Source organism: Sphingomonas sp. (assembly GCF_017304615.1).
Classification (GTDB): domain Bacteria; phylum Pseudomonadota; class Alphaproteobacteria; order Sphingomonadales; family Sphingomonadaceae; genus Sphingomonas.
The window spans coordinates 1-57,671 of sequence record NZ_JAFKLZ010000004.1; the positions used below are offsets into that span (position 1 = coordinate 1).

The window sequence follows — 57,671 nt, forward strand, 5'->3', positions numbered from 1 at the left end:
ATCAGAATATTCTATGGGCGGTCGGATGGGGGAGCGGGCCGGTGCCGTTCTTCATGACTGGCAGTTCGGACACCAGAAGGTTGATCGCCCCCCTTCGGTATAGCGCTTGACGGTGCCGCTGCACCCGCACGGCGCGCCCTCCCGGCCGTAAACGAGGAACTCCTTCGAGAAATAGCCGAGATTGCCGTCGGGGTGCGCGAAGTCGCGCAGCGACGATCCTCCAGCCGCGATCGCCGATTCGAGGACGGCGCGAATTTCGGTCACCAGTCGATCGAGCTTGGGCAGACTGATCTTCCCTGCTTCGCGTTTCGGCGAGATCCGCGCGGCGTAAAGCGCTTCGCAGACGTAGATGTTGCCCAATCCGGCGACGACGCGCTGGTCGAGCAGCATCTGCTTGATCGACGCGATGCGGCCCTTGAGCGCACGTTTCAAATAGGTTCCGGTCAGGTCGGGTCCCAGCGGCTCCGGCCCCAACGCCTTGAACGCCGGGAAGTCGGCAAGGCTCGCGGTCGGCACCAGATCGACCGACCCGAATCGCCGTGGATCGTTAAGCGCGACGCTACGCCCCTCCCCGGTCTCGATAACCAGATGGTCGTGCTTCTCCGGCTCGCTCGGATCGACTCGCCACCGCCCCGACATGCCGAGGTGGAAGATCATCGTGTCGCCACGATCGGTATCGATCAGCCCGTATTTCGCCCGACGGCCGAGGCCCGTGACGGTCGCCCCGGTCATCCGCTGCGCCAGATCGTCGGGGAACGGACGGCGCAGATCGCCGCGCCGCGTGACGACGCTTGTCAGGCGCTGTCCGTTCAGAACGGGCTCCAGTCCGCGGACGGTGGTTTCGACTTCGGGCAGTTCCGGCACACGCCGCAGCTAGGTTGCGTTTGCCCCGGCCACAAGCGCTCGCTAGAGCCGCGCCCATGACCGATACCGTTTCCTTCGGCTACGAAGATGTCTCGCCCGAAGAAAAGACCGCGCGCGTCGGCGGCGTCTTCGCCAGCGTGGCGTCGAGCTACGACGTGATGAACGACGCCATGTCGGGCGGCCTGCACCGCGTGTGGAAGGACGTGTTCGTCCGCCGCGTAAAGCCGCGCGAGGGCGAAACGATCCTCGACATGGCGGGCGGCACCGGCGACATCGCGTTCCGGCTGGCGAAGTCAGGCGCGGCCGTAACCGTCGCCGACATCAACCCGGCGATGCTGGAAGTCGGGATCGAACGCGCCGCCAAGCGCGGGATCGACGGACTGGTGTGGTCGGAAGCGAATGCCGAGACGCTGCAATGGCCCGACCGCTTCTTCGACGCCTACACGATCGCGTTCGGCATCCGGAACGTGACCGACATCCCCACGGCATTGCGCGAGGCGCATCGCGTACTGAAGCGCGGCGGGCGGTTCTTCGTCCTCGAATTTTCGACGACGCTCTGGCCCGGGTTCGCCGATGTCTATGACGCCTACTCGCATCATATCGTGCCCAAGGTCGGCAAGGCGATCGCGGGGGACGAGGACAGCTATCGCTACCTGATCGAATCGATCCGCCGCTTCCCCAACATGGCGCGGTTCAAGGAGATGATCGGCGAGGCCGGGTTCGTCCAGACCAAGGTCGAGCCGATGCTCGGCGGGCTCGTCGCCATCCATAGCGGCTGGAAGATTTGACCTCTCCGATCGTCCATACCTGGCGCCTGCTGAAATGGGGCCGCATCCTCGCGCGCCACGGCGCGTTGCGCGGGATTGAGCGCGATCCCAACACGCCGCCCAAATTGCGCCGGCTGGTCAAGCTTGCGCGGTTCGGCGCGCGGGTGCCCAAGGTGCCGCGCTATGCCGATGCGTTCCAGGCGATCGGGCCGGCCGCGATCAAGCTCGGCCAGACGCTCGCGACGCGGCCCGACCTGGTGGGCGAGGATGCCGCGCACGATCTGATGCGGCTGCAGGATGCTTTGCCGCCGCTCCCCTTCGACACGATTCGCCGCGCGATCGAGGCGGGGCTCGGCCGCCCGGTCGAGCAACTCTTCACCTCGATCGACGAAACCGCGGTCGGCGCGGCGTCGATCGCACAGGTCCATCGCGCGGTGACGCTCGAGGGCGCGGACGTGGCGGTGAAGGTGCTGCGGCCCGGCGTCGAGGAGGATTTCTCCAAGGCGATCGACACCTATCAATGGGCGGCCGCGCAGGTCGAGGCGATGGGCGGCGAACTCGCCCGCTTGCGCCCGCGGCTCGTCATCGAGACGTTCAAGCGCTGGACCGCGCGCGAGCTCGACTTGCGGCGCGAGGCGGCCTCGGCGTCCGAACTCGCCGAGGCGATGCATGCCGAGCCCGACTATATCGTCCCCGCGATCGACTGGCAGCGGACCAGCGGGCGCGTGCTGACGTTGGAATGGATCGACGGGGTCAAGCTCGCCAACCGCGACCGGCTGATCGCGGCGGGGCACGACACGCACAAGCTCGCGCACGTGCTGGTCAACGCGTTCCTGCGCCAGGCGATTTCCGAAGGTTTCTTCCACGCCGACATGCACCAGGGGAATCTGTTCGCGACGCCGGACGGCAAGATCGCGGCGATCGATTTCGGCATCATGGGGCGGATCGACCGGCGCGCGCGGGTATGGCTGGCGGAGATCCTCTACGGGCTGATCACCGGCAACTACAAACGCGTCGCCGAAATCCATTTCGAGGCGGGCTATGTGCCGGCGCACCACAATGTCGCGGAGTTCGCGACCGCCTTGCGCGCGGTCGGCGAGCCGATGCGCGGGCTGCCGGTCAAGGACATGTCGGTGGGCATGATGCTCGACGGGCTGTTCAAGATCACGCGTGATTTCGACATGCAGACCCAGCCGCACCTGCTGCTGTTGCAGAAGACGATGGTGATGGTCGAGGGCGTCGCGACCAGCCTCGATCCCGATATCAACATGTGGGACACGGCGGCGCCGTTCATCAAGGAGTGGATCCGGACCGAACTGGGGCCGGAGGCGGCGGTCGCCGATCGGCTGATCCAGGATGTCCGCACGGTCGCCCGCCTGCCCGACCTGATCCGCCGCATCGAAGCACACTATCCTGCGCCAGGCGGCGCGCCCCCCGCCCCGCCACTCCAGGAGATCGAGGTGGTGCGAATCGGTGGCGGGTGGCGCTATCTGGCGGTCGCGGTGCTGAGCGCGGGGCTTGCGGTCGCGGCGACCTGGGCGATCGTCCACTGATGGCGATCTGGCTCGCCGAGCCGTCGCGTTTCGCCGGGGTGCCGAAGGGCCGTGCACGGTTGGGGCTGGTCGCCCTGATGCTGCTGTTGCTTGCGACACTGACCGCGCTCTCCGTGCCGCAGCCAGCCGCAGTTAGCGGCGATCCGAATAAGCGCTCCGACGATCAGGCCGATGTCGTGCTCTACGAATCGATCGTCGACGGCGTGCGGCACGGCGGCAATTATTACGAAATCGCGGCGCACCAGCTACGGATCGGCGACTATCCGATGAAGCCGTTCGTCACCTTCCGCTTGCCGACCCTCGCGGTGGTGCAGGCGCTGATGCCCGGCTGGGCAGTCATCGGTTTGCTCTATTTCCTCGCGGCGTGCGTCATGCTGGCATGGTTCGTCCGGTTGCGCCCTGCCTTCGCGCGGCCACCGCCGCTGATCCTGGCCATGGTCCTGCTCGCCGGTGGCATAGGCGCGTTCGTCCAGACCGAACTCGCGGCGTTCCATGAGGTGTGGGCGGGTCTGCTCATCGCGCTCAGCCTCGCACTGCGCCGGCCGGGCCACTGGGTCGCGGCGGCCGGGATCGGCGCTTTGGCGATGCTGATCCGCGAGACCGCTGCGCTCTACGTCGCGATCATGTTCCTCCTCGCGCTCGCCGAAGGAGACCGCAAGGAAGCCGCCGGCTGGGCTGCGGGGGTCGCGTTGCTCGCGATCGCCGTCTTCGCGCACGCTCATGCCGTAGCGCAGGTGGTCCAGCCCTTCGACCCAGAATCGCCCGGCTGGTCGGGGATGCTCGGCTTCGGATTTTTCGTCGAGGCAATGACGCTGTCGACCGCGTTGCGGCTCGCGCCGATTTGGTTGGCCGCCCTGCTGATGGGCTTGACGCTGTTCGGCTGGGCGGCGTGGCGCGACGGCACCGGTATCCGCGCGTTCGCGACCTTTTGCATCTACGCGGTCCTGATCGGCCTGTTCGGGCGGGTCGACACCTTCTATTGGGGGCTGATGGTGGCGCCCGCGATCCTGATCGGCCTGGCCTTCGCACCCGACGGGCTGAAGGACCTGATCGCCGCCGCCTTCCCCAAGCGCCGCAAGATCACCGTGACGAGGCTGACCCCATGAAGCGCATCCTGCTGATCGTCGGCGGCGGCATCGCGGCCTACAAAGCGTGTGAGTTGATCAGGCTGGCGCGCAAGGCCGGGATAGGCGTCAAGTGCGTGCTGACCGCGAGCGGCCAGCAGTTCATCACGCCGATGACGCTGGCGGCGCTGTCCGAGGAACAGGTCTACACCTCGCTCTGGGATCTCAAGGACGAGACCGAGATGGGGCATATCCAGCTCAGCCGCGAGGCCGACCTGATCGTCGTCGCGCCAGCCACGGCAGACTTGATGGCGAAAATGGCGGCGGGGATCGCGGACGACCTTGCGACGACGCTGCTGCTCGCAACCGACAAGCCGGTGCTGGTCGCGCCCGCGATGAACGTGCGGATGTGGCAACACCCCGCGACCGTGCGCAATGTCGCGACCTTACGCGACGATGGCGTCACGGTGCTCGAACCCGACGAAGGCCCGATGGCGTGTGGCGAGTTCGGTCCCGGGCGCTTGCCCGAGCCCGAGGCGATCCTGAAGGCGATCCAGGCCAAGCTCGTCTGACGTGCTGACCGGCAAGCACATCATCGTCACTGCCGGCCCGACGCACGAGCCGATCGACCCCGTCCGCTATCTCGCCAACCGCTCGTCCGGGAAACAGGGCTTCGCGATTGCGGGCGCGCTGGCGGCGCTGGACGCGCGAGTTACGCTGATCGCGGGGCCGGTCACGCTGGTGACGCCGCCGGGGTGCGATCGCGTCGATGTCGAGACCGCGCTGGAGATGGCTACGGCAGTCGAAGGCGCCCTCCCCGCCGATGCCGCGGTGATGGTCGCCGCCGTCGCGGACTGGCGCGTCGAGGCCGCCGGGCAGAAGATCAAGAAGGACGCGGGCGGCCCGCCCGTGCTCCATCTTGTCGAGAATCCCGACATCCTAGCGGGTCTGTCACGCAATCCGCGTCGCCCCGCGCTCGTCATCGGGTTCGCCGCCGAGACCGAGCATGTCGTCGATCACGCCAAGGCCAAGCTGGCGAAGAAGGGCGCCGACTGGATCGTCGCCAACGACGTCTCGGGCGACGTGATGGGCGGCGAGCGCAACGCCATCCATATCGTCACGGCGACCGGCGTCGAAAGCTGGCCCGATGCGCCGAAGGACGAGATCGCCCGCTTGCTCGCCGCGCGGATCGACGCCGCCATGGATAACCGCGGGTAAGCCAAAACGCGGAATCGCCCGATAACGTAAAGTACGATACGCAGTCGCAATGACCGATCCGATTCGCATTGGAATCAAAAGATTGCCCAACGGCGGCGGGCTGCCCCTGCCCGCTTATGCGACCGCAGGCGCGGCGGGAATGGATGTCGTCGCGGCGGAAGGCCTGCGGCTCGCGCCGGGTGCGCGCCACGCCGTCGCGACCGGCTTCGCGATCGCGATTCCCGAGGGATACGAGGTTCAGGTCCGCCCGCGCTCCGGTCTGGCGCTGAAACACGGTGTCACTTGCCTCAACACGCCGGGCACGATCGATCACGACTATCGCGGCGAGGTGAAGGTCATCCTCGCCAATCTGGGCGACGAGCCGTTCGAAATTGCGCGGGGCGACCGCATCGCCCAACTCGTTCCGGCCCCGGTTCAACGCGCAACGCTGGACGAGGTCGATGAACTTGGCGAAACAGTCCGAGGTAGCGGAGGCTTCGGCTCGACCGGAATATGATTGCATTGTTTCTGGCGTTGCAGGCCGCGGTGAGCGTCGCCGCGCCCCCGGCTGACTGGTCGGCATTGCCGCCGCTCCGGCTGTCCAATACCCCCGACTATGCGGCGCTGATGACGCAGTTCGTCCATGACGAAGTCGTCGCGGGACGCTGTGCCGTGCCCCCAGCGGTCGGGGGCAAGGTCAGCATCACGGTCGATATGGTCGTGCTCGTGTCGTCTAATGGCGAAGCGCTACGCATCGTGCCTAAGACGATCAACTGCCCGACAGTAGAGCAATTCGCCGCCGGCGTCGTCCAGAAGGCCGCGCGCGGCAACGTCGTCGGCTCGCCGCCGGCGACGGATAGCTGGTATCGGACGGGGATGACGCTTAGCTGGTAAGCGTGATTCTCAGCGATCAGGACCTGACCCGGTTCGCCCGGCATATCGTGTTGAAGGAAATCGGCGGCGCCGGACAGGCGCGGCTGCTGGAGAGTCATGTCGCGGTGATCGGCGCGGGCGGGATCGGATCGCCCGCACTGCAATATCTCGTCGCCGCGGGGATCGGACGGATCACGATCGTCGATGACGATACCGTCGACCTGTCGAACTTGCAGCGACAGACGTTGTTCGGGGTCGCCGACATTGGGGCGGGAAAGGTGGAGGCGGCGGCGGCGGCGTTGGCGCGGCTCGATGCGGGCACGACGATCAAACGACATTCGGTTCGGATCGATGCTGACAATGCGGAAAGCATACTCGCCGGCGCGAATGCCGTACTCGACGGCAGCGACAATTTCGCAACGCGCCTCGCCGTCGCTGACGCGACGCTCGCCCTGCGCATCCCGTTGATCTCCGCGGCCGTCACCCAATTCGAAGGACAACTCGGCGTCTATCGCGGGTGGGAGGACGACAAACCCTGCTACCGCTGTTTCGTCGGCAGCGACCCGGACCACGAGGGCGTGAGCTGCGCCGACGTCGGCGTGCTCGGCGCGATGGCGGGAGTGATGGGCAGCCTGGCCGCGCTGGAAGTCATCCGCGCGATCGTGCCGTTCGGCGACGACAGTGCGGGCAAATTGCTGCTCGCGGACGCGCTGTCGCTGCGGTTCCGGACGATAGCATTGCCCAAGGATCCGGGCTGCGGATGCAATTAACCCCGGCCGACCCGCTCCAGCGTCCAATCGCCAACGGCCCAGCGATCGCCGTGCTCGACGTACCAGTCGACCGTTGCCGAGAGGCCTTCCACAAAACTGATCTGTGGCTTCCAACCCAGCTCGGTCTCGATCTTCGACGGATCGATCGCATAGCGGCGGTCATGCCCCGGGCGATCGGCGACGAATTCGATCAGGCCGCGCCGCTCGCGTCCGATCGGCAGTCGCGTGTCGAGCAGGTCGCAAATCCTCGCAACCGTCACGATGTTGCTATGCTCCTCCCGCGCGCCGATCGCGTAGGTCTCGCCGACGCGCCCGCGCTCGAACACAGCCTGGAGCGCGGCGGCGTGATCCTCGACGTGAAGCCAGTCACGCACGTTCGCGCCGTTGCCATAAACCGGCAGCGGCTCGCCCCGTAACGCCTTCAGAATCGTCAGCGAGATCAGCTTTTCAGGCGCCTGCCACGGGCCGTAATTGTTGGAGCAGTTCGTTACGACAACCGGTAGGCCATAGGTGTGATGCCAGGCGCGGACGAGATGATCCGACGCCGCCTTGGACGCCGAATAAGGCGACGAAGGACGATAGGGCGACGATTCGTCGAACTTGCCGGTATCGAAGTCGAGATCGCCGAACACTTCGTCGGTCGATACGTGGTGAAAACGAAAAGCCGACTTTGCGTCGAAACTCAGCTTTTCCCAATAATCCCTTGCGGCATCGAGCAATTCATAGGTGCCGACGATATTCGTCGCGACGAATGCGCCAGGGCCATCGATCGAGCGATCGACATGACTTTCCGCCGCAAGGTGAACGATCGTCTCCACACCCTCCGCCGCCAGCAATTCGGAAACCAGCCGGCGATCGGCAATGTCTCCCCGGACGAAGCGATAATTGGGCTTCCTTTCTACGTCAGCCAAAGCCGCTGGCGCGGCCGCGTAAGTCAACTTGTCGAGATTGACGACCCGACGCCCCTGCCCGACCAACCGCCGGACGAGCGCGGAGCCGATAAACCCTGAGCCGCCCGTAACTAGAATGGTCGGCGGCTCGCGCCCGATATTCCGAATGCTCATGCCGCCATTTTTCGCAGATAAGAGGCGTAATCACCACCCATTTGCGCCGCTCGATCGAGCAAGGCTTCCCGATCCAGCCATCCCAATTGCAGTCCGATCTCTTCCGGGCAGGCGATCTTGACCCCCATGCGATGTTCGATCGCCCGGACGAAGCTCGACGCTTCGTAGAGACTGTCGTGCGTGCCGGTATCGAGCCAGACGTTGCCGCGCCCCAGCAGACTGACGGTCAGGTCGCCGCGGGCGCGATAGGCGTTGAGAACATCGACAATCTCGGTCTCGCCGCGTACCGAAGGCTTGAGCGACTTGGCGAACTCGACCACGTCCGGGTCACAGAAATAGAGGCCAGTCACCGCCCAGTTCGTTTCGGGCCGCGTCGGCTTCTCCTCGATCGACGTCACAGTGCCGTCGGCTTTGAACGACACCACACCGTACCGTTCGGGATCAGTCACCTGATAGGCGAATACCGTCGCGCCGGTCGCTTTGGCCGCCGCCTCGCGGCACCGCGCGCCAAGTTGGTCGCCGTGAAAGATGTTGTCGCCGAGGATCAGCGCACAGCCTTCGCCGTTCAGGAACCGCTCGCCGATCACGAACGCTTCGGGCAAACCGCCCGGTTTTTCCTGCTCCGCATAGCTAAGCGACACACCGAACGCGCCGCCATCGCCGAGCAGCGCTTCGAATGCCGGCAAATCGCGTGGCGTCGTGATGACGAGAATCTCGCGGATGCCCGCCAGCATCAGGATCGACAGCGGATAATAGATCATCGGCTTGTCGAATACCGGCAACAGCTGCTTGGACACGGCCAAGGTCGCCGGATAGAGCCGCGTGCCGCGTCCGCCCGCCAGGATGATGCCTTTCATCCCGGCAGGTGTAATGTTGAAGCGTTAAGTCCGCGTAAGTCTTACAGGGCTTTGATAAATTCGCGGATGTGCGGGCCGATGTCGGAACGCGCCAGCGCGACCGAGATGTTCGCCTCGATATACCCGGCCTTGTCCCCGCAATCGTAGCGCTGCCCGTCGAAGGTGAAGCCGTGGAACGGCTGCTTCCCGATCAACTGCGCCATGGCGTCGGTCAGCTGGATTTCGCCGCCCGCGCCGCGCACCGGATTGTCGAGGATCTTCATCACTTCTGGCTGAAGGATATAGCGGCCGGGCGTCATCAGGTTCGACTTGGCGGTGCCGAGCGGCGGCTTCTCGATCACTTCGAGCACTTCGGTCAGTCGCCCATCTACCTTGCCGGGGGTGATGATGCCGTATTTGTCGGTCTGATCCTTCGGCACTTCGAGCGCGCCGATCAAATTGCCACCGACCTTGTAATAGGCGTCGGCCATCTGCTTGAGGAAACCGGGCTTTCCGACCATCAGTTCGTCGGGCAGCAGGACAGCGAACGGCTCGTCGCCGACGATGTCGCGGGCGCACCACACAGCGTGGCCAAGGCCGAGCGGCTCCTGCTGGCGGATATAGACGGGCGACCCCGGCTTCTGGCGGATGCCGTCGATCAGTGCCATCGATTTGCCGCGCGCACGCATCGTCGCTTCGAGTTCGTAGGAGACGTCGAAATGATCCTCGAGCGCCGACTTGCCGCGGCCCGTCACGAAGATGATCTGCTCGACCCCCGCCTCCAATGCTTCCTCGACCGCATATTGGATCAGCGGCTTGTCGACGACGGTCAGCATCTCCTTCGGCATCGCCTTGGTGGCCGGGAGAAATCGCGTACCGAGTCCGGCAACGGGGAAAACGGCCTTGCGGAGGGGCTTGATGGTCATTCCTGCTCTCGAAACATTCTCTATGCGGGTTGCTTAGCCGCCTTTTAATGAAGAATGGATTAGGCGGACATCATGGCCGACGCACGTAAAATCCTTGTCATTTTCGGAACGCGCCCCGAGGCGATCAAACTGTTCCCGGTGATCAACGCGCTAGCGGCGACGCCGGGGCTAAGCGTGCGCACTTGCGTGACCGCGCAGCATCGCGGGTTGCTCGATCAAGTAATGGCGATAGCGGGACTGACCCCCGACATTGATCTCGACCTGATGGAGCCCGGTCAAACGCTTGACCGACTGACCACCAAGCTACTGACCGGTCTGGGCGAGGTGGTGGACGCCGAACGGCCCGACCGCGTGCTGGTCCAGGGCGATACGGCGACGGCGATGGTGGGGGCGCTGGCGGCTTATTATCGCAAGGTGCCGGTCGGGCATGTGGAGGCGGGACTGCGATCGGGCGACATCTATCAGCCCTGGCCGGAAGAAGTGAACCGCCGCATCGTCGCCCCAATCGCCGACCAGCATTACGCGCCGACCGAGACCGCCGCGGCGGCCCTGCGCGCCGAGAATATCGACCCGGCGACCATCCACGTCACCGGCAACACCGTGATCGACGCACTGCACTGGACCAGCGAGCGAATCACCGCCGATCCGTCGCTCGCCGCCGGGCTCGACCCGATCGCCGAGCGTTTCGCAGGCAAGCGCGTCATTCTGGTCACCACGCACCGCCGCGAGAATTTCGGCGGCGGGATGGAGAATATCGCCCGCGCCATCGCGCGGATCGCGGCGCGCGACGACGTGGCGGTGCTGTTCCCGATGCACCCCAATCCCAATGTCGGCAGCGTGATGGACGCGATCCTGGGCGACCGGCCCAATGTCGCGCGGATCGAGCCGCTCGACTATCCGCATTTCATTCGCGCGCTCGGCCTGTGCCACCTCGCGCTGACCGATTCGGGCGGCGTGCAGGAGGAAGCGCCGGCGCTCGGCAAGCCGGTGCTGGTGATGCGCGACACGACCGAACGGCCGGAGGGGGTCGCGGCGGGCACGGCCAAGCTGATCGGGACGGACGAGGACCGGATCGCGACGGAAGTCGACCATCTGCTCGATGACGCCACGGCCTATGCAGCGATGGCGCAGGCGCATAATCCGTTCGGCGACGGCCATGCGGCCGGCCGCATGGCCGCGATCATCAAGGACAGCCTGTGAAGTTCCTCGTCACCGGATCGGCCGGGTTCATCGGCTTCCACGTCGTCAGCCGCTTGCTCCAGGCCGGGCACGAGGTACTCGGGATCGACAATTTTTCCGAATATTACGACGTCACGCTCAAGGAACGGCGCAACGACATCCTGTCGAACCACGCCGATTTCCGGGTCGCGCGCGTGTCGATCGACGACATGGCGGCGTTCGGCGCGGAGTGGGAGGCGTTCCGGCCCGACATCGTGGTCCACCTCGCCGCGCAGGCAGGGGTGCGCTATTCGATCGACCATCCCGAAAGCTATGTCCAAGCCAACCTGATCGGCACGTTCAACGTGCTTGAGCTCGCGCGCCGGACGCAGCCGAAGCACTTGCTCGCCGCCTCGACCAGCTCGGTGTACGGTGCCAACACCCAGATGCCGTTCGGCGAAGACCAGAAGGTCGCCACCCCCCTCACCTTTTACGCCGCCACCAAGGCCGCGACCGAGCTGATGGGGCACAGCTATGCGCACCTGTTCGGCGTGCCGACGACGTTCTTCCGGTTCTTCACCGTCTATGGTCCCTGGGGACGCCCCGACATGGCGCTGTTCAAGTTCGCCAGGGCGATCGACCAGGGCACCCCGCTCGATGTCTACAACCGCGGCGAGATGGTGCGCGACTTCACCTATGTCGAGGATCTGGCGGAAGCCGTCATGCGCCTCGCCGACGCCATACCCGGCAAGGAGCCGGTCGAGGGCGACAGCCTGTCCCCGGTCGCGCCGTGGCGGGTCGTCAATATCGGTCAAGGCGAGCCGGTGAAGCTGATGGACTATATCGCCGAGATCGAACGCGCGATGGGCAAGCCGGCGATCCTCAACCTGATGCCGATGCAGCAAGGCGACGTTCCGGCGACCGAAGCATCCAACGGATTGCTGCGTCGCCTGACTGGCTATGCGCCATCGACGCCAGTGTCGGTCGGCGTCCCCGCCTTCGTCCGCTGGTATCGCGATCATTACGCCGCCTGAGGCAAACGTCGTTTCCGAAGTCTTCACCCTTCCCGTGCCATGCGGGCGCCATGCAGCCCGCCACTGAACTAAAGGTCGTCGTTCTCGGTCTTGGCTATATCGGCCTGCCGACGGCGGCGGTGATCGCTCGGACCGGCGCCAAGGTGCTCGGCATCGACGTCCATCAATCGGTCGTCGACACGATCAACTCAGGCAAGGTGCATATCGAGGAAGTCGATCTCGACGGCCTGGTCCAGGGCGTCGTCGCGCGCGGCGATCTGCGTGCGTCACTGCAGATTGAGCCAGCCGACGTCTTCGTCATCGCCGTCCCCACCCCGTTTGCCGACGATCATGCGCCCAATATCGGCTATGTGCTTAAGGCAGCGACCAACATCGCCGTCGTGCTTAAGCCGGGCGATACCGTGATACTCGAATCGACCTCGCCGGTCGGCACGACCGAGAAGGTTCGCGACCTGCTTGCCGAACTGCGCCCCGACCTCAAGATTCCCGGCAGGACCGGCGAACAGGCGGATGTCGCGATCGCGTATTGTCCCGAACGCGTGCTGCCCGGCCGCATCCTGGTCGAGCTGATCGAGAACGACCGCGTCGTCGGCGGCATCACGCCCCGATGCGCACGCAAGGCGCTGCAGTTCTACCGCCGCTTCGTCCGCGGAGCGTGCGTCACCACCACCGCGCGCGCGGCGGAGATGACCAAGCTCACCGAAAACGCGTTCCGCGACGTCAACATCGCCTTCGCCAACGAACTGAGCCTGATCGCCGACACGATGGGGGTGGACGTGTGGGAGGTGATTCGCCTCGCCAACCGCCACCCGCGCGTCAACATCCTTCAGCCCGGCCCCGGCGTCGGCGGGCATTGCATCGCGGTCGATCCGTGGTTCCTCGTCCATGCCGACCGCGAAAATTCCCCGCTGATCCGCACTGCCCGCGAGGTCAACGACGGTAAGACCGACCATGTCATCGCCAACGCCTCAGCGATGATCGAAGCGATGCCCGGCGTGGCCGTCGCGTGCCTTGGCCTCGCGTTCAAGGCGAACATCGACGACTTCCGCGAAAGCCCGGCGTTGAAGGTCGCGGTAGCGCTGGCCGACCGGTTCGGTTCGCAGGTTCGAATCGTCGAACCCTATGCCGCCACCTTGCCGCCCGCCCTCGACGGCACAGGCGCGACCCTGGTCGATATCGACACAGCGATTGCAACGTGCGGCGCGATGATTGTGCTGGTAGACCACGACGTGTTCAAATCGGTCCCGCTCGAGGAACGCACCGACAAGGTGGTGTTGGACACCCGGGGTATCTGGCCGGATCAGCCGAAGGATCGCGCGGTCGCACGGCTCAAGATCGCAAGTTAGCGCTTCTTCGTACCATCATCCGCTTTGGCGGTCGGCCGGTCCGAGCGATCGGCCTCCGGATCGGCGAAGCGATCTATTCGCGTATACAGTCGGCTGTTGATGCGCGTGTTCAGCCGCCGACTCGTGCGGCGATCGCCCGTCAGCCCGGCATTGTTGACATCCTGTTCGCGGTCGCCAACCCGGCTGCCTAGCGACTTGCGGGTCTCATCGACGTCCTGGGCGCCCGCGTTCGACGCGATCAACGCAACTGCGAACAATGCACCTGCCAGAACCCGCATTTTGAGCCCGATCATAGCCTAATCAGTCCTACTGAATCGATTTGCCCGGTCGCGCCCTGAACATCATCGCTGGAGCGCACGATCAGTGAAAGCAATTGTACGGGACAGTTGCCAGGCACCGTCAATTCCGTCGCATAGGGCTGACCCGCAACCCGCGGCTTGCCGATCTCGAGGACGCCGATAGCACGACCGTCCGCACATTTGAGTTCCCAATAGGGGCCCTCCCCGACCTCCTGCGACGATTCGGCCACGACGCTCTGCAACCGGATCTTCCCAGCTGGTGCAAACGTAAACTGCTTCGCTGTTGTTCCCCCGACGGCGGGATAGAGATGATAATCGAGAACGCCGTTGCGCCCGCCCGGAACCAGGCTTGCATCCATCCCTTCCCCGACGCTCAACTGCCATTCAAACGGCGAGTTCGTCATCTTTGCAGGCTGGAAATCACCGTTCCGGATCAGCGAATTCCTCTCCGCGGGATGCGTCGCAACATAATAACGCCAGGCGTCGGTCAGCTTGCCGTGGGCGACCATATTGTTGAGAAAGACCGATTCCGTTTCGGACGGGATCGCATAGCCGCCGCGACGAAGGTCGAGAAACAGTTGTCCTACCGCCGCATAGTCGGTGCCGTTCGCCGCCAGATAGGCGATCAGCCCAGAACTCCAGAGCGGCCGGCCCAACAGTACCCGCGTTAATGGCTGGCGAACCTCAGGATTGCCGGATGCCGCGACGAGGATGGGATACAACACGTTGGTCGCCTCATAGCTCGCCCGCATCGCGGTATCGTAATGAAGCAAGGCGCCATCGATATTACCTTCGCCGACCGCCTTTTCGATCAAATAGAGCTGCGTGGTGAAATCACGACGGGACAGCTTTTCCGAATAGTCAAACCAGACTCCGCTCGACGTCTCGTCGCCCCTCATCGCGAAAAACAAAGCGCGAGCGACAGTCGCCGAGACGACGGTGGCGTCACGAGTCAGCGCCTTTTGCGCGAGCGCGTCGGCAGCCGTACGATCAGCAGGCGTCTTGCCGCTCTGGATAAGCAGGAAAGCGGCCTTGCCGTCGATCCGAGCGTCGCTCGCCAACGAGCGGGCCTTGATGGGATCGACCCTGGCCAGCGCCGAGGCAGCGTTCCTGGTAATCGCCATGTACCCCGCGGCCATCAGCAGCGCGGCGGCCAAAAATCTTGGGATGAGCGCGGCGCCCTGCATGTCGGCGACCTATCGCCCGGTCCGTTCCTTGGCTTCGGCCCGCGCATCGCGGCCGTACCCATAGCCATATTCGTAACCGTAGCCGTAGTGTGCCCGCTTCGATTCGAACTTGGTCAACACCCCGCCGATGACATGCGCGTTCGCGCTGGCCAGTCGAGCCAGGGCCGTACGCACCAGGCTGGTGCGGATGCCATGCGATTCGACGACGTAGACCGCCGCCTCGACGCGGCTGCAGATGAGCGGCGCGTCAGCCAAGCCCATGATCGGCGGCGAGTCGATGACGATGTGGTCGAACATATGGCCGAGTTCGCCCACCAGCTTGCCCAACCGCTCGCCGGTGAGCAGTTCGGCAGCGTTCGGCGGCAACGGCCCGGCCGACATCGCGGCGATCTGCAGATCCGGAATCTGAATCAGCAAGGATGCGATGTCGTCAGAGCCCGCAAGGTAGTTGCTCAGTCCCTTCACATTGGCGGCGCCGGCAAAGTGGTGGACCGATGGCGACCGCATGTCGCCGTCAACCAGCACGACGCGCCGGCCCGACCGCGACAACATCGTCGCCAGCGCTAGCGCGGTGGTCGATTTGCCTTCCGCCGGTCGCGTACTGGTCACGGCGAGCGAACGCGGCACGCCATGCTCGGTCGAGAATTGCAGATTGGTCTGCACGGCGAGATACGCTTCGACGAGATTGGACTTGCGATCCGACAGCGCCTGGCGAAGGTCGTCGTCCATCGACTTGGGGATCGCGCCGAGCAGCGGAAGTCCCAGTTCGCGTTCCACTTCCTCCGGATCGGCGATAGCTTCGTCGATCTGCTCCAGCGCGAAGGCCGCCATCGCGCCAAGCGCCAGGCCACCGAGCAGCGAAAGGAACAGGTTCAGGACAAGACGTGGGCTGGAAGGCTTGGCCGGAACTTCGGCGGAGTCCACGACCGAGACGTTGTTGACACCAACGCCGCCCGCCACGCCGATTTCCTTGTACCGCTGCAACAGGCCGTCATACAGCTGGCGGTTGGTATCGACCTCTCGCTGGAAGATATTGTACTGAATGCTCCTGCGGCGGAGGTCGAGCATATCGCCCTTCAGCGCATCGACCTTGCCCTTTAGCTGGTTCTCGCGCGAGAGCGCGGCCTTGTAATCATCGGCAATCGAACTGTCGGCGCGGCCTTCTTCACGCCCGATGCTCTTGTCCAGCTGGGCGATCTGGGCGGCAATGGCTTTCGCTGCGGGATAACCGGGTTCGAACTGGACCATCAGCCGTTGATATTCAGCGGCAAGCTCCGCCCGTTTCTGACGGAGCTGGTTGATCGCCTCGTTGCGCAACTGTTCGGCCGAAACCCCGCCGCGCTTCGACTGCTGAAACCGCGCCTCGGCCTGAATTCGATCCGCCGTTGCTTGGGCAAGCGCGTTGTTGAGTGTCACCAGATCGTCCACGTCGATCGACCGATCGGGCAATCGCGTGCCATCCGACGCCGTAACACCCGGCAGGTTGATGATCTTTTGCGCGCCGGCATAGGTGACGAGCTGACGTTCGGAGTCTTCCAGTTTGACCCGCAACTGCTCGAGACGCCCTTCAAGAAATTTGCGGGCATAAGACGTGGCCTGGTAGCGCCGCTCCAGCGTGATCTGGATGAAGCTGTTTGCCCAGGCATTCGCGACCTTCGCTGAAAAAGCCGGATCGGCACTCGTGAAGTCGATCTGGACGAGGCGTGACAGCCGGGTCGGCGACACATCCACGTTCCGGAGCAGAACTTCACCTGCCGCGCGTGCGCGCTCTTCGCGCCCGCTCGCCGGGTAGCGGCCATCCGTCTGTTCGAACGCCGCCCCCTTCTGGGGGACGCCAAACATAGCGAAGAACTTCGGATCATCGCCGATCTTCAATTCCGTGGCGATCCGTTCGGCCAGCGTGCGCGACCGCAGCAGCCCGTATTGCGTCTGATAGAATTCCTGATCAGCGACGCTCGCGTCGCTCTGGACGCCTTGAATGTCTGTGATCTTGTTGGATTCACGCGCAATCTCGACGACCGTGGACGCAGTATATTTTGGCGTCATCAGCAGCGTCGCGATCAATCCGAGAGCGATGCACCCCGCCACACAGCCGGCCACGACCCAGCGCCAACGCATCGCAACACGAAGATATTGACGCAGGACCGGTATTGCCTGGGCCGCACCAGTCGCCGGCGCGCGTGGCGTTAGTTCGAACACCTTGATCGGCGGGGTCGGTTTGGAAACTTCGTTCATAACTTTACGTTCAATTCACAATAGCGACGAGAGGCGCCGCGAGCAGCGGGGCCAGTGACACGAAGTCACGGAACAAGCGCCGGGCAGGCGAATCGCCCACGATGATGACGTCGTTCGCAAAAATCGGCGGATCGCCATAATATCCACGCCGAATAGCGCCGATATTGTAAAGACCGGCCATTCGCTTACCGTCGACTGTCCGCAGGATGACGACATCGTCCAGCTTACCGAAGTCCGAAACGCCCTTGGCCGACGCGATGGCCCGCATCAGCGTCATCTGGTTAGTCACCGGGTAAAGGCCGGGCTCGACCACCGCCCCATCCACGGTGACGACCTGGCTGACTGAGCTCTTGATATTGATCGTGACTTGCGGGTCGCGGACATAACGCCGGCGCAGCACCGCTTCGATCGAGCGCGACAGTTCGTCGGCGGTCTTGCCGCGCGCGTCGATCGTCCCGACCAGCGGCATCGCGATACGTCCGCTCGCATCGACCTGCATCTCGCGGCTCAAGTCAGGCAAGCCAAAGACATCGACGCTGATCGTGTCCAGCGGCCCGATCAGGCTTGGACGATCGGCGACGACGAGGTCGCTGCGCTGGGGCGCTGGCAATTCGCCGGCATCCTTGACGACCGTGAGGGACGCCGTGCTCTCTAGACGGTTCCCGCCTGCACAGGCGGACAACGCCAACGCCACAGGCAAAAGTATGGCAGCAACAACGCGCATATACGAAATCATTCCGGAGAGTTTGATGTGGCGGGCTATAGGGGGTCGGGTGTAGCGCGTAAAGCGTTCCGGGCGGTTTGCGGAACTGACGCCATGCTGAGCCAGCAGCCTGAAATCATGATCAAAGCCATGATCATGGGCGTTCGCGCCGGATAGTCTGAAATGCTGGCGATGACGACAAGAATGACGGTCAGCGAGCCAAACCTGGCCAACCGCGCCGCTTGCGAGCGGTCGGCAAACGCCCGGATCGACCCGAGGCCAAGCCAGATTGCCGCACAGCCGGCGATGACCGGCCCGAACATGCCTGTCTCGATGACCGTTTCCAACAGGTCGTTGTGAGCGTGGTTGAAATAGGTAGGCTCAAGCAGCGCCAGGGGTTCCGCTGCACGGAAAACCGCGTCGAACGACCCCATTCCCGCGCCGAATGGAAAATACCCTTTGGCGATATCCCACACCACCGGCAGCGCTCTGATCCGGAAATCGCTGTCGACCGTCATCGTCGTTGCGCGTGTAAACGACTCCGCACGACCGAAATAGAGGCTGGTCAGCCCGATGATCGCGACGAAGACGATCATGCCGCCGCTCCAGATCACCGCACGGCGTAGACCGAGTCCGCCCGACGAACGGCGGTTGAGCAATGCCACCGCCGGACCCAACACAAGCGCCAGCCCCCCGAGCAATATGCCCGCCCGCGATCCCGTGGCGAGGATCGATATACCCATTAGAAAGATGAGGCAGAATGCCAGCCATAACCGGCGATCGCGCAAGTGGCCGCCATTTTCGAAGCCCCAGTGCCACGTCAGCGCAATCCCGATCGACAGGAACAGCGCCTGATGATTCCGGTTGGCGAACACGCCGGCATAATCAGTCGTCGAACCATTGATGAGGGGGTTGTCAGGCGCCGTGCCCGCCGCCTGCAGCAGCGCCAACACCGCACTGAACACGATCGCACCCAGTACGATCAGATAAGTTCGGCGGACGGTATTTTGGCCTAGTGCAGACACCAACACCAGGACGCAAAACGGCACAAGCAGCGAAAACAGGGAATTCCATCCGGCATCGGGAACCAGGTTGATCGGCCGCCACATGGTGGGGGGTAGCGGCAGCGACGCGATGGTCCCCCTGCCCGGCAACGCCGTCCAGATCGAAGGGGGCAACGGCACCAGCTGCAACGCGGTGAGGATGCCCATCGCAGCCAGCAGGTAAGACAGTGCGCGATATACCTTCAAATCGGGAAGGCCGCGCGTCACGATTCTGATGCACATCAACACCACGGCGACGCCGCGGACAACAGATTGCGCGAGAACATCCTCACGCGACGCGCCTCCCGCAATACACAGCGTTATGAAGAAGATAACGAGTAATATGGCTGGCAGACGCTCCTCGCGAGCGAGGCCGATATCGATGCGGGGGAGAGCCATCGCGACGCCCTACACAGATTGATCAGGGACGGAAAGAGGGCCGAAACGCTAGTTCAACGGCTTGTAACGCCCCGCAATGAGCGGCGGAATGATCGGCCGCGGAAGCTGCGGGCTGATCGTCGCGGCAACCGCATCCATCGCGCGCGCCCGGCTCTTGGCCGACGAATGGGTCCGGCTGCGGAAGATGCCCTCAAGGCCGATTTTGCCACCCCATTTCCGCCAGAACCGCCCCGGCGCCCACGGATCGTATCCCGCATTCGCGAGCAAGTAGACACTCAGCAGATCCGCCTGATCTTCGGTTTCCCGGATCAGCCGAGCGTTACGCCCGAATTCGCCGGCCAGTCCCCGGGAAACACCGGCCGCATCGAGCCGCGCACGGTGACGCAGGATGTTGTGGGCGAGTTCGTGCGACACCACGACAGCAATCTCCTCATCAGTCATACCTTCGAAAAACTTCTCGCCCAGTTGCACATTGGCCCCATCGGCCTGCGCGTCGTATCCGTTGCCAATGACGATCTCGAACCGCGATCGACAGGCAGCGCGCGGCATCAGGGTGCGTCGGTCCGTCACGCCATTGCGGTCAAAAGTGATCGCGAGCGGCTGGTCTATCGGCGCCGCGTCGATCAACGCGAGCGCACGGTCGCGGTCGGTGCTTGCCGCTTTGGCCGAGTCTGCCACGGACGTCGGCAGCGCCTGATCGCCGATCGCGACGATCGCGTCATTGGGCGCCACACCGGCGCGCTCCGCGGCACCGTCCTTAACGACCGCCTCCACCGCCACGGGCATACCAAACCCAAATACCCGCTTGACGGCAGGCCAGTCCGCTTCGCGATATTGCCTCAGGCTGTGCAGCACCATGCCCAGCGCCGGCTGGCGTTGATCGCACAATTCGACATTCGCGGTCGTCAGCCGTTCGGCGATCGTCGCCAGTCGCGTATCGGCAGAGCGCAAGGCACCGAAGAACGCCTCGCCGGGACTATCGGTTGTGGGGGCGGCAATCGCCGCCAGCGCGGCCAGAACAAGCAACTTCACGCAGCGCCTGTATCTCAGCCGCGAGCGCCTTGCCAGACGGGGGTGCGGTTTCTATGCAAAACGCATCTTCCGATTGTCAGGTCATGATTTCCAAATTTTTCAAGCGCCGGACCGCCGAGCCGATGCTGCTTCCCGAACTGCCGCCGGGCGAGCGGATCTACGCGATCGGCGACATTCACGGGCGGCTCGACCTTCTCGACGATCTGTTGATCCAGATCGGCGCGGATGATCGCGCCCGCGGACCGGCGACGACGACATTGCTGTTTCTCGGCGACCTGGTCGATCGCGGCCCCGATTCGGCCGGCGTAGTGGAACGCGTGCGCAAATTGGCGGCGAGCGAGCTGAACGTCCGCGTATTGATGGGCAATCACGAGGAGGTGTTTCTCGCCGCGGTTCAGCACGATCTGCCTGCGCTGCGTTTCTGCTGCCGGATCGGCGGCCGCGAAACGATGATCAGCTACGGGGTCGGCGAGGAGGAATATGAGCGGCTCGATTATGCAGAGCTCGCCGATCGCCTGGCGGAAATCGTGCCGCCCGAGCATGTCGAGTTCATTGCTAGCTTCGAGGATCTGATCGTTATCGGAGGCTATGCTTTTGTTCATGCGGGGCTGCGGCCGAACGTTCAGCTAGCCGACCAGCGGCCGAAGGACATGCGCTGGATCCGCGAGCCGTTCCTGGAGCATGAGGGTCCGTTCGACGCATTCGTCGTCCACGGCCATACGATTTTGGAGGAGGTGGACGAACACCCCAATCGTATCGGCATCGATACGGGCGCCTATGTCACCGGCAAGCTGACGGCGCTGGGTCTGGAGGGCGCCGCCCGCTGGATCCTGCAGACCGGGGATTAACCCGGCTGCTGCATTCGCCGCGCCGGGAATAGAAATTAACGTACATTAACATCGCGGTAGGATGTTGTGGTGTTGCGGCAACATATTTTCGTATGGTGAATTCAACCCCGGACAAGGGGTTGCCACCGCCACGCGGCGATGTTAGGCCAGGTTCGCAATTACAAAACAAGGGAGTGTTTCATGCGTCTGGGTAAATTTGCCGCTGCAGTCGCCGCCGTCACGATGGCTGCCGCCCCTGCGCTGGCTGCTCCGGCCAACCCGGCTGCCTCACTCTCGGTGAGCAAGTCGGTTCGTGCGTCGGCCCCTGCCAAGAATTCCAACAAGTTCGGTGGCACCGGTGCGGTTGTCGCCGTGATCGCTGTCCTGGCGGTTATCGGTGGCGTTGTGGCTGCTTCGACGGACTCTAAGAGCAAGTAATCCGAGCGAATAGCTTGGTTAAAATGGCGGCCTTTGGCCGCCATTTTTTTGTCTAGCGCGTGCGAGTTGTCGTAGCGCGCGGGTGCCGGATTCGGCAGCCAAACTATAAGTGAGACGCGAATTTCCAGACTTGACCGATGCACGTGGGCCTAAAACGATGAACTTGTGGATCGCCTGAACTAGCTAAAGCAGATCGACTTGGCGGTCGACGCCGCATCGCGCATTCTTGCCCCTAGCAATCAATCAACGCGTTAGCAGCACAATAAAAAGGCCGAGAGACCCCGACCCTTTTTCAAATAATCGGAAATCACATCCCCGGCGGAGGCGCAGCGCCGCCCGGCGGGCCACCGGCGCCAGGTGCGCCGCCCATCATCTGCTGCTGATACTGGTCCAGCACCGTCTGAGGCAGGAATTCAATCAGTTCGACGTCGAACGCCAGCTGCGCGTTGGGCGGGATCGGGCCGCCGCCCTTTTCGCCATAGGCCAGCTTAGCCGGGATCCAGAACCGGAATTTCGCGCCCTTGCTCATCAGCTTCAGCCCCTCGGAAAAACCGGGGACGACTTTGGCGACGGGCATCGGGGTCGGCTGCTGCGACTTGTCGAACGTTACACCCGAGCGTAGCTTGCCCTCATAATTGATCAGCGCGACATCGGAGTCGGTGGGGTGCGGGCCGGTGCCGGGGGTCAGGATCTTATACTGCAGACCCGACGCGGTGGTCTTGATCGCCGAATCGGTGCCGAACCAGCCGCGTTGCGACTTGGCCCAATAATCGTCGCCCTGGCGCGCGAGCAAGAAGGCCGCCACAACCAGAACGGCAATGCCGACCCACAACCAGGTCAGATAGCTGCGCTTGACGGGCTGAAGCGGAACGGCGGTCACGGACATGGGAAGCAGCCTCGACGGGATGGGCCGCTAGCTACGGCCGGGACACGCAGTCGGTAGATAAGGGACTCGCCGGCGGCAAGCCCCGAACGTCGCCGGGCTTACTTGACCCCGTCGCGCTCCATGCGCTTGCGGTCCATCTTGCGGGCGCGGCGGACGGCGGCGGCACGCTCGCGCGCGCGCTTCTCGCTCGGCTTCTCATAATGGCGGCGCAGCTTCATCTCGCGATACACGCCTTCGCGCTGGAGCTTCTTCTTGAGAGCCCGAAGCGCCTGATCGACATTGTTATCGCGCACGATGATTTGCATAAAACCCGTCAACTCCGAATCGAAATGAGTATCGCGGCCGCAGACAGGGTCAGCGCCGCAAGAGCGCGGCCCCTAGCAAAGCGACATCGCAAAGGCAAGCGCCGGATCAAGCGCGATCGACGACCCAGTCGCGCTTGGCGCGGCGGCGCAGCTTGGTCCCACAATGAGCGCAACGGCTGACATAGGTGTCGCCATCGGGCGTTATGTGCTTCTCGCTGCGGATGTGACGGCCTTTCATGCAATTGGGCAGGCCGATGATTCGCTTGATCATGTTTTCCGCTGGTTGAATGCGACGTTATTACGGAACCAGCCGATAAACGTCCATCAATGGCGCTTCAATCCGAATCTATACCAAGCGGGTTCGAGTTGCTTGGAATTCGCAGCCCGCAACCAACAGGCAAACGCGGCAGCGATGCAATGTCACGGATACGCTGCGCCACCACGTGCTCAGAATGCGCACACCGCCCTTCCCGTGGACCTCACCGCTCGCCTCCTTATCGTCACCGTAACGGAGCCGATTTTGAGTGTTGGGCGAGCAGCGATTCTGCAGACAATCGTGACCGACGAACAACGCCGCCCGGCGCCAAAATCAGCCCGCCGCAAAGCGGCCGCCTGGATCACGGCCATTGTCGGCAGCTGGTCTGAACCGCCGCCTCGCGAGGGACTCCCCAACCGCAGGCAAGGCGAGCCGCGGCGCTTGGATAACGCCGTGCCCCGCTAGCATGTCATCGACACATGGCGGGCGGTCAGTGCGCCTTATCTCGCGCCGAAACCGGTGATGACCGTCCCGATCGTCTTGGCCAGGATCAGCACATCCAGCGTCGGCGAGAAGTTTTTGATGTAGTAGAAGTCGTACTGCAGCTTGTCCGTGACCTGGTCGATTTCGAACACATGCCCCTGATTGACCTGCGCCCAGCCGGTGATCCCCGGCGGCACGATATGGCGATAGCGATAGAAGGGCAGTTCCTCTTCGTACCAACGCGACAGCGCCTCCGCCTCTGGCCTGGGACCGATCCAGCTCATCTCCCCGCGCAGGATGTTGAGGACCTGGGGCAGTTCATCGATCCGAGTACGCCGCAAATAGCGTCCCAATCGCGTGATGCGTGGATCATTGTCCTGGGTGAAGGCGACCGACCGCTCACCGCCATCATCGCTCACCACCTTCATCGTGCGGAATTTCGTGATCCAGAAAAGTTCGCCGCGATAGCCCACGCGTACTTGGCGAAATAGAGCGGGACCGGCCGAATCCAGCTTGATCGCCACCGCCACGATCAACAGCAGCGGCAGGAAGACAATCCCGAAAATCAACGCAGAAACGAAATCGAATACACGCCTGATGCGCAAATACCCGATGAAGGGAATCAACGAGCCGAAATTGTTCTCGGAAAGCTGTTGAATGTCCGCGCGGCCGGTCAACGATTCGCGCAGTTGCTTGACGTGCAGCACCGGGATGCCGAGCAACGCGCAATCTGCCAGGAACGCTTCCCAATCGTCCGGCAGGTCCGCCCGAAAATCGGCCACAAGGATGTCGAACGGACTGGCGAGTTCCGGCCTTTCCAGCGTCTTGACCTCAAGGTGATCGATCGTGCCGAGTATCGCCACGTCACCGAAGGGAACGACGCCGGCCCGCAAAGGCGGCCCCCGTCCTGCCATGAACTGCGTGATGTAAAGCCACATCAGCGTGACCGACGCCCCGCTGACCAGCAGGACGCGGCTATAGTCGACCCTGAGCAGCAAAAACATTGACAGCGTCAGCGTGTAACTGACCAACACCGACGGGAAGGAGAAAAATACCCCCTGGATGCCCGGATAAAGCGACAGGCTGCGGACGAGATAGACACTGGAGCACGCGGCCAGGACATTGCCTACCAACGACAATTGCGTCGCCTGCGTGGCAAAATAATGGTCGTAAACCCCGGTCAATATGATCGCGGGCAGCACCCCTGACAGCAGCAATACACCGCCGAGCTGTACCCGGAACTTATTCCAAAGGCGTGATCTGGTATAGGCTCGGTTGAGCCGCGGCGTCAGCATGGGTGGTACATACTCAAATACGGGAACCGCCCCGCGCGGCAGCAAGCGATCTGCCGCGCAAAGCTCTGACCCAGGCGAACTTTCTTATTATCGCCGCCGAAATCAGCGAACAAGGCAGATTGCTCGGTTGGTCGGCAAGCCGCGCGTCATGCGTCAGTGTGCCGGCGCCGTAGCACCCGGTACGATCGGTACCGTGGTATCGGCCGATTGCTTGGCGGCCGCCGCCTCACCGATCACCAGTGAGGCGAGTATCAGGAACAGGGGCACCGCGAACGGGATGAGCGGGATCGGGTGGACGAACGAGCCGGCCAGCAGGGCGATACCATAGATCCGCGCCGTGTCGAGCGGAACGGGCGTGTTGGATTTCTTCCTTCTTCCCTTCACCAGGGGAACAATGAAACAGATCAGCAGCAGATAGAAAAGTAGCATGTAATATACGCCAATATTCATCCCGTTTTCGATGAATGATTCGCAGAACTCTTCCTTGCAGCTCTTTTCCGGCTGATAATATTGTACGCCGCTCAGATCCAAGAAGAAGCGCAAGTGCGTTATGATCGACAGGAACTTTACTTCGATGATCGCTTCGAAAAAGCTGCTGAAATAGAAGGCCGCGCTGACCGCACCCAACACCAGCAGCGCGGCGAGCCGATACAGGCGATGATACAGGGCATAGGCTAACGTGCCGATCGGCACGAACATCGCACCGAACAGACTGCCGGTGAGAACCGATAGCACCACCAGCACGCCGGCTTTTACGGTCGGAAACGCCGTTCTCACCGCCCAGGGTATGAACAAAGGCAGAATCATCCCCGCCGACAGGCTATCGTTCGTAATGCCGTTGAAGCGAACGAACACGTCGGAAATCGAGTGCGATGGCATTCGTCCGAAGGCGAAAAACAGGAAAATCTGCAGCGCGAAGCCGCCCGCGAACATTATGAAAAAGAACGTAAGGTCGGACGTCTTGAGCGTCGCGGACGGCTGCGCGAAACACAGGAAAACCGCGAGCACGGCGATCTGGATCGACGAGTTGAGCATGACGAACTCGCCCTCGAGGATCGGCTTCGTCATGAACGTCGACACGATCAGCGCGACGGCTGTCGCCAAGCCGATCAAGGACGGCCGTCGCCGCAATTCCATCGGCATGAACAGAACGAATATCGACCCGATCTGCAGAACGAACTTGGAATAATAGAACCATTCGGGCGCGGACTCGAAATTGGTGCTCGTCCGGTCGTCGCCCCACATCATCAGCGTCGCTACCCAGGAGGGCAGGAAGTAGCCGATCAGGAACAATTTGGTTCTGGACAACATTCTCTCGTGTACCTTGCCACGTCGAATTGAGGTTTACGCAGTCATGGCGTCACGGCCAAACCGAAGCCGGCCATCCGCGGCGTCGGGCCTGCAACGCAAATATCAATCGACCACCGGCAATTGGGCGGACCATATCCGTTGCTGCACGATCCGGACCGCGGCCTTGGCTACCTCAAGTCCTTTCCGCAAGATCAAAAATCGCGGCAGCCGCTTCAATATGCGGGCGGTCGCGGGGATACTTCCATCCGCCGCTTTCATCCGCGTATCGACACAGGCGCGGTAGGTCGCGCGTTCTTCGTCATCTCGGACGAATTGCGACATATAGAGCAATGTGAACGGGCGGATATCGGACTTGACCCGGCTCAACATTGCACTGCGCAGGCCCGGACGCAAATCTAGCGCGCCGATCGCGTCGTCCCAACCCAACGTCGCGATCCGCAGGCGGCGGATGACGCCCGCCTGCGCGAAAGAATCGTTGTCTCCACGCTTGTAAATCAGGGGGCGGTCCAGCACCACGATGGTACTCGGATAGTCGACCAACACCGATATCAGGCGGACCGAATATCGCCAGCACGTACCGTTCGCCGCGACCAGAGCCGGCGCCTTGCGGAATTTTTCGCGCCGCACGATGCAGGCCGAGCAGAATGAGAACAACCCCTCCGACGTGCGGACATTCGACAGATAGTCGATCACGCTGTCGTCATCGACCAGCGTCCTGGTCATCACCCCGGTCGCCGGATCGCGCATGATCGGATAGCTGCGCCGCGGTTGCATGCGGATGTCGCAATGGATGGCGGGCACCAGCAGCAGGTCCGGTGTGCTGCCCGCCAGCAGCTCAGCGACGATCTCAGACCAGCCCGGCATCAGAGTGTCGTCCGCACTCATCGTCCAGATGAAGTCGCCCTGCGCCGCATCCACCGCGAGGTTGAGGTCGGTGTCGATATTGCCGCGCTCGGTCGCTACCATGACCTTCAACGCCGGAAACTTGGTTCGATACGCTTCCAGGACAGCCAGCGTGTCATCGGTCGAGCCGCCGTCGAACACGATGATTTCGATCGGCGAATATCGCTCATTGACGATCGAATCGAGCGTTTCAGGAAGGAACGCGGCAAAATTGAACGTTGGGATGACGAAGGAGATGCTGGGGTTCGACATTGATCAGTTTCCGTTGGCTGCCGCGCCATAGACCAGCGCGCGCACCCGGTCGATAAAGGCTGCTCGACCGAACCGGGCGGCCCCGCGTTTCACGATTTCCGGGTCCCAGGCGATCGAGTCGAACCTGGCGATGGCGCCTGCCAAGGCGTCAGCCGTACGCTCGTTATAGAACAGCGCGTTGGCGTCAGCGCCGCCGCCGTCGACATCCACGAGTATCTCGCGCATTGCGGGCGCTGCGAAGCTGACGACGGGCGTGCCGTGAAACAGCGCCTCGAGCGGCACCAGGCTGTACTCGATCTCCGAGGGAAAGATCAGCGCACGGGCGCCAGCCAGTTCCTGGGCGAGCGCCGCGTCATCGACATAGCCGAGAAACTCCACATTGTCCGAACTGGCTTGGCGGAGCTGGGTCAACTGGCTGCCGGTACCGATAACCTTCAGCCGATGCGGCAGGGGGCGAAAAGCATCGATGACGTACCCGACGTCCTTTTCCGGCTCCAACCGGCTGACAAGGACGAAATAAGGTTCTTCGGACGAGCGGCCCGCGACTGGTGCCGCCATGCCTTGTTCGTTGAACGGCGGCATTAGAATGTCGCTATCCAGTCCGGAGAAATCCAGCAGCGCCCGGCGGGACGTGTCCGAGATCGAAAAGCGCCGGTCGAACTGGCGAAGCCGCCGCCGCTCGATCGGCCGCATGAGCGCCATCGCTGGGTAGAGCATGGCGCGGACGAACCGCGACCGAACGATTTTTTCCGGCTGATAGAGACCGCGGTTCGGATAGTTCGAATAGAGAATGCTCTGCTGGCAATCGAGCCGGGCGAACTTGCCGCAGGTCGACGAATAAACGATCACGACGTCGGCCCGGACGCGTGTCATACTCATCACCAGCGCCGCCAGGGGATAGAGCGCGCTGACCAGGAAGCGGCTGCCAAACAGCCATCCCAGCGGCGGCGATACGATGCGCCGCCCCAGCTTTTCTTCCCAGAACCGCCGGGGGCGCGCATTCAGGGCGTAGAGACGTGCATCGGGAAATGCCTCGACCAGCATCTCGCATACGCGTTCGCCCCCGCCCTGCACCAGGAACTTGTCGTAGATGATGGCAACGGACGTCACACCAAGTCTTTCTTCAACTCGCGAATGTACGGGAATATCGCTTGGCGCTGATTGACGGAAATCAATATCCGCACCTGGACCTGATCAAGCGTTGAGCGGGTTTTTCGAAGAACTCGAAAATCAGATAGGCGAGAACCAACGTGATGCCCACGAAGCTCAGCAGGAATATCGGGCTCGCCAGGGGCATCGCCTGCCCCGCGCTGGCGAACGCCGCCGCAATAGTGACCTGCAGCGGAAAGTGGATCAGGTAGCTCGAATAGGTCATGTTGCCGGCGGCCTCGATCATTGCCCGCGCACGCCCGGCCAGACCGAAGTCGTTCGCACCAGCATAGAGCAACAGCGGCGTGTACGTCGCCCAGAACAGATAGCTGAAATGGCGGATGGCAAACGCATTGCATGCGACCGCCACCAATGGAATTACGACGGCGAGCACAATAGCGGCGATATTGATCAGGCTACGTTGGGTCATGCCCTGCACATGATCCTTAATGATGCACGTAAGCCCGCCGATAAAGAAAAGGCCGAGGCAATCGAATATCGGTGATTCGAGCCTCATCAATTTGGCGACCACCGCAATACCGATCGCCGCGAGACAAACGAGCACCGGCCGCCCGATATAGCGCAGCGCAACGAAGAAAATTATATAGACAAGCACTTCGATGGAGATCGACCAGATCGGCCCATTGAAGCTGTAACTCTGCTGCAGGCCCCAATTGCTTGCCATGAAAATCTGTAGAGCAAAATGATACAGATCATTGTAAACATAAACAAAATAATGGCCAGTTTGCCGAAGATAAATGGCCTGTGGCAAAATGACGAGCAACAGCGTCGCGATATGAAGAGGGTAGAGTCGGGAAAATCGCAGGACAAAGAATTTCTTCGGTGTAATTTGGTGATTTGAAATCGTTTCCCTATATTTCCAAAAAAAAATGAACCCGCTGATGCACCAGAATACGTTCACGCCATAATAGCCTGCCTGATAAAGCGGCCAAAGCAGAGCATATAGCGGTTGATCCGGCACGATATAGCTCGGGCCAGGCTTGTCGCCGATGTAATAGAAATGCTGGTAATGCCAGATCAGCACTGCGCATGCGGACAGGAACCTGATCGCCTCCAGGCCAAGCAGCTTGCCGGGTTCTCTCCGCCAACCAAGGTCGGGGCTGGCGCTCGCATTGTCGTTCATGGATGTTCCTAGCCGATCAGGCGCAGCACCGACATGGTTTCAGCCACGATCAGCATCCCCTAGTTCCGCTGCGATCATCATGTCCACCAGCGCCGGGAAGGTCGTGGTCGGCGCCCAACCTAGATCGGCGTGCGCACGCGTGGGATCCCCGACGATTTGCATTGCTTCGACCGGCCGAAAGAATGCGGGGTCTACGACGACATGGTCGCGATAGTCCAGGCCTACGGCGCCAAATGCTCGGTCGCAGAATTCGGCGACGGTATGCGTTGCGCCCGACGCGACAACATAATCCGACGGGCGCTCCGCCTCAAGCATCAGCGCCATCGCACGGACATAGTCACCGGCAAAGCCCCAGTCGCGCGCTGCGGCCAGATTGCCAAGTGCGAGGGTCGTCTGCCGCCCGGATTTGATCGCAACCGCCGCACGAACGATCTTGGTAGTCACGAAGCCATCACCGCGGCGCGGACTTTCATGGTTGAACAGATACGCCGAGCAACAAAACACCCCGTATTTTTCGCGGTACAGCTTGACCGCATTGTCTGCCAGAATTTTGGCCGCGCCATAGACGCTGCGTGGAACGAACGGCGTATTCTCCGACTGCGGGGAGATGCCAGATCCCGCGAATACCTCGCTACTCGATGCCTGACAGAACCGGATGGACGGATCGATCGACCGAATCGCCTCGAGCATCCGCACGACGGCAACACCATTGATATCGACAACGCGTTCCGGATCGCGGTCCATATATTGGCCCGAACTGAACGCGGCAAAATTGTAGATCTCGGTCGGGCGGTGATCGGTGAGCAGCGCGACGAACCGCTCCTTGTCGATCAAGTCCCATTCGACGATCGTAACCTGTTCGGCCAGAGCGGGCGGCATCTGGGACGCTGCACCTGCTACGTCGCGGGTCGTGCCGACAACCGTCACTCCCCTGCCCACCAGATACTCGGCGAGATAGGATGCGTCCTGGCCGGTGATTCCGGTAATCAACGCCGTTCGGATTTCGTTCTGTACCACTCGCCCGGCTATCCTCGTTACGCAGTGGCGTTGGCGCCGGCGCCATTGCGACCGAAGGCGCTTCGCCTGAGATGATTGTACAGGGTGCGCGTGTCCGTCCTGACCAGCGTTATCGCGAGGACGGCCACGATCGCCGCGACGCTGGCGACGAGAAGCCGAACGACCGGCGCGTCCGTCATCAGTGCGGCGAGGTAACGACCACCGGCAACGACAGCGATGCCACCCAAAACCGGCGGGACCAGGTCGACAAACAACCAGCGGAATGCCAGTCCCTTTAGGATGAACCGATGGGTAATCGTCACGCCGACGACGAAATACAGGCTCTGTTGCGCGATCCAGCCGATCGCCCCCCCGACGATCCCGTAGCGGCTCGCCAGCATGAGCGTCGCCGGCACCATGACGGCAATCAGCAGCAGATTGATGTAGAGCGCCAGCCGCTCATGTGCCGTCGCCAGCTGGACGGTATAGGGAAAATGCATGATCCCGTTCAGCGTTGAACCGACGATCAGCAATCGCACGATCGGTGCCGTGGCCGCAGCCAGACTGGCATTCCCGGTCCACACGAACAACAGATCGTACGCATAGAAAACCGCTGAGGCGGACACCGGGATCAGCCCACACATCAGCACGCGAGTCCCCAGCCGGTAAAATGCGACGAGCTCGTCGGTTTTTCCGGCGGCTGCGAGACCGCTCATGCGCGGATAGATGACGTTGAAGGTCGGGATCAGCAGGATGACCAGCGCGCTGGCGATCATCCCGGCCAGCGAATAGCGCCCAAAATCCGCCAGCGGAGCAAACCCGCTGACCACCAATTTATCGAGCTGCGACAGCAACAGGCCGCTCACCGCCACCCCGGATATCATCACAGACTGGATCAGCAACGCGCGCAGCAGATCCGCGTCGATCCGCTGCGCCGATCGCGTGCCGAGTTCGCGCCACGCCGAATGCCGCATCCACAGCAAGTTCACGAGCGAACACGCCACCTGCCAGCCGAAATAGGTCCATAGTGTCGGCGACACCGCATAGAGCAGGACGATCGCGCCGACATTGCTGATCGTCGTCATCGTTGCGGTGATCTGGTAAGACACGCGCGATCGTTGCAAACCGACCAGCGCCCCTTGAAACAGCCCGATCGGCCATCGCACCGCGGCAATGACACCCATCAGCCGGATCGACCATTCGACGACGTGGCTGTCGATTGCGCTCGCCCCCAGCCAGCGGTGGGCGATAAACGGCGCGGCCACGAACACCGTAGCGCCGATCAGCAGCGCGACACCGCCATAGATCGCCTGAAGCGAATGGATCATCCGGTTGACCCGGCTCAGGTCGTCCAACGCCACGCCGCGCGCAACCTCCCGATTGACGGTCGCTCCCAACCCAAGGTCAAGGATGCTGATCGCGGCCTGCATCGTCGCATAGAAGCCGATCAGGCCATACGATTCGATGCCGAGCAATTGCACGTACCATCGGATCGCTATTATACCGATGATCGCACTCCAGGCGGTGGATAACACGCCGATCAGCAGATTGGCGCTGATCCCGGATCTGGAGCGCGTAACGTCCATCGGATCAAAGCTGCACGACCTCGAAATTCGGCAACGGAAACACCAGCTTTCGGCCCTTCAGCGACGGCAATTGCTCGAAGAACGGGCGGAAATGCCACGGCAGCACGAACAGATAGTCGGGGTTGAGCGCCAACACCTCGGCTTCCGACATCAGCGGGATCAGCGACCCCGGCGTGAAGCTGCCGAACTTGTCCTCGTTGACCTCGCCGATCGCCGTGATGTGGCTGTCGTTGATGCCATATTCCTGCAACAGCACATTACCCTTGGTCGATGCGCCCAGGCCATAGACTGTCTCGCCGGCCGCCTTGGCCTGTTCGAAGAACGCCATGGTCGCCTTGCGTGAGACTTCGACCCGTTCCTTGAACGCTTCGTATACCGCGTCGCCATCCAGCCCCAGCGCATCCTCATCGGCGCGGATGGCGTTCAAGGCGGCCTCGTTCGGCTGACGCTTGCTGTTCTGCTTGGCGGCGACGATCGAGAAACTGCCGCCATTGATGTCGTTGAACTCCACATCGATGACTTTCAGCCCCGCCTCGCGCGCGATCCATTCGATCTGCTTCAGCGCGTAGAATTCGAGATGTTCGTGACAGATCGTATCGAACGAATTGGCGCGCAGCATCGCAGGCAGATAGCTCTGCTCGAACACCCAGACGCCGTCGTCGTGCAGAGCGCCGGCGACTTCCCGGGCAAACTGCGCCGGGTCCTCGAGGTCGTAGAACATCGAGAAGGAGGTGACGACCTTCGCCTTCTGTCCGTTCAGCGGACCGTGGATGGCGGCGGCTGAAAAGAAGTCCGGAACGAGCGTGATGTTGTCCGTATAATATTCGCGAAACTTGGTGCCGGTCGGATCGACCCCAAACAGCTGATAGCCATTGTCCGGATAGGCCCGGAGCGACGTCGCGTCGTTACTGCCTATATCGATGATCACGTCGCCGGGCTGCAGGATGCCCATATCGACGATTTTCTGGATCTTGCCCTGCAGGTGCTTGACCATCGACGAGTTCAGGCCGGAGCGATAACCGTAGTTTTCACCATACATCTGCGACACGTCGTAAGACTGCCGCAACTGGACCAGTCCACAGCCATTTTCCACCGAACAGCGGATGAGTTCGACGGGACCTGCATCGACCTTCTGATCTCGGGTCTTTGGGAAAACCCCGGTCAGGACTTGATTGCCCAGATCCATCACGGACGTGAACTCGGTTCCGCCGCACAACCGGCACGCCGATGCTTCAGTGAACATTGAAATTACCTCAAGCTTAGAATTTTACAGCAATCGTCAGGCAGAGGCGCGCCGGCGCTATTCGTGCTGGCGCAGGACCTTGTAACCCTTGTTGATGATGAGCGCGTTCTTCTCGGCACCGACAAGGTCCTCGCGGACCATTTCCTTGACCAGGTCCTCGAAGCTAATCTTCGGCACCCAGCCCAGCTTCTCGCGGGCCTTGGTGGCGTCACCGAGCAGCGTTTCAACCTCAGTCGGGCGAAAATACCGCGGGTCGACGGCGACGATGCACTTGCCGCCGGCATCATAGCCCTTTTCGTCGACGCCCTCGCCACGCCACTCGATCGACATGCCCAGTTCCTCGGCGGCGATCTCAATGAACTGGCGCACGCTGTACTGAACGCCCGTCGCGATGACGAAGTCCTCGGGTGTTTCCTGCTGAAGCATCAGCCACTGCATCTCGACATAGTCCTTGGCGTGACCCCAGTCGCGCTTGGCGTCGATATTGCCCATGTACAGGCAATCCTGCAGGCCCAGCTTGATCCGCGCGAGCGCGCGCGTGATCTTGCGCGTGACGAAAGTCTCCCCGCGCAACGGACTCTCATGGTTGAACAGGACGCCGTTGCACCCATAGATCCCATAGGCTTCGCGATAATTGACCGTGATCCAGTACGCGTACAGTTTTGCCACGGCATAGGGGCTTCGCGGATAGAATGGCGTCGTCTCCCGCTGCGGCACTTCCTGGACGAGGCCGTAAAGTTCCGACGTGCTGGCCTGATAGAACCGCGTCTTGCCGGACAGACCCAGCAACCGAATGGCCTCGAGCAGCCGGAGCGCGCCAAGGGCATCCGTATTCGCCGTATATTCGGGCTCTTCGAAGCTGACCGCGACGTGCGACTGAGCCGCGAGATTATAGATTTCGTCGGGCTGGATTTCCTGAATGATGCGGATCAGGCTGGTGCTGTCCGTCATGTCGCCATGGTGGAGAAACAGCTTCGCGCCCGACGTATGAATGTCGTGATACAGATGATCGATACGATCGGTATTGAACAGCGAGGTCCGGCGCCGGATGCCGTGCACCTCGTATCCCTTTTCGAGCAGAAATTCAGCGAGATACGCGCCGTCCTGCCCCGTAATCCCTGTGATGATGGCCTTCTTCATGAATTCTCGCATACAGATGAAAAAAGACCCTCGAAGGGCCGTAGATGTCGGGGTTGGCTGTCATGCCGCGCGCGGCGGGGTAGCGACAAACGATCGGCTTGAAAAGACCGGGGTTAACTTTGAAATGTTCGCCGGACAACGCCGGAATAGCGCCTTCATTCGATCAGGCGGCGAGTACCTGTGACGCTCGAAAATGGTCGAGTGTGCGGTCGAAAATACTTGTCAGCGGCACTTGCGCGGGATGCTTTCCGGCGGTTTCCGCCGTATCGATCAGATAGCCGATGCCATCGTGCTCACCATTCTTGATCGCTACGAACGCACACTTCGACCGCAGGTCAGCAAAGGTGCGCACGCCGTCGTCGGTCGATATACGATAGCCCAGCGACGGCGGAATATCCTGCGGATAGCGAAGCAGCACGAACAAGCTTTCGCCGCGATTATCGACCTCGAACAACGCGTCGCCGTCGTCGGCGGTTACGGCGCATAGCATGCGCTCCGCCTCTGCCGCCTGGCCAGTATCGGCGCAGAAGACGACGAAATCACGCGACATCCGCGGTTCGACGCGCGCGAACGGGATCGCGAGTTCGCGCAAAAACCCCTCATGATCCTTCAGCCTCCAGTAAAACAGCAATTCGGGATACGGTATCTGGTGCAACCCGGTCGCGATCAGCAGGCGATGGTCGGGAAACAGCCGCGCGACCTGCCCGACCACGCGATCGTATAGCTCATAGACGCGCAGGATCGGATCGTCATTGTCGGCGTACCAGTCCGGGTTGCTGTGATCGCCCTGATAAGCGTCGGCGTCGAACATATGGTGATGCTGGATATGGGCGGCGGCGTTGAGGAACAGCGACGCGAAATCCGGTCGCGACTGGCTGGTCTCGCGAATGAAGACGTCGGCGAGTAACAGATCGAGCAACAGCGCCCGCGCCCAGCTCTTGCGCAGCGCTTGTGCGCTGATCGATGCATACAGAGCGTAGTTGCGCGGATGAGCGAACCGCATGAGGCCGGCGCCAAGCCAGGCGAACGATGCTTTGTCGATCCGCGCCTGCGCATTGTCGTTCACGATTTGCGCGATCGCTTCATAGAGGCGATGGATCAGCGGCGACCCGACGATCTCGCTGCGCGTCCATGGATCGGGAACGAAAAAGGCAGGATGTTTGCACGCATTACGCGCGTTCATGGGGCTGATGGCGCCGACGTTGCATCCTTCGGCCTCCAGTATCTCCCAGATCTGTCGCAGATCGGGCCGTTCGAGGATATCGCCCAGCCGGAACACGCCATGCTGGGCAAGGGATTGGCCGGTATGGGCGCTGACCCACTGGATCCACGGCTCCAAATCCTCGTAGGCCTTTTCGGAACTCGTTTCGATCAGCCCGTGGGTGCGGATCAGCCTGTCCAGCGCGGGCAATTTACCTTGCGCGCAATATGCTTTGACGAACTCGAAATTGACCTCGTTCAACTCCAGCTGCAAAATCTGTTGCAAGGTCACAATCCCAATTGCCGTCGGCGCTCGGCCGGTCGATGCAGTATCCGATTGCGTCGCGCCTCCGCAACCCTTCAACCGTCCGGTCGGCCCCTAGAACCATGTGTTTTTGCCTGAAAAGCGCGGCATTTCACAGTGCGCTGCTTTCCCGTTCAAACGCCGTGCGCTAGGCGACAGCATGACCGAAACTCCGCCCCTTACCAGCCGCCGCGCCATCCTTCGGGCCTCCGCGCTAGGCATTGCGGGAGCCACTGCGCCAGCCGCCGCGTCACCCACGGACGCGGTGGATGCACTCGTCGGCCTTCAGGTCGTCAAGGATCGGATCGCCCTTGCAGCATATCGCCAGACGGCGTCCGGAACGCGAGCCATCCTGGGCGAGCATCTCCGTCGCGGCGTATTCACGGCCAAGCGCAGAGCGGACTATACGGCATGGCTGGCCGCCGATCCCCATCAGGCTTTTTGTATCATCTCGACGGTCGATCCGAATGTAGTGTGGGTGCGCGATTTCAGCGGCTCCGCCTCCCTCGACTGGAGCGGCGCGCAGGGCGATGGTGTTACCGACGACGCGCCGTTCATCAACGCGATGCTGCAAAACCCGTTCGTCAGCTGCTTCCGGATCGAGGATGGGCGCAAACACCTCGTCTCCGAACCGATCAAGATACGACGAGCGATAACGCTGACCGGGGCCGGCATGCAGAACAGCCTGCTGATTGCCAAAGCACCGATCGATGTGATCGAGGTGGCGTTGCCATCGGCATCGGAAAACGGGCTGCGGCTTGCCGATTTCGGGATCACGAACTTGGTGAAAGCGGAACAGCTGACGGCCGGTAGCGGGATCAGTTTGAACCGGACATACCTTGCCACGGTATCGAACATCAGCATTACCGGTGGCTGGGATGGCCTGAGCGCCGTTGCGTCGGGGCTGGTCAATATAGACGGCCTGCTCGTCAAGGGGTGCAGGAATGCCGGCTTGCTGTTCAACGGCGGCCATAATTTCGATCTGCGCGTGTCGAGGTTCACGCTGTCCGACTGCAACTACGCCATTCGCCTGCAGGACATGTGTGACGAACTGATATTCACCGATGGCGTATGCAGCGTTTCGCGATGCGCGCTCTATGCCGACGCGACCAGCAATACGGTCAACGGGCGTCCGGAATTTTGCCGATTTTCACGGGTATCTTTCGATAGTTGCGACCGAGGTCTCGACCTCGCCAACTGCGCCGACTTCGTTTTCGACGCCTGTTTCGTGTCGTGCCGCCCCAATCACGGCGCGGAATTGGGCATTCGTGGTCCCGTGGAGAACATCCAATTCATCGCGACAACCTTCTTCTTCAACGGCAAGAGTGCAGCCGTCGTCGGCCCCCAAGCCGCCGAAACAGATTTCCTGGCGTGCAAGTTCGTCAGCAACGGCACCACCAAACCCAATGCCTATGACACTCTGACATTCGCCGCGGGATGTGGCACCTTCTCCCTGTCCCAAAACCGCTTCAAGCCGGGATGGAACGTGGCGGGCACGCCGCGCTATCAGGTCCGGATCGAAAACGGCGGAGCGGGCAACTATTCGCTGATCGGAAACCACTTTTCTCAAGGCGGGACGGGCGCCTTGCTGGAAGAACGCCGGGGAGCGGATCGGGTACTCATCGGCAACATCGGGATCTGATCCGGAACATCTCTGGATTTGGATTTGCCAGGGCCGCACGCTCGGTTAAGTGGCCGCAATGACCACCGGCCGTGACCTCCTACTCTACAACAGCCTAACCCGATCGCTCGAACCGTTCGAGCCGATCGATCCGACGAACGTGCGGATCTATTCGTGCGGGCCGACGGTCTATAACTACGCGCATATCGGCAATCTCCGCGCCTATGTCTTTACCGACACTCTGAGCCGCATGCTGTCGTGGAAGGGCTATCCCCTTACACACGTCATCAATATCACCGATGTCGGCCACCTCACCTCCGATGCAGACGCGGGGGACGACAAGATGGAGGCGGCGGCCAAGGCGTCGGCCAAGAGCATCTGGGACATCGCGGCGCATTACACTGCGGCGTTCAAGCAGAACCTCAGGGACCTCAACATCCGCGAGCCGTCGCGCTGGTCGGTCGCGACCGATCATATCGCGGAGATGATCGCATTCGGCGAGAAGATCGCAACAAAGCATTGCTACCAATTGGAGTCCGGTCTTTATTTCGACGTCTCGACCGTGCCCGATTACGGCAAGCTGGCGGGCAATCAGGACGATGTGCGCGAAGGCCGGATCGAAACGGTCGAGGGCAAGCACCACCCCCAGGACTTCGCGATCTGGCGCGCCTCGCCGCCCGGCGAGCAACGCCAGATGGAATGGGACAGCCCCTGGGGCAAGGGCGCCCCGGGTTGGCATCTCGAATGCTCGGTGATGAGCGAGAAATATCTCGGCTCGCCGTTCGACATCCACACCGGCGGGATCGACCACCGCGAGATCCATCACCCCAACGAGATCGCGCAGAATCAGGCGTTCTGCGACTGCCCAGAAGAGCCTGGATTCACCGGCGCGCGCTGGTGGATGCACAACAATTTCCTAGTCGAACGCAGCGGCAAGATGTCGAAGTCGTCGGGCGATTTCCGCACGCTCCAGACACTGATCGACGCGGGCGTGCATCCCCTCGCCTATCGCCTGATGTGCCTCCAGGCCCATTACCGGTCGGAACTAGAGTTTTCGGAGGAGAATCTCGCGGCGGCACTCACGCGGCTGAAGCGATTGGCGATCACCCTGGAGCAGCTGCGCGATCGGCCGGAGGCGCCATCGGCCGCGACGGCCGCGCCCTATCGCGAGCGGCTGGATGAGGCGGTGTCGGACGACCTCAACACCGCCAAGGCGCTGGTAGCGCTCGACGAGATGCTGGCCGACAAGAAGATTTCGCCCGCCGATCGCCTCGCGGCGCTCGAGGATTTCGACGCCGTGCTCGGCCTCGGCCTTGCCTCCCTCAAGCGCGAGGACCTGCGAGTCCGTCCCTCCGGCGCGATGCTGACCGAGGTCGACGTCGCCGCGCACCTGACAGAACGGCGCGAAGCGCGCGCCGCCAAGGACTTCGCCCGCTCCGACGCGATCCGCGACGACCTCGCCGCCGCCGGTGTCGAAGTGATGGACGGCGACCCGCTGGGATGGGATTGGAAGCCCGCCCTATGATGCGATTCGGAGAGTAAGATGCGCGGACACGTGCTCGGGGTCGACACTGCAACCGGCGATGGCCAGATTTCCGGCGAGGATGGCCAGCGCTACGTCTTCAGGCCGGGGGATTGGGCCGACCGCGTCGGGCCGTCGGTCGGCGCGCAGATCGATTTCGAGGTTGAGGGGCGTCAAGCGCGCCGCATCTATCGCCAGCCCGGCACCTATAGCGCGACGCCGCCTGCCGCGCGATCCGACCGTAACAAGATCGTCGCTGCTTTGCTCGCCTTCTTCCTCGGCGTGTTTGGCGTGCATCGCTTCTATCTCGGTCGCACCGGATCGGGCGTCGTCATGCTGGTCCTGACCCTCACGCTGGTCGGCGCGTTCTTCAGCGCGGTTTGGGCGTTCGTCGATTTCATCCGTTACCTGGTGATGTCCGACGCCGAATTCTCGGCTCGGTATCAGCGCGCGTGAAGGCGCTCCTTCCCGCGCTCGCACGGCCGCTGATCGAGCAGCGCTTGCCCGCCGGGATAGAGACGGCGTGGTTCGCCTCCCCCGCCGAGGCCAACGCGATGATCGCCGACGCCGACATCGCCTGGGTCGACATGCAGCCGACCTCGCTGACCGCCGAAGCGATACGGCATGGCGAGCGACTGAAATGGGTGTCGACCATCTATGCCGGTCTCGACGCCTTCCCGCTCGACCTACTCAAGGAACGTGGCGCGATTCTGACCAATGGCGTCGGTATCAACGCACTCGCGGTCGCCGAATATGCCGTGATGGGTGTGCTCGTAGCGTCCAAACGCTTCGACGAGGTCGTGCGCGCACATGACCGCCACGAATGGCCAAAGGACGCGCCGGGCAAGGTCGAACTGTTCGAAACCAGTGCGCTGATCGTCGGGATGGGCGCGATCGGCACGCTGATCGCCGAGCGGCTGGCGGCGTTCGGCGTCACGGTGACGGGCGTCACCCGGTCGGGCCGCGACGGCACGCTGACGCCCGATCAGTGGCAAGCGAAGCTGGGCGAATTCGACTGGGTGATCCTCGCCGCGCCCTCGACCGACGCGACCAAGGCGATGATCGGTGCAGCCGAGCTCGACGCGATGAAGCCGGGCGCGTGGCTGATCAACATCGCGCGCGGCGACATGATCGACGAGGCGGCATTGCTCGACGCGCTCCACGGCCGCAAGATCGGCGGTGCCTTCCTCGACCCGACCAGCCCGGAGCCACTGCTGCCCGACCATCCGCTTTGGTCCGCGCCCAATTGCATGATCACGATGCACCTGTCGGGCCGCAGCCAGACCAAGATGTTCCCCCGCGCCGCCGCCCTGTTCCTGCGCAACATCGACGCTTTTGTGAACGGACAGCCGATGGAGAATGTGGTCGATCTGGAGGCGGGCTACTAACCCCGGTGCATCCCCAACGCGCGGGTATCGACCACCGCGTCGATCAGCGCTTCGTCGCGCGGAACATAGCCGTCGATCATCAGCACCGCGAGACCGTGGACCAGCGCCCAGGCTCTCATCGCGATCGTCTTGATCGTGTCGGGACTGGCCCCCTTTCCCGCCAGCTTGCGAGCATAGGCGCGGAGCAGTTTGGCGGCCTGATCGTCGCTTTGATCGCGGTCGAAGTCGAACAGTTCGCCATCGCCGGGAATCGAGGTCATCAACCGGAATAACGCCGGATGGTCGAGCGCGAAGCGGACGTAGGTGCGCCCCATCGCCTGGAATTCGTCGAATACGTTGTTCATCCCGATCGCGGCAGCGCGCTGAGCCTCGCCGAGGCGGTCATAGGCCGCCAGCGCCAGCGCCTCGCGCAACGCCTCCTTGTCGGGGAAATGCCGATAGACCGCGGTCGCGCTGACCCCCACCGCCCGCGCCAGTGCGCGCAGCGACAGGTCGGCGTCGTCCTGCTCTTCGAGCATCCGCAACCCTTTGGCGATCAACGCCGCCCGCAGGTCGCCGTGGTGATAGCCCGATTTCTCGACCTTCGAATCTTTCATGTTGACACTGTTACCATGTCGGATATGTTTACGCCATAAACTTCGAGTCGGAGACCAGTCATGGCAAGCGTGATCGAAAATGCAATCCGCGGCAGCGTCACCAAGGGGATCGAGGTAATCTCCGAATTCAATCGCAAGCGGATGCCCGACACCGACCATCCCTTCCTGACCGGCATTCACAAGCCGATGGAGCGTGAACTGACGCTGGAGAACCTGCCGATCACCGGCGCGATCCCCGCCGAACTCGATGGCCGTTATCTTCGCATCGGTCCCAACCCCGCCGCGCCGGACGCCAAGGGTTATCACTGGTTCACCGGCGACGGCATGGTCCACGGCATCGCGCTGAAGCAAGGCAAGGCCTTATGGTACCGCAACCGCTGGATTCGCTCTAAGCGCGTCGAGGCAGAGACCGGGATGCCCGCCGCGCCGGGACCGCGCCATGGCGGGTTCGATACGGTCAACACCAACGTGATCGGCATCGGCGGGCGCACCTGGGCGCTGGTCGAGGCCGGATCGTATCCGGTCGAACTGTCGGAGACGCTCGACGAACAGACCTATAATCCGTTCGACGATACGCTCGTGGGCAGCTTCACTGCGCACCCGCACCTCGACCCGCTGACCGGCGAGAACCACGCGATCTGCTATGAAGCGACCGTCCCGGACGAGGTCCGTCACGTCGTCATCGACGCAAGCGGCAAGGTGACGCGCGAGGTCGCGATCCCGGTCAAGCATGGTCCATCGATCCATGATTGCGCAATCACAGCACGTTACGCGCTGATCCTCGATTTGCCTGTGACCTTTTCGATGAAGGCGCTGATCGGCGGGCACAGCTTCCCCTATAGCTGGAACCCCGAGCATCAGGCGCGTGTCGGGCTGCTGCCGCGCAACGGCGGGACGGAGGACGTGGTGTGGGTCGATTGCCCCCAAGTCTATATCTTCCACGTCGCCAATGCGTTCGACATGGCAGACGGGCGCGTGGTGCTCGATGCGTGCGTCTACGATACGATGTTCGCCGAAATGAATGGCGGCCCCAGCGGCAAGTCGCTCGGGCTGGAGCGTTGGATCATCGACCCGGCAACGAAGACGATCGAGCGCAGGACGATCGACGCGACGCCGCAGGAGTTTCCCCGCCCCGACGAGCGCTTCTTCGGCCAGCCTTATCACTACGCCTATACGATGGGGCTCCCTGAGGGCGACTTCGCGATCGGCGAGACGAGGCTCTACAAGCACGATCTGGCGGAAGGCACGAAGCAGACGCACGATTTCGGCCCCGGCCGCTATCCCGGCGAGTTCGTGTTCGTACCCCGCAGTGATGACGCACCGGAGGGCGATGGCTGGCTGGTCGGGCTGGTGGTCGACCTGTCCAACGAGACCACCGACCTTGCGATCATCGACGCGCGGGATTTCGAGGGCGCACCGGTCGCCAGCATCCGCATACCCCATCGCGTGCCGCCGGGGTTCCACGGCAATTGGGTTGCGAACGGCTGATTTACCCTGAACTTGTGGTGCGCCCGTGTCGGAGTAATTAGGGAGTTGCATCATTTACCCTATCAGGGTAACGGCGCGGCATGACGACGACACTGGCAGGCGCCAAAATCCGCCGTTTCCGCGAGGAACGCTCCCTCACCCGCGCTGCATTCGGCGCGTGGTACGAAACCGCCGGCAGCACGGTGCAGGGCTGGGAGGAAGACGGCAAGCGCGCCTCGGCCAAGGTGCTCAACCAGATCGCCGCGAACGGCATCGCGCATCACGCCGACTGGTACGTCCCAGCCCCCGTTTCCGGCGGGTCGGCCGCCGAATGGACCCCGGCAAGCTGGAAGGATCACGAAGCGCGCCAGCTGCCCAACTATCCCGACGCAGCGGCGCTTGAGGCCGCAACGGCGCAACTGACTTCCTACCCCCCGCTCGTCTTCGCGGGCGAAGCGCGAAACCTGACCGCCGACCTCGCGCGCGTCGCGGAAGGCAAGGCGTTTCTTCTCCAGGGCGGCGATTGCGCGGAAAGCTTCGCAGAGTTCCATCCGAACAACATCCGCGACACCTTCCGCGTGATCCTCCAGATGGCGGTCGTGCTAACCCATGCGTCGAAGCTGCCGGTCGTGAAGGTCGGTCGCATGGCGGGCCAGTTCGCCAAGCCGCGCAGTGCGGACACCGAGACGATCGACGGCGTCGAGCTGCCGTCATACCGCGGTGACAATGTCAACGACATCGCCTTCACGCCAGAAGCGCGCATCCCCGATCCGCAGCGCATGGTGCAGGGCTATAGCCAAAGCGCGGCGACGCTGAACTTGCTCCGGGCCTTCTCGCAGGGCGGCTATGCCAACCTGCACCAGGTTCATCGCTGGACGCACGATTTCCTGGGCAGCAGCCCCTGGGCGAAGAAATATGCCGAGACCGCCGACCGCATCGGCGAGGCGCTCGACTTCATGGAGGCGTGCGGAATCAGTCCCGACACCGTGCCGCAACTGTCGCAGACCACCTTCTACACCAGCCATGAGGCGCTGCTACTCCCCTACGAGCAGGCGCTGACCCGGCAGGACAGCCTGACCGGCGACTGGTACGACACGTCCGCGCACATGCTGTGGATCGGCGACCGTACTCGGTTCGACGGATCGGCGCATGTCGAATTCCTGCGCGGCATCGGCAATCCGATCGGGCTGAAATGCGGGCCGAGCCTCGAACCCGACATGCTGCTTCGTCTGCTCGACACGCTCAACCCCGGCCGCATCCCCGGCCGCATGACGCTGATCACTCGGTACGGCCACGACAAGATCGAGTCCGGGCTGCCCAAGCTGGTCCGCGCGGTGAAGCGCGAGGGGCACCCGGTGGTGTGGAGCTGCGACCCGATGCACGGCAACGTCGTGAAGGCCGCCAACGGCTACAAGACACGCCCGTTCGATTGCATTCTCACCGAAGTGCGCGGATTCTTCGCGGTGCATCGCGCCGAAGGCACCTTCGCGGGCGGCATCCATGCGGAGATGACCGGGCAGAACGTGACGGAATGCACCGGCGGCGCGGTCGATGTGACCGAACAGAGCCTGGCCGATCGCTACCACACGCATTGCGACCCCCGGTTAAACGCCGGGCAAAGCCTCGAACTCGCGTTCCTGCTGGCTGAGATGCTCAACGACGAGCTGCGTCAGCGGCGCGCCGAAGCGGCTTAGGTCGCGGCCGGTACTTCCCTTCATCCCACCACGCTTCGGCCGCAAAGATGTTCATCATCGGTATAGTGAGTGTTGACATCGCCAGCGTTCTGACGATGTTGTCTCGCTGAAGCCGGCAGAGAATCCGGCGTGCAGACGGGAGCAGGAAGTGACAGCGCAAGCCGCGCCTTCGGGCATCGATACTAGCGGCGGGTCCGCTCCCCTGCCCAAGGGCGCGCGCACGGTTCTGATCACGCTCTGCGCGGTCTATGTCCTCAATTTCCTCGACCGCTCGCTGCTCGGCACGCTCGCCAAGCCGATCCAGGAATCGCTGCAGATCGACGATGCCGCGCTCGGCAGGCTCGGCGGGCTGTACTTCGCGCTGTTCTATTGCCTGATCGCGGTGCCGGTGGGCTGGTTCGCCGACCGCACCAACCGCGTCAACGTGCTGGTGCTGGCCTGCGCGATCTGGAGCGGAGCGACGATGGCCTGCGGGTTCGCCGCCAATTATCCGCAGCTCGCGATCGCGCGCATGACGGTTGGGTTCGGCGAGGCGGGCGGCGTGCCGCCTTCCTATGCGATCATCGCCGATACGATTCCGCCGGGGCGGCGCGGCTTCGCGTTCGGTATCTACAATCTGGGCCCGGTTATCGGCGCCGCGCTCGGCGTCGCGTTCGGCGCGTCGATCGCCGCCGCGTTCAACTGGCGCTGGGCGTTCATCACGATCGGCGCGGTCGGCGTGATCGCCGCGGTCATCGTCCGCCTGCTCATCAGCGAACCGCCGCGCGGGCGCTATGACACCAACCATGACACCGCCGCCAAAGCTCCGTTTTGGCCGACGGTTTGGATGTTCGTCACCAACCCGGTCCTGATGCTGATGGCGCTGGGCAGTGGCGCTACGCAGTTCGTGACCTATGGCCTCGGCAATTTCGCCGCTCTGTTCCTGGGCCGCGAGAAAGGCATGTCGCTCGGGCAGATCGCGATCTGGTACTCGCTCGTCATCCTGATCGGCATGGGCGGCAGCATGCTGGCATCGGGCCGCGTGATCGACCGGCGGACCACCGTGACGAAATCGGCCTATGCGAGCGTGCCCGCGATGGCCCTGGTGCTCGCGATCCCGCTCTATCTGGCGTTCGTCTGGGCGCCGTCCTGGCCGCTGGCGCTGTGTTTCCTGACCGGGGTCAATTTCTTCAATTACTTCTATCTCTCTTCGGCGGTGGCGCTGGTGCAGGAGGAAGTGCGGCCCGACCAACGCGTCCTGTCGAGTGCGCTGCTGCTGCTGTTCATGAACTTCATCGGGCTCGGCCTGGGGCCGACCTGGGTCGGCTGGATCAGCAGCCATTTCGCGGCACAAGGCGTCGCCCACTCGCTGCAGGCGGCGCTCTACACGCTGACACCCTTCTACCTGCTCGCCATTCTGTTGTTCGCCTGGCTCGCCGGCCTGCTGCGCCGTGAAAGGAGTATCGCGCCATGATCGCCCGCCTAATCGCATTGCTCGGGGTTGCTTCGCTGAGCCTTGCCGCGGCCGAACCGAAGCCGGTGGTGCACGCCCCCGCCGGCGCGGTCGCGGGCACGACCGATGGCGACATCCACGTGTTCAAGGGCATTCCCTATGCCCAGCCGCCGGTCGGCGCTTTACGCTGGCGCGCGCCGCTGCCCCTTCCCGTCTGGCAAGGCACGCGCGATGCCGCCGATTTCGGCCCCGCATGCGTCCAGAACCAGGCGCCCAAGCCAATCTCGGTCTATTCCCCCGCCGCGCCGATGCCGATGAGTGAGGATTGCCTGACGCTCAACATCTGGACGCCCGCCAATGCGAAGGACGCGCCGGTGTTCGTGTGGATTCACGGCGGGGCGCTGTCGGGCGGGTCGAGCCGCGAGCCGCTCTACGACGGCAAGAAACTGGCGGAGCGCGGCATCATCGTGGTGTCGATCAACTACCGGCTCGGCGTGCTCGGCTTTCTCGCGCATCCCGGACTCAGCGCCGAATCACCCCAGCACGTGTCCGGCAATTACGGCCTGCTCGACCAGATCGCCGCGCTGACCTGGGTCAAGCGCAACATCGCCGCATTCGGCGGCGACACCGGCAACGTCACGATCGCGGGGGAGTCGGCCGGGGGCTTGAGCGTCATGTATCTGATGGCGTCGCCATATGCGCGCGGCCTGTTCGCCAAGGCGATCGCGCAGAGTGCCTATATGGTCTCGATGCCCGAACTGAAGCGCGCGCGTGGCGACCAGATTGCCGCGGAAGCGACCGGCACGATGCTCGCCGGCGGGCTGCAAGCGCCCGACATCGCGACGTTGCGCGGGATGAAGGCCGACCAGTTGACGCTCGCCGCGACCAAGCTCGGCTACGCACCCTGGATCACCATCGACGGCAAGCTGATACCCGAACAGCTCGTCGCGACCTTCGATCAGGGCAAGCAGGCCCCCGTGCCGTTGCTTGCCGGGTTCAACAGCGGGGAAATCCGCTCGCTGATGGTCCTCGCACCTAAAACGCCCGACAGCGCCGCCAAATATGAAGCGACGATCCGCGAGCGTTACGGCGACCTCGCCGACTCCTTCCTGCGGCTGTATCCGGCGAGCGACATGAAGGAGAGCATCCTCGCCGCTACGCGCGACGCGCTCTACGGTTGGACGGCGCAGCGCCTCGTCACCAAACAGGCGGCGTTGGGCCAGCCCGCCTATCTCTATTTTTGGGACCATGGCTATCCGGCGGAAGACCAGGCGGGGCTGCACGCCTTCCACGCCAGCGAACTGCCCTATACGTTCGACAATACCGACAACACGCCACCGCTTTGGCCGAAAATTCCGGCAACCGCCGCCGAGGCTGCGCTGGCCGATACCATGGCAGATTACTGGGCCAGTTTCGCGCGTACCGGGCGGCCGGAGGCCGCGAACGCGCCAGTCTGGCCCGCGTTCGGCGCGGCGGGGGGATACATGCTGTTCGCTGACGCACCGAAACCGAGCGCCAACGTGTTCCCCGGCATGTATGCGCTCAACGATCGCATCGTCTGCCGCCGGATGGCGAACGGGCGGATTCCGTGGCACTGGAATTTCGGGCTGGCCGCACCGGCCATGCCCGCAGCAACGCCCGCCTGCGGCTGACCGGTCAGTTCCGGAGTGCGTGAAAGCCCGCGGCCATGAACTTGGCCATGCGCGCTTTGACCGCCAGGAAATCGTCGGAATGGCAGACGCCGCCCGACAATTTATCGATGCGCCCGGTGCGCGCGAGCGTGTTCATCAGCGCGCCGGTGACGAAATGGTATCCCCAGAAGATGTCCTCGTCGCTGAAATCGGGCAGCGCGCGCTTCAATATGCCGATCAGCCGGAGCACGACCGGATCGAAATATTGATCCATCAATTCCGCGCCTTCGGGCGTGTTGCTGATCCGCGCGCAGAATGTCGCCGAATTCATCCACGCCTCACCGCCTTCGCGATACAGATCCAGGTCGGTGTCGAGAAAGGCGTGGAGCGCACCCTCGACGGTCGGACTATCCCCCGTTTCCTTCTCGTATTTCTCCAGCGCGGCCATGCGCCGCCCGATCGTTTCGGGTGATCGCCGCGCGAATACCGCTTCGAAAAGGGCGCGCTTGTCCTCGAAATAATAGTGCATCAGCGTGGTGTGGATGCCGACGCGCTTCGCGACATCACGCAGGGTCACGCCGTAAAAGCCGTTCTGCGAAAACAGATATTCCGCGGCGTCGAGGATCTGTTCGAGCCGTTCGGCGCGTTGCTGCGCCTTGGTGCGGCGCTCCGGCTGCTTCTTGGGCGAAATGCCGGTCCCTTGTTTCTTCAACGCACCCGCCGGCATCGATCCGTCCAGCTGTTCATCGGCCGACCCGTTCGGCGCTGTACCTTCCCTTAGCGTAATCTGCACGGAGCCGATTCTTGTCAATCTTTCCTGAAGCGGCGAGTGGCATTGCGGGCACCACGACGATCTCGTCGGGCAGCCACCAATCGGCAATTCGGCCTCGTAGGCTGGCGCGCAGCACCGCGGGATCGACTTCGTGATCGCGCCGCGGCTCGACCATCAACACGGGCCGCTCCCCCCATTTCGGATCGTCGCGCCCGATCACCGCGACCAGCCCCACCGCAGGATCGGTGCCTATGATCGCTTCGATCTCGTTCGGGTTGATCCACTCCCCGCCCGACTTGATCAAATCCTTAGATCGTCCGGCGATCGTCAGATTGCCCGCGTCGTCGATCACCGCCAGGTCGCCGGTATCGAAATAGCCTTCGTCATCCAGAACGTCCGCGTCGGCGCCGAAATAGCGGTCGATCACACTTGGTCCTTTGACCTTTAGGTGCCCCTCCACCCCGCGCTGTTCGGAGAGCGCCCTGCCCTCCGCATCGGTCAGCTTCAGGTCGATGCCCATCAGCGGGCGGCCCGATCCCTGCTCGGCCGACGCCGACAGCCCGGGCGGCGCGATCGTTCCCATCGGCGAAAGCTCGGTCATTCCCCAACTGGTCTGGACGGTGACACCCAGGCGTTGCTCGAACCGCCGGATCAGCGCCTCGGGACAGCTTGATCCCCCGATCAGCACGCGCTCGAGATCGGGCAGATCGCCGCCCGCCGCGTCGAGATGATCGACCACCCCGAGCCAAAGGGTCTGGACGCCGACCGCAACGGTCACGCGTTCGGCACGCATCAGCGCCGCTAGGCTCGCACCGTCGGTCTGCCGCCCCGGAAGCACCAGCCGCGCACCCGCCGCCGGCGCGGCGAACGGCACACCCCAGGCATTGGCGTGGAACATCGGCACGCCGAGCAGGACGGTGTCGCGACCGGTCAGCGCGAGCGCGTCCGCCTGGAGCGCGCGCAACGTATGAAGGTAGTTCGACCGATGCGTGTAGACGACACCCTTGGGCTGTCCGGTCGTGCCCGACGTGTAGCAGAGTCCGGCCGGCGCATCCTCGCCGAACGCGCCCCAGGGCGTCAGCGCGCCGTGCGCCGTCACCAGCGCGCGATGAGTCCAGACCCGCGGCGCGACATCCAGTCCGGCCGCGGCCGCCTCCGCACCATCATCGATCAGGACGACATGCTCGACCGCCGGACAAAGCGGCAGGAGTTCGGCGAGCAGCGGGGCGAGATTAGCCGACGCCACCAGCACGCGGTCGGCGGCTTCGCCGACGATCGCAGAGAGGTGAGCGACGGTCAGCCGCGGGTTGAGCGTGTGGCACACCAGCCCCACGCCCATCGTCGCGTAATAGGTCTCGAAATGCTCCTGCGTGTTCCAGGCAAGCGTGCCGACCCGGTCCCCCGGCTCCAGCCCGAGCGCCAGCAGCGCCCCGGACAGGAGATTGGCCCTCGCGTGAATCTCCGCATAGCCGTCACGCCGGACGACCTTGCCACCATCGGCTTCGATCACATCGACACCGGCGAACCACTTGGCCGCGTGATCGAAAAACTTGTCGATGGTCAGGTCGTAACGCTGCATGCCACTTTCAAACAGTTGCCACGAAAGAAGCCGGTCGCCGTCCCGGCAGGAACGGCGACCGGGAGAGGATCAAAAGACCTTGAGAACCTTGATGCCGTATTGGCGTGGGGTTCCCGCGAAATACAGGCCACTGTTGAGCGCCGCGACGTAGTGCTGGTTGGTCAGGTTGGTGCCGTAGGCCGTGATCGTCAGCGTCTTGTGTGTCCAGGCAAGTTGAGCGTTCAGGATCTTGCGCGCGTCGAGCTTGTCGCCGCGACTGACATTCTGGAACAGGGTCGCCCACTGATCGCCGACATAGCCGAAATTGGCACGCGGCGTGATCGTGTCGCCGCTCGGCATCTTGAACGAATATTCGCCACTCAGGTTGAAGGTCAGGTTGGGCGCATAGGTCTGACGCCGACCCTTCAGGTTGATACAGTTGGTAGCGGCGGGCGTTCCGCCAGTTGCCGGGTTGCACGCGCCGGTGGCGGCGATGCGCGGATCGCTGGCATAGAACTGGCCGAGTTCGCTGTGCAGCACGTTGATGCCCGCGCCGAATTTGAACCCGCCCACGCTGACATCGGCCTCTGCTTCGAAGCCGTATATCTTGGTCGAATTCGGGACGTTCAGCTCGATTCCGAAAGTCGGGAAGGTCGGATAGCCGATGATGACCTGGAAATTGCGATAGTCATTGTAGAAGCCGTTGATCGTCGTGCGGACATGGCCGCCCGCCCAGTTCCCCTTCCAACCGCCTTCGAACGACGTCACCTTTTCCGGTTCGAACGGCGCCGGGTTACCAAGGCCCACCGGCACGTTGAGGCCTCCGGGGCGGAAACCGGTCGCAACGAAACCGTAGAGATACTGGTCGCCGGTGACCTTCCAGCCGATCGACGCCTTATATGAGAAATTGTCCGACTTCACCGTCTGCGTCTGGCTGATCGGCGTGCCGTATTGCATCACGTCGACATAATTGGTCGACCGGCTGGCCGTGTAGCGCCCGCCGAGTTCGATCTTCAGATTGGGCGTGATCTGGAACCCGATCTGCCCAAAAGCCGCCAGGCTTCGTTCCGGGTTACGGCCCGCGAGTTGGTAGAGGCAGGCCGGCACCGTCGTGACTGGATAGCAGACGTTGATCGAGAAGTTGCTGAGCGGCCTTGGGAAGAAATAGGTGTTCCACATCCCGAATGCGCCGACCAGCCAGGTGAATCGCTGATTGTCGGGGGAGATGATGTTGAATTCCTGGCTGAACTGCTTCTCGTTCACGGTGTCGTAGAACGACCAGTTCTTCACCGTGCCCGTCGTGGGATCGACCACGTTGGACGCCGTGCCGTCCAGATCGGCGCGATACATCGTATTGCCGGTCTGATACCCCGTGATCGAGCGGAACTTGACGCCCCCGGACGTGTTATATTCCAGTTTCAGGATCGAGCGGACGAACTTGTCGCGCGCATCTTGCGGCGCGTTGAGCTCGATATTGTAAAGATCGCGCTTCAGCGTGGGATACAGGTCGCTGTGTTGCCAGAACGGCGACGCCGGATAGGCTCCCGAATCGAGATAATCGAGGTCGGTTTTCCACAATGCCGAGAAATTGGCGCTCGGCTTCCACAGAAAACTAACCCGTCCGGCGAGATAGCCCATCTTGCCGCTGTCGTACGGATAGGTCGTGCCGCCCGCCCCGTGAGTCTTGAAGAAGCTGTCCCGGCGCTGCGCGAAGCCGGCAACGCGCGCGGCAAAGGTGTCGCTGATCGGGATGTTGACTGCGCCCTGGAATCCGAAATCGTTGTAGTTGCCGTAATTGGCGTTGACGTAACCATTCATGCCGCCGCCCACGATCGGATCGTTGGTGTTGACGAACACCGCGCCCCCCGTGGCGTTCTGGCCGACGATCGTTCCCTGCGGCCCACGCAGCACCTGGATGTTGGCGACGTCGTAATAGGGCTCCATCTGGAAATAGCCCGGGAAGGTCGGGACGCCGTCGCGATAGGTGATCACGCCCGTCGTCGTCTGCGTGTTGTGCTCGGCCTTGCCGATACCGCGGACGTTGAAATCGTTGCCCTGGCCGAAATTGTTCACGACCACCGACGGCATCGCGAACTGCAACGCATCGACGTTGGTCACGCCCTTGTTGCCGAGATCGGTCCCGGTCAGCACGGACGCCGAAATCGGCGAGGTCATCAGGTTCTCCGCACGGCGCGTCGCAGTGACAATGATGTCGTTCTCGTCGTCGGTTGTCGCCGGATCGCTTGCGCTCGACTGCGGGGCCGCGGTCTGCGCCATCGCAGGCGCGCCCCATGCCATCGCCGCCAACGACACGCCCACCCACCATGTAGAAGCTTTCATAGCACCTCTCCCTGCCACTATCATGCCAGCGCTCTCCGGCGCCGATCGCCGCAAACTGCGCCAAATCAGCGCTGGGATCAATACTAATTATACTCAGAGTGAATGAGTTGGCGATACCGTCGACGAGGGGCGTTATGATTTGGCCCCCTGAGGCGCGGGCGGCGACTCCGAACGATAGGCCACGGTCGGACGCGCGCAACCTGCTTGACGCCCCGCCCCCACGGCCCTACTGCGCCGCGTCCCGCTTTATGGCCCCTTCGTCTAGCGGTTAGGACGCGGCCCTCTCACGGCTGAAACACGGGTTCGATTCCCGTAGGGGTCACCAATAAAATCAATGACTTACGCGGCTGACGCCTGCCCATTCTGGGTTTTTGTCCAGAATTTTTCCAGAAACCATTCTCGGATTTTGCTGGACTGGCTCGTACAGTCGAATCACTCGCTTCCTCTGCCGCTGCCCGCGGGAGTTTCTCTCGACGGCTTCTCACAGTGAATATTTTGCTGGATGACGCGGAACGTAAAGTTTATTGGACGGTTGCGCTAACGGAATGACGCCGCGCCGCTTGAGTATGTAAATGGAGAGGTATGAGGAATGATGCATTCAGGATCGACCGCCCGTCTAGGAAAAGTGACGCTTTGCGTCGTAGCCTCCGCACTCGCGTTGGCCGCGTGTTCCAAGGAAGCCGAAGATACGAGTTCCGCCGACGCAATCCCTACTGACACCGCAACCACTGCTTAAGCAGCAACCCCAGCAGCACCGCCCCCGGGCCGCTATAGGTCGGCCAGGCTCGTTGACCGCATCTACATGGCGATCGAACCAGTCGTTGACCGCCTGGCTGGTGCCACAGACCAGCGGGCCCGTGAGCAAGATGCCGGCGATGATGAATGGCCAACGGTCGGCCGGGGATATGCCTGACGAAACAACGCCGCAGGCGAACGCCCAGATCGGGGGAAACCAAGCTACCGGCGTGAGCAGCTCGAGTATGTCGCGGGGGAGCAGGAACCGGCGTCGCAACATGGAGGGCGCTCGCACCGTCCATGGCTCGAAGACTAGCTTGACGCCAAACAGCGTCAAATAAAATTGACGATCACCAAGCGCCTTTGCGGCTTAGCTGTCGCCCGAAACCAGATTGCCAAGACCGTGGCGGTGGAGCTTGGAGTACAGGCTTTGCCGACTGACCCCAAGGACCTCGGCGGCCGAGGCGCGATTGTCCGACGTATAGGCCAGCGCGGCCTCGATGCAGAGCCGTTCGATAAGGTCAGTGCTCTCGCGCACGATTTCCTTGAGCGACATCCGGCCGACCAATTCGGTAAGTTGTTCAACGGACCGCGGGACATCGCGCGGGCCTATCGGCGCGCCGCGCAAGCGGCGACCGACGTTGCGGATGGTGAAGCCGTAACAGTCCCCCTCGTCCCCGGGTGCGACAACACCCGAAATCTCGATCTCTTCTCGCGTGCCGGCCTCGCCGCGCATGATGGTGGAGACATTGCGGACTGAGCCATGCTCGCGCAGCTGACTGACGATCAACTCCAGATCTATACCCGGCCTGCCAAGCCACGTACCGAGCCCAACGCCGATCAAGCGCTCAATTGACGAGACCTCTGCCAAATCCAAGAATGACGCGTTGGCGGCAATGATGTTGAGATCCCGGTCCACCAGGACGAAGGAGTCGGGCATCCGTTCGACGACCTCTCCGAGCGTCGAGTCGAAACGATGACCCGAAATCGCGCCATCGGCGGGCTCGAGGCGAACGATCAGCAATGGCATCCGTGCCTGACGGAATAACCTGGCCGAAATCTTCGCGTCGCCGCGCCGATCGGCCAGCCGCAATACGATGGGCGCCAGATCGTCGGCCGCTTCCGCACCGCCGAGATGAGCAACGAAATCGTCACGCTGGTTAGGCTCGACGATTGAGTTGACCGGAGCGCCGATGAGCGAACCCTCGACCGCTTCGAGCAGCCGATGCGCCGCCGGGTTCGCCTCACGAATGCGACGCGCTTCGGGGTCTACGATCAAGACCGCTTCCGACGCCATATCGAACAGAAGACGATACCGCGTTTCCGCTTGGCGCAGGCGAATATAATCTCGTTCGAGCGATTGCTGAGTCTGCAACAGACGCTGCTGCACCGCGGCCACCCCGCGCATGTCGCGACCGATCGCGATCAGTCGGTCTTGTTCTCCGAGCGCCATTACCAGATACCGAACGGGGACGTCGCCACCGGCGGCCGGATGGTTGACCTGGCGCCAGCGCGGCGGCGTGGCGCCCGTTGCATCGGCCAGCATCTCGGTGGCCGTCGGTCGGCTTTCGACCGTCATGGTGTCGATCCATGCTTCGCCGACCCAGTCGCCAAACCCATGATTAGCGAGGTCGCCCTGCGGAACCGCGACGTCGAGAATCTTGCCCGCAGCCGACAGGATGAACGTCACATCACCGACAGCGGCCAATAACGATGCGGCGACATTCGCCGTTAACGGCCCCGGGATGGCGTCGGGATCCTTGAAAACCGTTTGCCGGGACGGGGCGATAGGCTTGTTCATCGACGAGCGTCGCACTCCACATCAACTGTTGGCGGCTGCCTCCCATTCGCGTTCGCGCATGAGCTCAGCCGCAACCGGCAGCGCCACCTTTGCATCACGCGGTACCATCGGCACCGGATTGCGCAGCAAGCTCAGGGTCAGCTTTAAAAACCCTGTGCCCGACCATTATGCACAGCCAGGAATTGCGCGAAACATTCCGCAAGGCCGCGATGACCGAAGGCAGGGTCGCGATATGGCAGTCGCAACTGATCGTCAATCCGACGATATCGAACCAGTCATCCGCCGCTCGTTGGAGCAGGTCGGAAGTCTCGACATCGCTCAGCCCGTCGGTGACCCAGCCGTCGAGTCTGAACACCTCGTCGATCACCACGGTGCCGAAATTGTGCTGATCCCCGGGCATCCAATCCCTACCGTTTTTGGGGCGCGTTGGCGTTCATCGCCTGGAACTGATCGATCATCGCCAGTTGCTCGGCGATATCGATGCGATACGGCGCGTCGCGCGGTGTGAGAGCCAGGGCGCGGAGCCACGATATTTTGGCCGTCGCCAAGTCGCCGGTCTGGGCATAGGCCATGCCGAGATAGAAAGGCGGTCCGGGTTGGTCTGGACCCAGCGCCATCGCGCGGCGAAACGCGAACAGCGCGGTCGGCGACAGCTGACCGCCGTCATGGGTCGCGACCGCGCTGCCGAGCCCGGCCCACAAAACCGCATCGCCAGGATCGCGCGCGATCGCGTCGAGCATCACTTGCACGGCCGCCTCGGTATTGCCCTCGCGCAGTTTATCGTCGGCCGCGGTCAGGATACGCGCGTCGCCCGGCTTGCCAGGCATGATCGCTTCGCGGAACGCAACCAGGCCACCCTCGATCTCGACAGGTTTCGAATCGGCTTCGACGGGATGGCCGGGGAGCGTCGCCCGCTGCTGCCAGGCATAGCCTGCCGCCCCCAGCATCAATGCGGACGCGACGAACATCCAAAGCCCGCGCGCCAATCCGGCGAACCAAAGCACGGTAATCGACGCGCAGCCAATCAGGAGGAGCAAAATCCAGCCCATCAGCGGCGGCGTTTCAGGCTGCGTCGTGCGATCAGGCCGCCGACCAAAAGCAATACGACCGGCGCGATCCACAGCGGCGCGGTGACCGCGCTCATCGGCGGATCGTAAGTGACGTAGTCGCCATAACTCTTGATCAGCCAGGCCCGGATACTTTCGGGGCTTTCCCCGGCGGCGATGCGCGTGCGCACCAGCGATCGCATGTCGCCCGCCATTTCCGCGCTGCTGTCGGCAATCGACTGGCCCTGGCAGACCAGGCAGCGCAGTTCCTCCATGAGTGCGCGCGCCTTCGCCTCTTTGGCGGGGTCGGCGAGTTGGACGTTGGCGTAGCGCGCGGGCGGCAGATTGCTATCCGCCAGGGCAGGTATCGCCACGAACAACCCACAAAGCGCCAGCCAACGCTTCATCGCGCACCCCGCACGGCGGCGATGATCGACGGCACATCCTCCGCGCGGATATCGCCGATATGCTGAAGCACGATCTTCCCGCGGCCGTCGATCACGAAGCTTTCGGGCACGCCCGACGAACCGAGGGCGAACTGGACGCTCGATTCGGGATCGCTGCCGATCGCCTCATACGGATCGCCGTTGCGGGATAGAAATTCCTTGATCGCCGGGCCTGTGTCACGAATCGCGATGCCTTGAATGCGCACGCCGGCCTGCTTGAGCTTCGCCAGTTGCGGGGCTTCGGCTGCGCATGGCACGCACCAGCTCGCGAACACGTTGATCAGCCGCGGCTGACCGTCGTTGAACGACGCGCTAGCCAGGGCGGGTTTGTCGGGCAGGATCGCCGGGAGGGTGAAATTGGGCAACGCCTTGCCGACCAGCGCCGACTTCACGGCGCGGTCGGCGGGCCGGAAAAGACCGCCCGCAGCGAGGCCGATCACCAGCACAAAGACCAGCAGCGGCACCCAAAATAACCAGCGCTTCATATGAGCGCCCTTTCGGGCCGCCGCTCGCGTGACCAGCGCCCCAGCAGCGACAAGGCACCGCCGAGCGCGATCAGCGCGCCGCCCAACCAGATGAACGTCACGAACGGCTTCCACCACAATCGCAATTGCCACCGCCCCGCTTCGTCGGGCTGGCCGAGCACGGTGTAAAGCTGCCCATCCAACCGCGTGGCGATCGCCGACTCGCTGGTGACCGTTACCGGATCCGAGAAGAAGCGCGACTGCGGCCGCAAGATCATCGCGGCGCCGACGCCGCGCCGCACGCTGAGTTGCGCCTCCAGCGCCGACCAGTTCGGCCCGACGCGCGGCGCGATGCCATTTAGCGTCACTGCGTACGGACCGACTTTGTACGGTTCCCCGATCTTGGCCGCGACCAGCTTCTCCTTGGTGAATGCACTGTCGCTCGCCATCCCTGCCAGGCTGACCGCTATACCGAGATGCGCGACGACCATGCCGTAAATGAACAACGGCGTGCGACGCAGGTTGCGCTTCCACAATGGCGCAACACTTGCCGCCGCCAAGCCCGCCGACAGCGACAGACCCGCCAGCGGCAGGATCCCGATACCCCCGCCAAAGACGGCGAACAGCAAGAGTATGACCGCCGCGATCGCCACCGGCACAAACATTCGGCCAATCAGGGCCTTGCCGTCATCGCGGCGCCAGCGCAGCAGCGGCCCCGCCGCCATGATCGCTGCCAGGATCAGCGCGATAGGACCGATCGTCTTGTCGAAGAACGGCGGACCGACCGACAACTGCACCCCGAATCCCGCCGCGACGATTGGATAAAGCGTGCCGATCAGCACGAGCGCGAGGATTACCGTCAGCAGAAGGTTGTTGGCGACCAGCGCACCTTCGCGGCTGATGGGATCGAAGGTATTGCCCGCTCGCACCGTTCCCACGCGCAGACCGAACAGCGCTAGCGCCCCGCCGATATAGATAGCCAGTAGAACCAGGATGAATGCGCCGCGCGTCGGATCGACCGCGAAGGCGTGGACGCTGGTCAAGATGCCCGACCGCACCAGGAAGGTGCCGATCATGCTCATCGAAAAGG

52 protein-coding genes, 1 tRNA gene and 1 pseudogene (1 of these 54 running past the window's edge) are annotated in these 57,671 nt (G+C 62.9%); 21 read left to right on the plus strand and 33 right to left on the minus strand.

From position 1 onward, the window contains the following. Positions 1-51: 51 nt before the first annotated feature. On the minus strand, positions 52-864 hold the full coding sequence (gene mutM / locus J0J06_RS14860) for a bifunctional DNA-formamidopyrimidine glycosylase/DNA-(apurinic or apyrimidinic site) lyase (RefSeq protein WP_294043410.1): 813 nt from the start codon (positions 862-864) through the stop codon (positions 52-54). Between the two features lie 56 nt (positions 865-920). On the opposite strand from mutM, the gene J0J06_RS14865 reads away from it, so the two are divergent. From J0J06_RS14865 to J0J06_RS14895, 7 genes and pseudogenes are all read left to right on the plus strand, one after another. After that, complete coding sequence (locus J0J06_RS14865; protein ID WP_294043412.1) at positions 921-1,652, plus strand: class I SAM-dependent methyltransferase; 732 nt, start codon at positions 921-923, stop codon at positions 1,650-1,652. Further along, positions 1,649-3,184: a 2-polyprenylphenol 6-hydroxylase gene (gene ubiB / locus J0J06_RS14870; protein WP_294043414.1), complete on the plus strand. Its 1,536-nt coding sequence runs from the start codon at positions 1,649-1,651 to the stop codon at positions 3,182-3,184. The genes J0J06_RS14865 and ubiB overlap by 4 nt, the downstream gene beginning before the upstream one ends. Beyond that, entirely contained in the window at positions 3,184-4,290 is a 1,107-nt protein-coding gene (locus tag J0J06_RS14875) for a hypothetical protein (RefSeq protein WP_294043416.1), read from the plus strand. The genes ubiB and J0J06_RS14875 overlap by 1 nt, the downstream gene beginning before the upstream one ends. Beyond that, positions 4,287-5,466, plus strand: a pseudogene (gene coaBC, locus J0J06_RS14880) (bifunctional phosphopantothenoylcysteine decarboxylase/phosphopantothenate--cysteine ligase CoaBC). The gene J0J06_RS14875 and the pseudogene coaBC overlap by 4 nt, the downstream one beginning before the upstream one ends. Positions 5,467-5,515: 49 nt before the next feature. Next, positions 5,516-5,962 carry a dUTP diphosphatase gene (gene dut, locus J0J06_RS14885; RefSeq protein ID WP_294043418.1) on the plus strand — a complete coding sequence of 149 codons (447 nt, stop codon included), beginning with the start codon at positions 5,516-5,518 and terminating at the stop codon, positions 5,960-5,962. Then, entirely contained in the window at positions 5,959-6,339 is a 381-nt protein-coding gene (locus tag J0J06_RS14890; RefSeq protein WP_294043420.1) for a hypothetical protein, read from the plus strand. Before dut ends, J0J06_RS14890 begins: the two co-directional genes overlap by 4 nt. 2 nt (positions 6,340-6,341) lie before the next feature. Then, positions 6,342-7,088 carry a HesA/MoeB/ThiF family protein gene (locus J0J06_RS14895; protein ID WP_294043422.1) on the plus strand — a complete coding sequence of 249 codons (747 nt, stop codon included), beginning with the start codon at positions 6,342-6,344 and terminating at the stop codon, positions 7,086-7,088. Here J0J06_RS14895 and rfbB read toward each other — a convergent pair. Genes rfbB through galU form a run of 3 tightly spaced genes read right to left on the minus strand, consistent with a single transcriptional unit; the run spans position 7,085 to position 9,914 of the window. After that, positions 7,085-8,152 (minus strand): dTDP-glucose 4,6-dehydratase, encoded by a 1,068-nt coding sequence (gene rfbB / locus J0J06_RS14900; RefSeq protein ID WP_294043424.1) that lies wholly within the window; start codon positions 8,150-8,152, stop codon positions 7,085-7,087. The genes J0J06_RS14895 and rfbB overlap by 4 nt on opposite strands. Beyond that, positions 8,149-9,009 carry a glucose-1-phosphate thymidylyltransferase RfbA gene (gene rfbA, locus J0J06_RS14905; protein WP_294043427.1) on the minus strand — a complete coding sequence of 287 codons (861 nt, stop codon included), beginning with the start codon at positions 9,007-9,009 and terminating at the stop codon, positions 8,149-8,151. Before rfbA ends, rfbB begins: the two co-directional genes overlap by 4 nt. A 41-nt stretch (positions 9,010-9,050) precedes the next feature. Then, positions 9,051-9,914 (minus strand): UTP--glucose-1-phosphate uridylyltransferase GalU, encoded by an 864-nt coding sequence (gene galU / locus J0J06_RS14910; RefSeq protein WP_294043429.1) that lies wholly within the window; start codon positions 9,912-9,914, stop codon positions 9,051-9,053. 72 nt (positions 9,915-9,986) lie between these two features. On the opposite strand from galU, the gene wecB reads away from it, so the two are divergent. From wecB to wecC, 3 genes are read left to right on the plus strand one after another with little or no spacing between them, the layout of a single operon-like run. After that, positions 9,987-11,114, plus strand: a complete 1,128-nt coding sequence (wecB, locus tag J0J06_RS14915) for a non-hydrolyzing UDP-N-acetylglucosamine 2-epimerase (RefSeq protein WP_294043431.1) — start codon at positions 9,987-9,989, stop codon at positions 11,112-11,114. Then, the gene (locus J0J06_RS14920; RefSeq protein ID WP_294043433.1) at positions 11,111-12,106 is read left to right on the plus strand and encodes an NAD-dependent epimerase/dehydratase family protein; all 996 of its coding nucleotides are present in this window, start codon (positions 11,111-11,113) and stop codon (positions 12,104-12,106) included. The genes wecB and J0J06_RS14920 overlap by 4 nt, the downstream gene beginning before the upstream one ends. A 50-nt stretch (positions 12,107-12,156) precedes the next feature. Then, the gene (gene wecC / locus J0J06_RS14925) at positions 12,157-13,452 is read left to right on the plus strand and encodes a UDP-N-acetyl-D-mannosamine dehydrogenase (protein WP_294043435.1); all 1,296 of its coding nucleotides are present in this window, start codon (positions 12,157-12,159) and stop codon (positions 13,450-13,452) included. Here the strand turns inward: wecC and J0J06_RS14930 are convergent. From J0J06_RS14930 to J0J06_RS14955, 6 genes are all read right to left on the minus strand, one after another. Beyond that, positions 13,449-13,730, minus strand: a complete 282-nt coding sequence (locus tag J0J06_RS14930) for a hypothetical protein (RefSeq protein WP_294043437.1) — start codon at positions 13,728-13,730, stop codon at positions 13,449-13,451. The two genes, wecC and J0J06_RS14930, sit on opposite strands and share 4 nt — an antisense overlap. An 11-nt stretch (positions 13,731-13,741) precedes the next feature. Then, positions 13,742-14,938, minus strand: a complete 1,197-nt coding sequence (locus tag J0J06_RS14935) for a hypothetical protein (RefSeq protein WP_294043439.1) — start codon at positions 14,936-14,938, stop codon at positions 13,742-13,744. Positions 14,939-14,947: 9 nt separating this feature from the next. After that, entirely contained in the window at positions 14,948-17,173 is a 2,226-nt protein-coding gene (locus J0J06_RS14940) for a polysaccharide biosynthesis tyrosine autokinase (RefSeq protein WP_294043441.1), read from the minus strand. Between the two features lie 10 nt (positions 17,174-17,183). Next, a complete protein-coding gene (locus J0J06_RS14945) occupies positions 17,184-17,783 on the minus strand; it encodes a polysaccharide biosynthesis/export family protein (RefSeq protein ID WP_294043443.1) in 600 nt (199 codons plus the stop codon). A 149-nt stretch (positions 17,784-17,932) separates the two neighbouring features. After that, positions 17,933-19,318 (minus strand): O-antigen ligase, encoded by a 1,386-nt coding sequence (locus J0J06_RS14950; protein WP_294043445.1) that lies wholly within the window; start codon positions 19,316-19,318, stop codon positions 17,933-17,935. A gap of 48 nt (positions 19,319-19,366) precedes the next feature. After that, positions 19,367-20,344, minus strand: a complete 978-nt coding sequence (locus J0J06_RS14955; protein ID WP_294043447.1) for a M48 family metallopeptidase — start codon at positions 20,342-20,344, stop codon at positions 19,367-19,369. A gap of 89 nt (positions 20,345-20,433) precedes the next feature. Between J0J06_RS14955 and J0J06_RS14960 the strand changes: the two genes are divergently transcribed. Then, positions 20,434-21,198, plus strand: coding sequence for a metallophosphoesterase family protein (locus J0J06_RS14960; protein WP_294043449.1), 765 nt, complete (start codon positions 20,434-20,436; stop codon positions 21,196-21,198). Between the two features lie 180 nt (positions 21,199-21,378). Further along, positions 21,379-21,615, plus strand: coding sequence for a hypothetical protein (locus tag J0J06_RS14965; RefSeq protein WP_294043451.1), 237 nt, complete (start codon positions 21,379-21,381; stop codon positions 21,613-21,615). Between the two features lie 307 nt (positions 21,616-21,922). Here the strand turns inward: J0J06_RS14965 and J0J06_RS14970 are convergent, their stop codons facing one another. The 13 genes from J0J06_RS14970 to J0J06_RS15030 all read right to left on the minus strand — a co-directional run bounded on the left by J0J06_RS14970 (position 21,923) and on the right by J0J06_RS15030 (position 36,050). Further along, a complete protein-coding gene (locus J0J06_RS14970; protein ID WP_294043454.1) occupies positions 21,923-22,501 on the minus strand; it encodes an FKBP-type peptidyl-prolyl cis-trans isomerase in 579 nt (192 codons plus the stop codon). A 98-nt stretch (positions 22,502-22,599) separates the two neighbouring features. After that, complete coding sequence (rpsU, locus tag J0J06_RS14975; RefSeq protein ID WP_294043456.1) at positions 22,600-22,806, minus strand: 30S ribosomal protein S21; 207 nt, start codon at positions 22,804-22,806, stop codon at positions 22,600-22,602. Positions 22,807-22,912: 106 nt separating this feature from the next. Then, complete coding sequence (locus J0J06_RS14980; protein WP_294043458.1) at positions 22,913-23,077, minus strand: hypothetical protein; 165 nt, start codon at positions 23,075-23,077, stop codon at positions 22,913-22,915. Positions 23,078-23,562: 485 nt separating this feature from the next. Next, entirely contained in the window at positions 23,563-24,840 is a 1,278-nt protein-coding gene (locus J0J06_RS14985; RefSeq protein ID WP_294043460.1) for a sugar transferase, read from the minus strand. Between the two features lie 153 nt (positions 24,841-24,993). Continuing rightward, positions 24,994-26,151, minus strand: a complete 1,158-nt coding sequence (locus J0J06_RS14990) for a hypothetical protein (RefSeq protein ID WP_294043462.1) — start codon at positions 26,149-26,151, stop codon at positions 24,994-24,996. 102 nt (positions 26,152-26,253) lie between these two features. Then, complete coding sequence (locus J0J06_RS14995) at positions 26,254-27,306, minus strand: glycosyltransferase family 2 protein (protein WP_294043464.1); 1,053 nt, start codon at positions 27,304-27,306, stop codon at positions 26,254-26,256. Positions 27,307-27,309: 3 nt separating this feature from the next. After that, positions 27,310-28,416, minus strand: coding sequence for a glycosyltransferase (locus tag J0J06_RS15000; RefSeq protein WP_294043466.1), 1,107 nt, complete (start codon positions 28,414-28,416; stop codon positions 27,310-27,312). A gap of 61 nt (positions 28,417-28,477) precedes the next feature. Then, positions 28,478-29,599: an acyltransferase gene (locus tag J0J06_RS15005; protein WP_294043468.1), complete on the minus strand. Its 1,122-nt coding sequence runs from the start codon at positions 29,597-29,599 to the stop codon at positions 28,478-28,480. A gap of 39 nt (positions 29,600-29,638) precedes the next feature. Next, a complete protein-coding gene (locus J0J06_RS15010) occupies positions 29,639-30,616 on the minus strand; it encodes a GDP-mannose 4,6-dehydratase (RefSeq protein ID WP_294043470.1) in 978 nt (325 codons plus the stop codon). A gap of 17 nt (positions 30,617-30,633) precedes the next feature. Next, positions 30,634-32,181: an oligosaccharide flippase family protein gene (locus J0J06_RS15015; RefSeq protein WP_294043472.1), complete on the minus strand. Its 1,548-nt coding sequence runs from the start codon at positions 32,179-32,181 to the stop codon at positions 30,634-30,636. Positions 32,182-32,185: 4 nt separating this feature from the next. Next, complete coding sequence (locus J0J06_RS15020; protein ID WP_294043474.1) at positions 32,186-33,424, minus strand: class I SAM-dependent methyltransferase; 1,239 nt, start codon at positions 33,422-33,424, stop codon at positions 32,186-32,188. Between the two features lie 57 nt (positions 33,425-33,481). Beyond that, positions 33,482-34,564: a GDP-mannose 4,6-dehydratase gene (gene gmd, locus J0J06_RS15025; RefSeq protein WP_294043476.1), complete on the minus strand. Its 1,083-nt coding sequence runs from the start codon at positions 34,562-34,564 to the stop codon at positions 33,482-33,484. Between the two features lie 163 nt (positions 34,565-34,727). Beyond that, complete coding sequence (locus J0J06_RS15030) at positions 34,728-36,050, minus strand: hypothetical protein (protein ID WP_294043477.1); 1,323 nt, start codon at positions 36,048-36,050, stop codon at positions 34,728-34,730. 178 nt (positions 36,051-36,228) lie between these two features. Between J0J06_RS15030 and J0J06_RS15035 the strand changes: the two genes are divergently transcribed. Genes J0J06_RS15035 through J0J06_RS15050 form a run of 4 tightly spaced genes read left to right on the plus strand, consistent with a single transcriptional unit; the run spans position 36,229 to position 40,599 of the window. After that, on the plus strand, positions 36,229-37,710 hold the full coding sequence (locus J0J06_RS15035) for a hypothetical protein (RefSeq protein WP_294043479.1): 1,482 nt from the start codon (positions 36,229-36,231) through the stop codon (positions 37,708-37,710). A gap of 58 nt (positions 37,711-37,768) precedes the next feature. Next, a complete protein-coding gene (gene cysS, locus J0J06_RS15040) occupies positions 37,769-39,214 on the plus strand; it encodes a cysteine--tRNA ligase (RefSeq protein WP_294043481.1) in 1,446 nt (481 codons plus the stop codon). Between the two features lie 18 nt (positions 39,215-39,232). After that, a complete protein-coding gene (locus tag J0J06_RS15045; RefSeq protein ID WP_294043483.1) occupies positions 39,233-39,667 on the plus strand; it encodes a TM2 domain-containing protein in 435 nt (144 codons plus the stop codon). Further along, positions 39,664-40,599, plus strand: a complete 936-nt coding sequence (locus J0J06_RS15050; protein ID WP_294043485.1) for a D-2-hydroxyacid dehydrogenase — start codon at positions 39,664-39,666, stop codon at positions 40,597-40,599. Before J0J06_RS15045 ends, J0J06_RS15050 begins: the two co-directional genes overlap by 4 nt. Here J0J06_RS15050 and J0J06_RS15055 read toward each other — a convergent pair. Continuing rightward, positions 40,596-41,195, minus strand: coding sequence for a TetR/AcrR family transcriptional regulator (locus tag J0J06_RS15055; RefSeq protein ID WP_294043487.1), 600 nt, complete (start codon positions 41,193-41,195; stop codon positions 40,596-40,598). The two genes, J0J06_RS15050 and J0J06_RS15055, sit on opposite strands and share 4 nt — an antisense overlap. Before the next feature lie 60 nt (positions 41,196-41,255). Between J0J06_RS15055 and J0J06_RS15060 the strand changes: the two genes are divergently transcribed. From J0J06_RS15060 to J0J06_RS15075, 4 genes are all read left to right on the plus strand, one after another. Then, positions 41,256-42,683, plus strand: coding sequence for a carotenoid oxygenase family protein (locus tag J0J06_RS15060; RefSeq protein ID WP_294043489.1), 1,428 nt, complete (start codon positions 41,256-41,258; stop codon positions 42,681-42,683). Between the two features lie 80 nt (positions 42,684-42,763). Continuing rightward, positions 42,764-44,356 carry a class II 3-deoxy-7-phosphoheptulonate synthase gene (locus J0J06_RS15065; RefSeq protein WP_294043491.1) on the plus strand — a complete coding sequence of 531 codons (1,593 nt, stop codon included), beginning with the start codon at positions 42,764-42,766 and terminating at the stop codon, positions 44,354-44,356. A gap of 148 nt (positions 44,357-44,504) precedes the next feature. Continuing rightward, complete coding sequence (locus J0J06_RS15070; RefSeq protein WP_294043493.1) at positions 44,505-45,809, plus strand: MFS transporter; 1,305 nt, start codon at positions 44,505-44,507, stop codon at positions 45,807-45,809. After that, positions 45,806-47,440, plus strand: coding sequence for a carboxylesterase family protein (locus J0J06_RS15075; protein ID WP_294043495.1), 1,635 nt, complete (start codon positions 45,806-45,808; stop codon positions 47,438-47,440). Before J0J06_RS15070 ends, J0J06_RS15075 begins: the two co-directional genes overlap by 4 nt. A gap of 4 nt (positions 47,441-47,444) precedes the next feature. Here J0J06_RS15075 and J0J06_RS15080 read toward each other — a convergent pair whose 3' ends face one another. The 3 genes from J0J06_RS15080 to J0J06_RS15090 form a co-directional block, all read right to left on the minus strand. Then, the gene (locus tag J0J06_RS15080; protein ID WP_294043497.1) at positions 47,445-48,131 is read right to left on the minus strand and encodes a TetR/AcrR family transcriptional regulator; all 687 of its coding nucleotides are present in this window, start codon (positions 48,129-48,131) and stop codon (positions 47,445-47,447) included. A 31-nt stretch (positions 48,132-48,162) separates the two neighbouring features. Then, a complete protein-coding gene (locus J0J06_RS15085; RefSeq protein WP_294043499.1) occupies positions 48,163-49,770 on the minus strand; it encodes an AMP-binding protein in 1,608 nt (535 codons plus the stop codon). A gap of 69 nt (positions 49,771-49,839) precedes the next feature. Then, positions 49,840-52,089, minus strand: coding sequence for a TonB-dependent receptor (locus J0J06_RS15090; protein ID WP_294043501.1), 2,250 nt, complete (start codon positions 52,087-52,089; stop codon positions 49,840-49,842). Between the two features lie 250 nt (positions 52,090-52,339). Here J0J06_RS15090 and J0J06_RS15095 point away from each other — a divergent pair. Further along, positions 52,340-52,414, plus strand: a tRNA-Glu gene (locus J0J06_RS15095). Between the two features lie 780 nt (positions 52,415-53,194). Here the strand turns inward: J0J06_RS15095 and ppsR are convergent. The 6 genes from ppsR to J0J06_RS15125 form a co-directional block, all read right to left on the minus strand. Further along, entirely contained in the window at positions 53,195-54,625 is a 1,431-nt protein-coding gene (ppsR, locus tag J0J06_RS15100) for a transcriptional regulator PpsR (RefSeq protein WP_294043503.1), read from the minus strand. 94 nt (positions 54,626-54,719) lie between these two features. Next, entirely contained in the window at positions 54,720-55,025 is a 306-nt protein-coding gene (locus J0J06_RS15105) for a hypothetical protein (protein WP_294043505.1), read from the minus strand. 7 nt (positions 55,026-55,032) lie between these two features. Next, positions 55,033-55,674 (minus strand): cytochrome C biosynthesis protein, encoded by a 642-nt coding sequence (locus J0J06_RS15110; protein WP_294043507.1) that lies wholly within the window; start codon positions 55,672-55,674, stop codon positions 55,033-55,035. Continuing rightward, positions 55,674-56,078 (minus strand): cytochrome c-type biogenesis protein, encoded by a 405-nt coding sequence (locus J0J06_RS15115; protein WP_294043509.1) that lies wholly within the window; start codon positions 56,076-56,078, stop codon positions 55,674-55,676. Before J0J06_RS15115 ends, J0J06_RS15110 begins: the two co-directional genes overlap by 1 nt. Then, the gene (locus J0J06_RS15120) at positions 56,075-56,602 is read right to left on the minus strand and encodes a redoxin family protein (protein ID WP_294043511.1); all 528 of its coding nucleotides are present in this window, start codon (positions 56,600-56,602) and stop codon (positions 56,075-56,077) included. Before J0J06_RS15120 ends, J0J06_RS15115 begins: the two co-directional genes overlap by 4 nt. Beyond that, positions 56,599-57,671: the 3' portion of a heme lyase CcmF/NrfE family subunit gene (locus tag J0J06_RS15125; protein ID WP_294043513.1), read on the minus strand. The gene runs 844 nt beyond the window's last position; the window shows 1,073 of its 1,917 coding nt (coding positions 845-1,917); its start codon lies off the right edge, out of view — the gene reads right to left on this strand; it ends in the stop codon at positions 56,599-56,601. The genes J0J06_RS15120 and J0J06_RS15125 overlap by 4 nt, the downstream gene beginning before the upstream one ends.

Bases quoted from the DNA above. Each gene is read 5' to 3' on its own strand.
- cysS (WP_294043481.1), top strand. From the start codon at position 37,769: ATGACCACCGGCCGTGACCTCCTACTCTACAACAGCCTAACCCGATCG.
- J0J06_RS15110 (WP_294043507.1), bottom strand. From the start codon at position 55,674: ATGGGCTGGATTTTGCTCCTCCTGATTGGCTGCGCGTCGATTACCGTG.
- J0J06_RS14930 (WP_294043437.1), bottom strand. From the start codon at position 13,730: ATGCGGGTTCTGGCAGGTGCATTGTTCGCAGTTGCGTTGATCGCGTCG.
- ppsR (WP_294043503.1), bottom strand. From the start codon at position 54,625: ATGAACAAGCCTATCGCCCCGTCCCGGCAAACGGTTTTCAAGGATCCC.
- J0J06_RS14990 (WP_294043462.1), bottom strand. From the start codon at position 26,151: ATGTTGTCCAGAACCAAATTGTTCCTGATCGGCTACTTCCTGCCCTCC.
- J0J06_RS14970 (WP_294043454.1), bottom strand. From the start codon at position 22,501: ATGTCCGTGACCGCCGTTCCGCTTCAGCCCGTCAAGCGCAGCTATCTG.
- J0J06_RS15055 (WP_294043487.1), bottom strand. From the start codon at position 41,195: ATGAAAGATTCGAAGGTCGAGAAATCGGGCTATCACCACGGCGACCTG.
- J0J06_RS15035 (WP_294043479.1), top strand. From the start codon at position 36,229: ATGACCGAAACTCCGCCCCTTACCAGCCGCCGCGCCATCCTTCGGGCC.
- J0J06_RS14985 (WP_294043460.1), bottom strand. From the start codon at position 24,840: ATGCTGACGCCGCGGCTCAACCGAGCCTATACCAGATCACGCCTTTGG.
- J0J06_RS14940 (WP_294043441.1), bottom strand. From the start codon at position 17,173: ATGAACGAAGTTTCCAAACCGACCCCGCCGATCAAGGTGTTCGAACTA.
- J0J06_RS14965 (WP_294043451.1), top strand. From the start codon at position 21,379: ATGCGTCTGGGTAAATTTGCCGCTGCAGTCGCCGCCGTCACGATGGCT.
- J0J06_RS14890 (WP_294043420.1), top strand. From the start codon at position 5,959: ATGATTGCATTGTTTCTGGCGTTGCAGGCCGCGGTGAGCGTCGCCGCG.
- J0J06_RS14865 (WP_294043412.1), top strand. From the start codon at position 921: ATGACCGATACCGTTTCCTTCGGCTACGAAGATGTCTCGCCCGAAGAA.
- wecB (WP_294043431.1), top strand. From the start codon at position 9,987: ATGGCCGACGCACGTAAAATCCTTGTCATTTTCGGAACGCGCCCCGAG.
- J0J06_RS15115 (WP_294043509.1), bottom strand. From the start codon at position 56,078: ATGAAGCGTTGGCTGGCGCTTTGTGGGTTGTTCGTGGCGATACCTGCC.
- gmd (WP_294043476.1), bottom strand. From the start codon at position 34,564: ATGAAGAAGGCCATCATCACAGGGATTACGGGGCAGGACGGCGCGTAT.
- J0J06_RS15005 (WP_294043468.1), bottom strand. From the start codon at position 29,599: ATGAACGACAATGCGAGCGCCAGCCCCGACCTTGGTTGGCGGAGAGAA.
- J0J06_RS14935 (WP_294043439.1), bottom strand. From the start codon at position 14,938: ATGCAGGGCGCCGCGCTCATCCCAAGATTTTTGGCCGCCGCGCTGCTG.
- J0J06_RS15060 (WP_294043489.1), top strand. From the start codon at position 41,256: ATGGCAAGCGTGATCGAAAATGCAATCCGCGGCAGCGTCACCAAGGGG.
- J0J06_RS15090 (WP_294043501.1), bottom strand. From the start codon at position 52,089: ATGAAAGCTTCTACATGGTGGGTGGGCGTGTCGTTGGCGGCGATGGCA.
- J0J06_RS15085 (WP_294043499.1), bottom strand. From the start codon at position 49,770: ATGCAGCGTTACGACCTGACCATCGACAAGTTTTTCGATCACGCGGCC.
- J0J06_RS14950 (WP_294043445.1), bottom strand. From the start codon at position 19,318: ATGGCTCTCCCCCGCATCGATATCGGCCTCGCTCGCGAGGAGCGTCTG.
- rfbA (WP_294043427.1), bottom strand. From the start codon at position 9,009: ATGAAAGGCATCATCCTGGCGGGCGGACGCGGCACGCGGCTCTATCCG.
- J0J06_RS15065 (WP_294043491.1), top strand. From the start codon at position 42,764: ATGACGACGACACTGGCAGGCGCCAAAATCCGCCGTTTCCGCGAGGAA.
- J0J06_RS14995 (WP_294043464.1), bottom strand. From the start codon at position 27,306: ATGTCGAACCCCAGCATCTCCTTCGTCATCCCAACGTTCAATTTTGCC.
- dut (WP_294043418.1), top strand. From the start codon at position 5,516: ATGACCGATCCGATTCGCATTGGAATCAAAAGATTGCCCAACGGCGGC.
- J0J06_RS15020 (WP_294043474.1), bottom strand. From the start codon at position 33,424: ATGTTCACTGAAGCATCGGCGTGCCGGTTGTGCGGCGGAACCGAGTTC.
- wecC (WP_294043435.1), top strand. From the start codon at position 12,157: ATGCAGCCCGCCACTGAACTAAAGGTCGTCGTTCTCGGTCTTGGCTAT.
- J0J06_RS15045 (WP_294043483.1), top strand. From the start codon at position 39,233: ATGCGCGGACACGTGCTCGGGGTCGACACTGCAACCGGCGATGGCCAG.
- J0J06_RS15075 (WP_294043495.1), top strand. From the start codon at position 45,806: ATGATCGCCCGCCTAATCGCATTGCTCGGGGTTGCTTCGCTGAGCCTT.
- rpsU (WP_294043456.1), bottom strand. From the start codon at position 22,806: ATGCAAATCATCGTGCGCGATAACAATGTCGATCAGGCGCTTCGGGCT.
- rfbB (WP_294043424.1), bottom strand. From the start codon at position 8,152: ATGAGCATTCGGAATATCGGGCGCGAGCCGCCGACCATTCTAGTTACG.
- J0J06_RS14875 (WP_294043416.1), top strand. From the start codon at position 3,184: ATGGCGATCTGGCTCGCCGAGCCGTCGCGTTTCGCCGGGGTGCCGAAG.
- J0J06_RS15015 (WP_294043472.1), bottom strand. From the start codon at position 32,181: ATGGACGTTACGCGCTCCAGATCCGGGATCAGCGCCAATCTGCTGATC.
- J0J06_RS15120 (WP_294043511.1), bottom strand. From the start codon at position 56,602: ATGAAGCGCTGGTTATTTTGGGTGCCGCTGCTGGTCTTTGTGCTGGTG.
- J0J06_RS15105 (WP_294043505.1), bottom strand. From the start codon at position 55,025: ATGCCCGGGGATCAGCACAATTTCGGCACCGTGGTGATCGACGAGGTG.
- J0J06_RS14960 (WP_294043449.1), top strand. From the start codon at position 20,434: ATGATTTCCAAATTTTTCAAGCGCCGGACCGCCGAGCCGATGCTGCTT.
- galU (WP_294043429.1), bottom strand. From the start codon at position 9,914: ATGACCATCAAGCCCCTCCGCAAGGCCGTTTTCCCCGTTGCCGGACTC.
- J0J06_RS14980 (WP_294043458.1), bottom strand. From the start codon at position 23,077: ATGATCAAGCGAATCATCGGCCTGCCCAATTGCATGAAAGGCCGTCAC.